The sequence below is a fragment of the Mycobacterium sp. 1274756.6 genome, from assembly GCF_001668625.1.
Taxonomy (GTDB): Bacteria; Actinomycetota; Actinomycetes; order Mycobacteriales; family Mycobacteriaceae; genus Mycobacterium.
In genome coordinates this window covers 1-50,048 of sequence record NZ_LZLJ01000038.1, presented here as the reverse complement: position 1 = coordinate 50,048, position 50,048 = coordinate 1, and the positions used below count along the sequence as shown (strand labels likewise).

General features: G+C 70.2%; 41 protein-coding genes, 3 tRNA genes and 1 pseudogene. 11 read left to right on the top strand and 34 right to left on the bottom strand.

The features are described 5' to 3' along the window. Positions 1–135 precede the first annotated feature (135 nt). The 4 genes from A5643_RS05170 to A5643_RS05155 form a co-directional block, all read right to left on the bottom strand. On the bottom strand, positions 136–459 hold the full coding sequence (locus tag A5643_RS05170) for a transglycosylase family protein (protein ID WP_286143638.1): 324 nt from the start codon (positions 457–459) through the stop codon (positions 136–138). 978 nt (positions 460–1,437) lie between these two features. Beyond that, a complete protein-coding gene (mobA, locus tag A5643_RS05165; RefSeq protein ID WP_286143637.1) occupies positions 1,438–2,085 on the bottom strand; it encodes a molybdenum cofactor guanylyltransferase in 648 nt (215 codons plus the stop codon). A 4-nt stretch (positions 2,086–2,089) separates the two neighbouring features. Further along, positions 2,090–3,163, bottom strand: coding sequence for a 2-oxoacid:ferredoxin oxidoreductase subunit beta (locus A5643_RS05160; RefSeq protein ID WP_066852596.1), 1,074 nt, complete (start codon positions 3,161–3,163; stop codon positions 2,090–2,092). Next, positions 3,160–5,175 carry a 2-oxoacid:acceptor oxidoreductase subunit alpha gene (locus A5643_RS05155; protein ID WP_082948738.1) on the bottom strand — a complete coding sequence of 672 codons (2,016 nt, stop codon included), beginning with the start codon at positions 5,173–5,175 and terminating at the stop codon, positions 3,160–3,162. Before A5643_RS05155 ends, A5643_RS05160 begins: the two co-directional genes overlap by 4 nt. 342 nt (positions 5,176–5,517) lie before the next feature. Between A5643_RS05155 and fdhD the strand changes: the two genes are divergently transcribed. Beyond that, the gene (gene fdhD, locus A5643_RS05150) at positions 5,518–6,345 is read left to right on the top strand and encodes a formate dehydrogenase accessory sulfurtransferase FdhD (RefSeq protein ID WP_066852594.1); all 828 of its coding nucleotides are present in this window, start codon (positions 5,518–5,520) and stop codon (positions 6,343–6,345) included. A 7-nt stretch (positions 6,346–6,352) separates the two neighbouring features. On the opposite strand, the gene clpX is transcribed toward fdhD, so the two are convergent. After that, positions 6,353–7,636: an ATP-dependent Clp protease ATP-binding subunit ClpX gene (clpX, locus tag A5643_RS05145; protein ID WP_066852592.1), complete on the bottom strand. Its 1,284-nt coding sequence runs from the start codon at positions 7,634–7,636 to the stop codon at positions 6,353–6,355. A 247-nt stretch (positions 7,637–7,883) separates the two neighbouring features. Here clpX and mmuM point away from each other — a divergent pair, with 247 nt between their 5' ends. Beyond that, positions 7,884–8,795 carry a homocysteine S-methyltransferase gene (gene mmuM / locus A5643_RS05140; protein WP_066852608.1) on the top strand — a complete coding sequence of 304 codons (912 nt, stop codon included), beginning with the start codon at positions 7,884–7,886 and terminating at the stop codon, positions 8,793–8,795. A gap of 78 nt (positions 8,796–8,873) precedes the next feature. Here the strand turns inward: mmuM and A5643_RS05135 are convergent, their stop codons facing one another. The 4 genes from A5643_RS05135 to A5643_RS05120 all read right to left on the bottom strand — a co-directional run bounded on the left by A5643_RS05135 (position 8,874) and on the right by A5643_RS05120 (position 11,719). Then, positions 8,874–9,509 (bottom strand): ATP-dependent Clp protease proteolytic subunit, encoded by a 636-nt coding sequence (locus tag A5643_RS05135; protein ID WP_066852591.1) that lies wholly within the window; start codon positions 9,507–9,509, stop codon positions 8,874–8,876. Beyond that, on the bottom strand, positions 9,506–10,108 hold the full coding sequence (locus A5643_RS05130; protein WP_066852589.1) for an ATP-dependent Clp protease proteolytic subunit: 603 nt from the start codon (positions 10,106–10,108) through the stop codon (positions 9,506–9,508). The genes A5643_RS05135 and A5643_RS05130 overlap by 4 nt, the downstream gene beginning before the upstream one ends. Positions 10,109–10,214: 106 nt before the next feature. Further along, positions 10,215–11,606 (bottom strand): trigger factor, encoded by a 1,392-nt coding sequence (tig, locus tag A5643_RS05125; RefSeq protein WP_066852587.1) that lies wholly within the window; start codon positions 11,604–11,606, stop codon positions 10,215–10,217. A gap of 36 nt (positions 11,607–11,642) precedes the next feature. Beyond that, a tRNA-Pro gene (locus A5643_RS05120) sits at positions 11,643–11,719 on the bottom strand. A 98-nt stretch (positions 11,720–11,817) separates the two neighbouring features. Between A5643_RS05120 and A5643_RS05115 the strand changes: the two genes are divergently transcribed. Then, positions 11,818–11,888, top strand: a tRNA-Gly gene (locus A5643_RS05115). A 28-nt stretch (positions 11,889–11,916) separates the two neighbouring features. Beyond that, positions 11,917–13,095 (top strand): serine hydrolase domain-containing protein, encoded by a 1,179-nt coding sequence (locus A5643_RS05110; RefSeq protein ID WP_066852584.1) that lies wholly within the window; start codon positions 11,917–11,919, stop codon positions 13,093–13,095. 6 nt (positions 13,096–13,101) lie between these two features. Here the strand turns inward: A5643_RS05110 and A5643_RS05105 are convergent, their stop codons facing one another. From A5643_RS05105 to A5643_RS05095, 3 genes are read right to left on the bottom strand one after another with little or no spacing between them, the layout of a single operon-like run. Beyond that, positions 13,102–13,908 carry an Fpg/Nei family DNA glycosylase gene (locus A5643_RS05105; protein WP_066852583.1) on the bottom strand — a complete coding sequence of 269 codons (807 nt, stop codon included), beginning with the start codon at positions 13,906–13,908 and terminating at the stop codon, positions 13,102–13,104. 2 nt (positions 13,909–13,910) lie between these two features. Then, positions 13,911–14,390: a ribose-5-phosphate isomerase gene (locus tag A5643_RS05100; RefSeq protein ID WP_066852606.1), complete on the bottom strand. Its 480-nt coding sequence runs from the start codon at positions 14,388–14,390 to the stop codon at positions 13,911–13,913. A gap of 51 nt (positions 14,391–14,441) precedes the next feature. Beyond that, on the bottom strand, positions 14,442–15,047 hold the full coding sequence (locus tag A5643_RS05095; protein WP_066852582.1) for a mycothiol-dependent nitroreductase Rv2466c family protein: 606 nt from the start codon (positions 15,045–15,047) through the stop codon (positions 14,442–14,444). A 220-nt stretch (positions 15,048–15,267) separates the two neighbouring features. Here A5643_RS05095 and pepN point away from each other — a divergent pair, with 220 nt between their 5' ends. Further along, positions 15,268–17,838: an aminopeptidase N gene (gene pepN, locus A5643_RS05090; protein ID WP_066852581.1), complete on the top strand. Its 2,571-nt coding sequence runs from the start codon at positions 15,268–15,270 to the stop codon at positions 17,836–17,838. Between the two features lie 8 nt (positions 17,839–17,846). Here pepN and A5643_RS05085 read toward each other — a convergent pair whose 3' ends face one another. The 4 genes from A5643_RS05085 to A5643_RS05070 all read right to left on the bottom strand — a co-directional run bounded on the left by A5643_RS05085 (position 17,847) and on the right by A5643_RS05070 (position 19,996). After that, on the bottom strand, positions 17,847–18,587 hold the full coding sequence (locus A5643_RS05085) for a hypothetical protein (RefSeq protein WP_066852580.1): 741 nt from the start codon (positions 18,585–18,587) through the stop codon (positions 17,847–17,849). 37 nt (positions 18,588–18,624) lie between these two features. After that, the gene (locus A5643_RS05080) at positions 18,625–19,092 is read right to left on the bottom strand and encodes a DUF5130 family protein (protein ID WP_066852579.1); all 468 of its coding nucleotides are present in this window, start codon (positions 19,090–19,092) and stop codon (positions 18,625–18,627) included. Then, positions 19,079–19,303: an aa3-type cytochrome oxidase subunit CtaJ gene (ctaJ, locus tag A5643_RS05075; RefSeq protein ID WP_082948740.1), complete on the bottom strand. Its 225-nt coding sequence runs from the start codon at positions 19,301–19,303 to the stop codon at positions 19,079–19,081. Before ctaJ ends, A5643_RS05080 begins: the two co-directional genes overlap by 14 nt. 63 nt (positions 19,304–19,366) lie before the next feature. Further along, complete coding sequence (locus A5643_RS05070; RefSeq protein ID WP_066852578.1) at positions 19,367–19,996, bottom strand: HNH endonuclease; 630 nt, start codon at positions 19,994–19,996, stop codon at positions 19,367–19,369. A gap of 99 nt (positions 19,997–20,095) precedes the next feature. Here A5643_RS05070 and A5643_RS05065 point away from each other — a divergent pair, with 99 nt between their 5' ends. Beyond that, positions 20,096–20,500 (top strand): globin, encoded by a 405-nt coding sequence (locus tag A5643_RS05065; RefSeq protein ID WP_066852577.1) that lies wholly within the window; start codon positions 20,096–20,098, stop codon positions 20,498–20,500. A gap of 2 nt (positions 20,501–20,502) precedes the next feature. Continuing rightward, positions 20,503–22,066 (top strand): annotated as a pseudogene (locus A5643_RS18845) (glycoside hydrolase family 13 protein). Positions 22,067–22,081: 15 nt separating this feature from the next. Here A5643_RS18845 and A5643_RS05055 read toward each other — a convergent pair. From A5643_RS05055 to A5643_RS05010, 10 genes are all read right to left on the bottom strand, one after another. Continuing rightward, positions 22,082–22,513, bottom strand: coding sequence for a TA system VapC family ribonuclease toxin (locus tag A5643_RS05055; protein ID WP_066852576.1), 432 nt, complete (start codon positions 22,511–22,513; stop codon positions 22,082–22,084). After that, positions 22,503–22,727 (bottom strand): CopG family transcriptional regulator, encoded by a 225-nt coding sequence (locus A5643_RS05050; protein WP_066852575.1) that lies wholly within the window; start codon positions 22,725–22,727, stop codon positions 22,503–22,505. Before A5643_RS05050 ends, A5643_RS05055 begins: the two co-directional genes overlap by 11 nt. A 76-nt stretch (positions 22,728–22,803) precedes the next feature. Then, positions 22,804–23,220: an acyl-CoA thioesterase gene (locus A5643_RS05045; protein ID WP_066852574.1), complete on the bottom strand. Its 417-nt coding sequence runs from the start codon at positions 23,218–23,220 to the stop codon at positions 22,804–22,806. Continuing rightward, the gene (locus A5643_RS05040; protein WP_502686207.1) at positions 23,217–28,052 is read right to left on the bottom strand and encodes an NAD-glutamate dehydrogenase; all 4,836 of its coding nucleotides are present in this window, start codon (positions 28,050–28,052) and stop codon (positions 23,217–23,219) included. The genes A5643_RS05045 and A5643_RS05040 overlap by 4 nt, the downstream gene beginning before the upstream one ends. A gap of 51 nt (positions 28,053–28,103) precedes the next feature. Beyond that, positions 28,104–29,780: an energy-dependent translational throttle protein EttA gene (gene ettA / locus A5643_RS05035; RefSeq protein ID WP_066852569.1), complete on the bottom strand. Its 1,677-nt coding sequence runs from the start codon at positions 29,778–29,780 to the stop codon at positions 28,104–28,106. A gap of 68 nt (positions 29,781–29,848) precedes the next feature. Continuing rightward, the gene (locus A5643_RS05030) at positions 29,849–30,346 is read right to left on the bottom strand and encodes a single-stranded DNA-binding protein (protein ID WP_066852567.1); all 498 of its coding nucleotides are present in this window, start codon (positions 30,344–30,346) and stop codon (positions 29,849–29,851) included. Between the two features lie 131 nt (positions 30,347–30,477). Next, complete coding sequence (locus A5643_RS05025; RefSeq protein ID WP_066852565.1) at positions 30,478–32,484, bottom strand: bifunctional copper resistance protein CopD/cytochrome c oxidase assembly protein; 2,007 nt, start codon at positions 32,482–32,484, stop codon at positions 30,478–30,480. A gap of 49 nt (positions 32,485–32,533) precedes the next feature. Further along, positions 32,534–34,951, bottom strand: a complete 2,418-nt coding sequence (locus tag A5643_RS05020) for a glycerol-3-phosphate 1-O-acyltransferase (protein ID WP_066852564.1) — start codon at positions 34,949–34,951, stop codon at positions 32,534–32,536. Then, entirely contained in the window at positions 34,948–36,657 is a 1,710-nt protein-coding gene (locus A5643_RS05015) for an HAD-IB family hydrolase/lysophospholipid acyltransferase family protein (protein WP_066852560.1), read from the bottom strand. Before A5643_RS05015 ends, A5643_RS05020 begins: the two co-directional genes overlap by 4 nt. Next, positions 36,654–38,111, bottom strand: a complete 1,458-nt coding sequence (locus A5643_RS05010; protein WP_066852558.1) for a wax ester/triacylglycerol synthase family O-acyltransferase — start codon at positions 38,109–38,111, stop codon at positions 36,654–36,656. The genes A5643_RS05015 and A5643_RS05010 overlap by 4 nt, the downstream gene beginning before the upstream one ends. A gap of 242 nt (positions 38,112–38,353) precedes the next feature. Here A5643_RS05010 and A5643_RS05005 point away from each other — a divergent pair. The 3 genes from A5643_RS05005 to A5643_RS04995 all read left to right on the top strand — a co-directional run bounded on the left by A5643_RS05005 (position 38,354) and on the right by A5643_RS04995 (position 39,716). After that, a tRNA-Arg gene (locus A5643_RS05005) sits at positions 38,354–38,427 on the top strand. Positions 38,428–38,511: 84 nt separating this feature from the next. Continuing rightward, the gene (locus tag A5643_RS05000; protein WP_066852556.1) at positions 38,512–38,853 is read left to right on the top strand and encodes a hypothetical protein; all 342 of its coding nucleotides are present in this window, start codon (positions 38,512–38,514) and stop codon (positions 38,851–38,853) included. A 104-nt stretch (positions 38,854–38,957) separates the two neighbouring features. Next, positions 38,958–39,716 (top strand): enoyl-CoA hydratase, encoded by a 759-nt coding sequence (locus A5643_RS04995; protein WP_066852554.1) that lies wholly within the window; start codon positions 38,958–38,960, stop codon positions 39,714–39,716. A gap of 1 nt (position 39,717) precedes the next feature. Here A5643_RS04995 and A5643_RS04990 read toward each other — a convergent pair whose 3' ends face one another. The 8 genes from A5643_RS04990 to A5643_RS04955 form a co-directional block, all read right to left on the bottom strand. Further along, positions 39,718–40,908 (bottom strand): dihydrolipoamide acetyltransferase family protein, encoded by a 1,191-nt coding sequence (locus A5643_RS04990; RefSeq protein WP_066852552.1) that lies wholly within the window; start codon positions 40,906–40,908, stop codon positions 39,718–39,720. Then, entirely contained in the window at positions 40,905–41,933 is a 1,029-nt protein-coding gene (locus A5643_RS04985; protein WP_066852551.1) for an alpha-ketoacid dehydrogenase subunit beta, read from the bottom strand. The genes A5643_RS04990 and A5643_RS04985 overlap by 4 nt, the downstream gene beginning before the upstream one ends. Then, positions 41,930–43,030, bottom strand: coding sequence for a pyruvate dehydrogenase (acetyl-transferring) E1 component subunit alpha (pdhA, locus tag A5643_RS04980; RefSeq protein ID WP_066852550.1), 1,101 nt, complete (start codon positions 43,028–43,030; stop codon positions 41,930–41,932). Before pdhA ends, A5643_RS04985 begins: the two co-directional genes overlap by 4 nt. 186 nt (positions 43,031–43,216) lie before the next feature. Further along, on the bottom strand, positions 43,217–44,383 hold the full coding sequence (locus tag A5643_RS04975) for an acyl-CoA dehydrogenase family protein (protein WP_066852549.1): 1,167 nt from the start codon (positions 44,381–44,383) through the stop codon (positions 43,217–43,219). After that, positions 44,380–46,401 (bottom strand): acetyl/propionyl/methylcrotonyl-CoA carboxylase subunit alpha, encoded by a 2,022-nt coding sequence (locus tag A5643_RS04970; protein WP_066852602.1) that lies wholly within the window; start codon positions 46,399–46,401, stop codon positions 44,380–44,382. Before A5643_RS04970 ends, A5643_RS04975 begins: the two co-directional genes overlap by 4 nt. 5 nt (positions 46,402–46,406) lie before the next feature. After that, positions 46,407–47,981, bottom strand: coding sequence for a carboxyl transferase domain-containing protein (locus A5643_RS04965; protein ID WP_066852548.1), 1,575 nt, complete (start codon positions 47,979–47,981; stop codon positions 46,407–46,409). Beyond that, on the bottom strand, positions 47,978–48,619 hold the full coding sequence (locus A5643_RS04960; protein ID WP_066852547.1) for a CoA transferase subunit B: 642 nt from the start codon (positions 48,617–48,619) through the stop codon (positions 47,978–47,980). Before A5643_RS04960 ends, A5643_RS04965 begins: the two co-directional genes overlap by 4 nt. 39 nt (positions 48,620–48,658) lie before the next feature. Continuing rightward, positions 48,659–49,405: a CoA transferase subunit A gene (locus tag A5643_RS04955; RefSeq protein ID WP_066852600.1), complete on the bottom strand. Its 747-nt coding sequence runs from the start codon at positions 49,403–49,405 to the stop codon at positions 48,659–48,661. Between the two features lie 93 nt (positions 49,406–49,498). Here A5643_RS04955 and A5643_RS04950 point away from each other — a divergent pair. Then, the coding region (locus A5643_RS04950; RefSeq protein WP_066852545.1) for a TetR/AcrR family transcriptional regulator at positions 49,499–50,048 on the top strand (550 nt) is incomplete at its 3' end.

The window sequence follows — 50,048 nt, the reverse complement described above, 5'->3', positions numbered from 1 at the left end:
TCGGCCCTCCCGCCGGCCCGGCGCCCCCCGCGGCGCCCCCGCGCGGGGGGGGGGGGCGCGGGCCCCCCCCCCCCCCGGGGGGCCGGGGGGCCCCGCCCCCCCCCCCCCCCCCACCACCGGAAGGTCAGGGGTGGGTCAGCCCTGCCCCCCGCAGACCGGCCAGGCGCCGATGCCCTGGGACGCCAGCACGTTCTCGGCGACCCGGATCTGCTCGGCGCGGCTGGCGGTGTGGGGCAGGCCGCTGCCGCCGTTGGCGTACCAGGTGCCCGGAGCGAACTGCAGGCCGCCGTAGTAGCCGTTGCCGGTGTTAATCGACCAGTTGCCGCCGGACTCGCAGGCGGCGACGGCGTCCCAGTCGACGCTGTCGGCGTGCGCGGTGGCGGTGGCGAAGCCGACCGGGGCCAGCGCCATCCCGCCGGCGAGCGCGGTCATGGCCAAGGTCTTACGCAGGTGACGCAACATCGTTCCTTTCGCGGGGCGCGTGCCGAGGCCCGGCCTTGGCCGTGGCGCTGGACGGGGAGTCGGGACGTGCCCTCTCGGTCGGGCACGGCAGCAGGTGCGGGGTCTTGCCCGCCGGATTCGGTTCCGGCGACTGCGGGGTCCTCGGCGAGGCGCAGCCCTGCTCACACGCAGACTCGTGGTTGGAGTTTTTAATTTGCTCCGTATTCGGAACGAAAGGCACGCTAGAAGACCGTTGCGCAATACGTCATCTCGCCGACACGCCTATATCGTTTCGATAACGACGTGATCACGTTCGGATTATCGGATGATCTCTGCTGGTCAGCCGCACGTTTTCCGGCTGGCGGCCCCGGCGGCGGCCACGTTGATTTCGTGAGGCAACTCACCGCTATTTTGTGAGCCGGCACACAGGGTCAGGAGCGCTCCGCGCCGACTGCGGGCCGTCACCCGCGTTGATGGCCCTCGGGCACGCCCCGAAGAGTCGCCAGCGAGCCCTCAATGCCGCGCAGCGGGCTCGGGCACCGTCGCCGCCACCGGCACTCTATCGGCCGCGCACGGCGTGAATCCGTGCTTTTTGGGCGAGATTCTCGCCGTTTCCGGGCGGTTTCCCGCCGAATCCGCCAGTCCGGCCCGTGCGGGGAATCATTCAGCCGCCGGCCGCGGCGGCACGCCCCGCCGGATGCCAAACGGCGTTACTGCTGCCGATCGGGGCCGTCAAAACCGTGCTGCGCCAACGGCTTTAGCGGCCGCCCACAACGGCGAAGCAACGCCTGGGCAACGGATCGGTAACGGATCGGCAGCCATTCGGTGCACCACCATTCGTCGGCGCCGACAAATCGGCTGCCGCGAATAACGCATTCATTACGCAAACATTAATTACACCAAATGATTACGCCGCGTTACGACTAATTGGAGACAATTATGCCGGAAACGCGAATGATACTTTGACAGTCTTAGTGCTTGATTTGCTGGAAGAATTCAGCCGTGGCGTTTCCCCGCGGCCGCCGCACCGCCGTCGGCCGCCGGCCCCACCACCGGCAACGCGGCGAGATCGGCCGGCGAGTTCAGGTTCGTCAACCCCGCGTCCGCGCCGACCACGACGCGCTGGGTGTCCAGTCCGGCCACCAGCGCAGCCATCCGGCGTTCCCCGGCCGCCACCAGCGCGTCGATGCGGGACGCCACGGCGCAGCGATACACCGCGGCCAGGTAGTGGTCGCGGCCGTCCCAGGGCAACACCACGTCGGCGTCGACGCCGGCGGCCACCCCGGTCAGCGTGTCGATGAGGTCGATGCCGAGCAGCGGCAGGTCCACCGCGGCGACGAACGCGCGCTGCGCCCCGGCCGCGTCGGCGGCGCGCAGCCCCAGGCCGGTCGCCGGCAGCGGGCCGAGCCCGCCGACCTTGTCGTACAGCAGCTGCGCCGGCAACGCGGGCAGGTGCTGGCCGGGCGCGGCGACGACGAAGACCGGCCGGCAGCGGCGCCCCAGCAGCCCGACCAGATGCTCGACGAGGGTCAGCGACGACCCCGGCACCGGCAACGTGGCCTTGTCGCGGCCCATCCGGCGCGACGCACCGCCGACGAGCACGATCCCGGCCGGCACGGCCGGATCGCCCGTCGGCGGGGTCACCGCATCAGGCGACGGTCCAGGTGTCGCGACCGCGCAGCAGCGACTGCAGGGCGGCGGTGTCGTGCGGGGTGGCGTCCCGCGCCGCCTCGATCTGGTTGCGCACCTGGTCGTCGTAGGTGGGCTTGCTGACCTGGCGGAAGATTCCCATCGGGAAGTGCGCGAGGTTCTGTTCGGACAGCCGCGACAGCGCGTAGGCGTACGAGGAGTCCTCCAGGGTGGCGTCGTGCACCACGATCTGGTCGGCGGCGACGTCGGCGGTCTTGGCCACCTCGAGACCGTAGTCGGCCTTGACCACGCAGTACTCGCCGTTGGCGCCGAAGATGATCGGCTCACCCTGACGCACGTTGATCAGCCGGTCCTCCGAGCCCTCCTTGCGCAGCAGGTCGAAGGAGCCGTCGTTGAACACCGGGCAGTCCTGCAGGATCTCCACCAGCGCCGACCCGCGGTGCTGCATCGCACCCTCGAGCACCTCGGTGAGGCCCTTGCGGTCGGAGTCCAGCGCCCGGCCGACGAAGGTGGCCTCCGCGCCGATCGCCAGCGACACCGGGTTGAACGGGTTGTCCAGCGAGCCCATCGGGGTGGACTTGGTGATCTTGCCGGCTTCCGAGGTCGGGGAGTACTGGCCCTTGGTCAGCCCGTAGATGCGGTTGTTGAACAGCAGGATCGTGAGGTTGACGTTGCGCCGCAGGGTGTGGATCAGGTGGTTCCCACCGATCGACAGGGCGTCGCCGTCCCCGGTGACCACCCACACCGACAGGTCCTCGCGGGCCACCGCCAGACCGGTCGCGAACGTGGGGGCGCGGCCGTGGATGGAGTGCACGCCATAGGTGTTCATGTAGTACGGGAACCGGCTGGAGCAGCCGATCCCGCTGACGAACACGATGTTCTCCCGGCGCAGCCCCACCTGAGGCAGGAAGTTGCGGATGGTGTTGAGGATCGCGTAGTCACCGCAGCCCGGGCACCAGCGGACCTCCGAGTTGGAGTTGAAGTCCTTGGCCTTCTGCGGCTCGTCGGTCGTCGGGACGCTGCTGACGGCGGTCAGCCCCAGGTCCTTCCGGTGCGTGTCCAACTCGGTCATGCGATAGCTCCTGCTTTGCCCTCGATGGTGGCGGTGGCGGCCCGGGCCAGCCCGGGCTTCTCGTTCTCTTTGTCGCGCAGCGTTCCGTCCAGCGCGGCGGTGATGATCCCTTCGACCTCGTCGGCGAGGAACGCCCGGCCGGCAACCTTGGTCACCGACTGCACGTCGACCAGGTAGCGGCCGCGCAGCAGCAGCGCGAGCTGCCCGAGGTTCATCTCCGGGGTCACCACCTTCGGGTAGCGGGCCAGCACCTCGCCGAGGTTGGCCGGGAACGGGTTGAGGTAGCGCAGGTGCGCGTGGGCGACCTTGATGCCGTTGCGCCGCGCCCGTCGACACGCCTCACCGATCGGCCCGTAGGAACTGCCCCAGCCCAGCAGCAGCAGCTCGGCGTCGCCGGTGGGGTCGTCGACCTCCAGGTCGGGGACCTTGATGCCGTCGACCTTGGCCTGCCGCAGCCGGACCATCAGGTCGTGGTTGTTCGGGTCATAGGAGATGTCACCGGAGCCGTTGGTCTTCTCCAGCCCGCCGATGCGGTGCTCCAGACCGGCGGTGCCGGGCACCGCGAACTGCCGGGCCAGGGTCTCGGGGTCACGCGCGTAGGGCTGGAACGGCTCGTCGGGCTGGGCGAAGTCCCGTTCGATCGGCGCCAGCTCCGCCACGTCGGGAATGCGCCACGGTTCGGAGCCGTTCGCGATCGCCCCGTCGGAGAGCAGCACCACCGGGGTGCGGTAGGTCAGGGCGATCCGGACGGCCTCGATCGCGATCTCGAAGCAGTCCGACGGGGTGGCCGGCGCCACCACGGCCACCGGAGACTCGCCGTTGCGGCCGAACAGCGCCTGCAGCAGGTCGGCCTGCTCGGTCTTGGTCGGCAACCCGGTGGACGGACCGCCGCGCTGGACGTCGATCAACAGCAGCGGCAGCTCGGTGATCACCCCGAGGCCCAGCGCCTCGGATTTCAGCGACAGTCCCGGACCCGACGTGCTGGTCACGCCCAGCGCGCCGCCGTAGGAGGCGCCCAGCGCCGCACCGATGCCGGCGATCTCGTCCTCGGCCTGCAAGGTGACGACGTCGAAGTTCTTGTGCTTGGACAGCTCGTGCAGGATGTCCGAGGCCGGGGTGATCGGGTAGGTGCCCAACACCACCTGGGTGTCGGCGAGTTGGCCGGCGGCGATGATCCCGTAGGCCAGCGCGGTGTTGCCCGAGATCTGCCGGTACTCCCCCGGCGGCAGCTTGGCCGGCGCCACCTCGTAGGTGGTGCCGAACGCCTCGGTGGTCTCGCCGTAGTTCCAGCCCGCCTTGAGCGCCAGCACGTTGGCTTCGGCGATCTCGGGTTTGCGGGCGAACTTCTCCCGGATGAAGGTCTCGCTGGCCTCGACCGGCCGGCCGTACATCCACGACAGCAGCCCGAGCGCGAACATGTTCTTGGCGCGGGCGCCGTCCTTCTTGGTGGCGCCGATCGATTCCACCGCCCCGAGGGTCAGGGTGGTCATGGCGACCGGGATCACCACGTAGTCGGAGAGCTCCTCGGTCTCCAACGGGTTGGCCTCGTAGCCGATCTTGGCCAGGTTGCGCTTGGTGAACTCGTCGGAGTTGGCGATCACCAGCCCGCCGCGGGGCAGATCCTCGATGTTGGCCTTCAACGCGGCTGGGTTCATCGCGACCAGCACGTCGGGCCGGTCACCGGCGGTCAGGATGTCGAAGTCGGCGATCTGGATCTGGAACGACGAAACCCCGGGCAGGGTGCCCTGCGGCGCCCGGATCTCGGCCGGGTAGTTCGGCTGGGTGGCCAGGTCGTTGCCGAAGAGCGCCGCCTCGGAGGTGAACCGGTCCCCGGTGAGCTGCATGCCGTCACCGGAGTCTCCGGCGAAGCGGATGACGACTTTTTCGATTTTCTGCCGTTGCGGCTTGTTCGTGTCTGCCCCGTTTTTCGGCTGCACGCCGCTGCCTTTCTCGCTGGTCTGCGCGGCTTCGCGCGTCCGCGCGGAGCATCCGGCTGCCGCTGAGGGCGCCATCGGATCGGATGCCCGCCAAGTTTTATGTCACTGCCGGTACCGATTATTGCACTCTTCTTAGGGTTGCCTCGACGCCGACGCCCCGCGACACACCGTGCGTTTCCCAGGAACCGTCCAGCTCAGGGCGTCGATCCGGACGGTTTTTTCCCGTCGTTGTGGTTTTGGTCACTTTTGCTGGAATCCCAACTTTAAGAATCTGGTGTACTCGTGAGTAACATTTGCCAGCGCCCCCGGCGCACGCCTGCCGGGCCGGGCACCGGACCCCCGCAACGCACGCCGCGCCGGCCGCTACGGCCAAGATGGAACCATGGCGCAGGTGGCGAGCTCGAGAACGGAGCCGGTGTGGGACGACTGACGGCGCGGCGGCGTATCCAGCGCTACGGGGTCGCAGGCGCCGCGGAGCGCCTGGAGACCCTCGCGGTCGAGGAGCCGCTGGAGATCCGGGTCAACGGGGCACCGTTGACGGTCACCATGCGCACCCCGGGCAACGATGTCGAGCTCACCCAGGGGTTCCTGCTCACCGAAGGGGTCATCGGCGGCCGCGCGGACCTGCACACCGCCCAGTTCTGCGCCGGTGCCGACGGCGGGGACGGCCGCAACAGCTACAACGTGCTCGACGCGACGCTGGCGCCGGGGGTGCCCGACCCCGGCCCGGCCCTGCGGCGCCACTTCTACACCACCTCCGCGTGCGGGGTGTGCGGCAAGACGTCGCTGGATTCGGTGCTGCTGCAGAGCCGCTTCCGCCCCGCCGACGACCCGGTCACCGTCACCCCCGCCACCTTGACCGCGCTGCCGGACAAACTGCTCGCCGAGCAGGACGTGTTCGCCCGCACCGGCGGGCTGCACGCGGCGGCGCTGTTCGATGCGGCGGGCACTGCGCTGGTGGTCCGCGAGGACATCGGCCGCCACAACGCGGTGGACAAGGTGATCGGCTGGGCGGTCGAACAGAACCGGGTGCCGCTGACCGGCACGGTGTTGCTGGTCAGCGGGCGAGCGTCGTTCGAGCTGACGCAGAAGGCCGTGATGGCCGGCGTACCGATCCTCGCGGCGGTGTCGGCGCCGTCGTCGCTGGCGGTGGACCTGGCCGCCGAGGCCGGGGTGACGCTGGTGGCGTTCCTGCGCGGCGACTCGCTGAACGTCTACACCCGCGCGGACCGGATCCGCGGGTAACGCCCGGTCAGGCGGTCTTGTCGCGGCGCTCGGCGCGGGCCGGCTTGCGCGGCACGATCGTGGGCAGCACGTTGTCCTCGACCGTCTCCCGGGTCACCACGACCTTGGCGACGTCGTCGCGGCTGGGGATGTCATACATCACCGGCAGCAGGACTTCCTCCATGATGGCGCGCAGCCCGCGTGCGCCGGTGCCGCGGTGGATGGCCTGGTCGGCGATGGCCTCCAGCGCCTCGTCGCTGAACTCCAGCTCCACCCCGTCCAGGTCGAACAGCCGGATGTACTGCTTGACCAGCGCGTTCTTCGGCTCGGAGAGGATCTTGACCAGCGACTCGCGGTCGAGGTTGGTCACCGACGCGACCACCGGCAGCCGGCCGATGAACTCCGGGATCAGCCCGAACTTGATCAGGTCTTCGGGCATCACCTCGGCGAAGTGGTCGCTGGTGTCGATGTCGGCCTTGGAGTGCACCTCCGCACCGAAACCCAACCCGCGCTTGCCGATCCGGTCGGAGACGATCTTCTCCAGCCCGGCGAACGCGCCCGCGACGATGAACAGCACGTTGGTGGTGTCGATCTGGATGAACTCCTGGTGCGGGTGCTTGCGCCCGCCCTGCGGCGGCACCGACGCCTGGGTGCCCTCCAGGATCTTCAGCAGCGCCTGCTGCACGCCCTCCCCCGAGACGTCGCGGGTGATCGAGGGGTTCTCGCTCTTGCGGGCGATCTTGTCGACCTCGTCGATGTAGATGATGCCGGTCTCGGCGCGTTTGACGTCGTAGTCGGCGGCCTGGATCAGCTTGAGCAGGATGTTCTCCACATCCTCACCGACGTAGCCGGCCTCGGTCAGCGCGGTGGCGTCGGCGATGGCGAACGGCACGTTGAGCATCTTGGCCAGCGTCTGCGCCAGGTAGGTCTTGCCGCAGCCGGTGGGCCCGAGCATCAGAATGTTGGACTTGGTCAACTCGACCGCCTCGCCGGAGCGGGAGTCGCGGCCCTTGTCGCCGGCCTGGATGCGCTTGTAGTGGTTGTAGACCGCGACCGCCAGCGTCCGCTTGGCGGTGTCCTGGCCGATGACGTAACCGTCGAGGAACTCCCGGATCTCCGCCGGCTTTGGCAGCTCGTCGAGTTTGACCTCGTCGCCGTCGGCGAGCTCCTCCTCGATGATCTCGTTGCACAGGTCGATGCACTCGTCACAGATATAGACGCCGGGCCCGGCGATCAGTTTCTTGACCTGCTTCTGGCTCTTCCCGCAGAACGAGCACTTCAGCAGGTCGCCACCATCTCCGATGCGTGCCATGATGCTGGGCTCCCACTTTCCTGATCGCCGTCGGTCGGGTCTCGTCGCGCGTCTTGCCTCGACGCTACCCGCTTGCTGCGCCGCCGGGCGACTCATAACCGGAATCACCCCGACGGTATTGGTGCATGTCGAACCTATCGCTTCCTTCGGCCGCTCCCCGCGGGACGCGCCGCCGTGTCGCGGGCGTGTCGCCGGCGTGACCGAATCGCAAGGCGCGGCGCCTCCGCTCCCGCCTACAGTGGAGGCCGTGCGGTTCGCCGTGCCCAACGATACCGTGCTGATCAGCGACGGCGGTCTGGCAACCGAGCTGGAGGCCGCCGGATTCGACCTCACCGACCCGCTGTGGTCGGCGCGCCTGCTGCTGGACGCGCCGCAGTCGATCACCGCGGTCCACGAGGCGTTCTTCCGGTCCGGCGCGCAGATCGCCACCACCGCCAGCTATCAGGCGTCCTTTCCCGGCTTCGCCGCCCGCGGGCTCGACGAGCACCGGACCGCGGAACTGTTGGGCCGCAGTGTCGCGCTGGCGCGTGCGGCCGCGACCGCGGTGGGCGGTCACCGCTGGGTGGCCGCTTCGATCGGCCCGTACGGGGCCGCGCTCGCCGACGGTTCGGAATACCGCGGCCGCTACGGGTTGTCGGTGAGCGAGCTGACCGCCTGGCATCGGCGCCGCTTCGAGGTGCTCAGCGCCGCCGGACCCGATGTGCTGGCCTGCGAGACCGTCCCCGACGTCGTCGAGGCGGAGGCGCTGGCGGCGCTGGTGGCCGAGGGCGACCTGCCGGCGTGGCTGAGCTACACCGTCGACGGGCCGCGCACCCGGGCGGGCCAACCGCTGGCGGAGGCCTTCGCGGTGGCCGCGGAGGTGGACCGGATCGTGGCCGTGGGGGTCAACTGCTGCGCGCCGGACGACGTGCTGCCCGCGATCGCGATCGCCCGCGCCGTCACCGACAAGCCGGTGATCGTCTACCCCAACAGCGGCGAGCGGTGGGCGCGGCGCTGGGTCGGGCCGCGCCGGTTCCGGGCCGGTGAGGCGAACGCCTGGGTGGCGGCGGGGGCCCGCATCGTCGGCGGCTGCTGTCGGGTGCGCCCGGCCGACATCGCCGCGCTGGCCCGCCGGCTCGCCGCGCCCGCCGCGCGACCGAACCCGACGCCCAACGGGTAACGGCTGCGAAACAACGGCGCCGAACTCGCAGGCACAGCACGCTCGGCGCCCATGGCTGGACCGGGCGACGCGGGCGGGTCAGCCCTGCTGCGCGGAGAGCTTGCGGTACTCCAGCACCGTGTCGATGATCCCGTACTCCTTGGCATCTTCGGCGGTGAGGATCTTGTCCCGGTCGGTGTCCCTGCGGATCACCTCGGGGTCCTTGCCGGTGTGGCGGGCCAGGGTGGTCTCCATCAGGCTGCGCATCCGCTCGATCTCGGCGGCCTGGATCTCCAGGTCGGAGAACTGGCCCTGGATCACCCCGGCCAGTTGCGGCTGGTGGATGAGCACCCGCGCGTTGGGCAGCGCCATCCGCTTGCCCGGCGTGCCCGCCGCCAGCAGCACCGCGGCGGCCGACGCCGCCTGCCCGAGGCAGACGGTCTGGATGTCGGCGCGCACGTACTGCATGGTGTCGTAGATCGCCATCAGCGAGGTGAAGCCGCCGCCGGGCGAGTTGATGTACATGGTGATGTCGCGGTCGGGGTCCTGGGATTCCAACACCAGCAGCTGCGCCATGACGTCGTTGGCGGAGACGTCGTCGACCTGGGCGCCGAGGAAGATGATCCGCTCGTCGAACAGCTTGGCGTAGGGGTCGACGATGCGCTCCCCGAGGTGGGTGCGCTCGCTGAACTGCGGCAGAACGTAACGCGCCTGGGGCTGAAGATCAGGGTTCATGACGAGGCTCCGTTGGTGTGGGCGCGGGTGATGATGTGGTCGACGAAACCGTATTCCAGGGCTTCCTGGGCGGTGAACCAGCGGTCCCGGTCGGAGTCGGCCTCGATCCGTTCGATCGGCTGTCCGGTGAACTCGGCGTTGAGCCGGAACATCTCCTTTTTGATGACCGCGAACTGCTCGGCCTGGATCGCGATGTCGGCGGCGGACCCGGTCACCCCGCCGAGCGGCTGGTGCATCAGGATCCGGGCGTGCGGCAGGGCGTAGCGCTTGCCCTTGGTGCCGCCGGCGAGCAGGAACTCGCCCATCGAGGCGGCCATCCCCATCGCGTAGGTGGCGATGTCGCACGGCGACAGCGTCATCGTGTCGTAGATGGCCATCCCGGCGCTGATCGACCCGCCCGGGGAGTTGATGTACAGCGAGATGTCCTGGGTGGGGTCCTCGGCCGAGAGCAGCAGGATCTGGGCGCACAGCCGGTTGGCGATGTCATCGTCGACCTGCGAGCCGAGGAAGATGATGCGCTCTCTCAGCAACCGTTCGAAGACCGAATCGGCCAGGTTCAGCCCCAGCCCTTCCGACCGCATGTCCGTCACACCGCTCACCGTGGGATACCTGCTTTCTGCTTTGTGCTCTGTCCCGACACTAACCAACCGAACCGGGCCCGCACTCCCCCAACGCGCCCCGAATCCGCCGTGTTCGCTGACAGCGTCACGCCTCGTCGGCGTCGGTCGCTTCGGTCTCGGGCTCGGTCTCGGCCTCGGCGGGCGCCCCGTCCGGCGTGCGCCGGCCGAAGAACTCGCTGGTGTCGATGGTGGCGCCGGCGCTGTCGGTGACGGTGGCGCCCTCCACCACCGCGGCGATCGTCAGGCCGCGTCGCACGTCGGCGAACATCGCCGGCAGCTGGTTGTTCTGCTGCAGATAGGTCATCAGCTGCTGGGGTTCGATGCCGTACTGCTGCGACATCATCACCAACCGCTCGGTGAGGTCCTGCTGGCCGACCTGGATCTCCAGCTTGTCGGCGAGCGCGTCGAGCAGCAGCTGGGTCTTGACCGCCTTCTCCGCCGAGGAGCGCGCGTCGGCGTCGAACTCCTCGCGCGAGGAGCCCTGCTCGGCGAGGGCCTCGGCGAACTTCTCCTCGTCGTGGTCGAGGCCGTGGATGGCGTTGTGCACCGTGTCGTCGACCTGGGCCTGCACGACGGCCTCGGGCAGCGGGACCTCCACCTTCTCCAGCAGCTGCTCCAGGGCGGCGTCGCGGATCTTCTCCGCCTGCTGCACCCGCTTGGTGCGGCGCACCTGCTCGGTGAGGCTGTCCCGCAGCTCGCCGATCGTGTCGAACTCGCTGGCCAGTTGGGCGAAATCGTCGTCGGGCTCGGGCAGCTCGCGTTCCTTGACCGCGCCGACGGTGACGGTGACCTGCGCTTCCTTCCCGGCCTGCGGGCCGGCGGCCAGGGTGGTGGTGAAGACCTTGCTCTCCCCGGCCTTGAGCCCGACGATCGCCTCGTCGAGGCCGTCGATGAGCTGGCCGGAGCCGACCTCGTGGGAGAGCCCCTCGGTGGCCGCGTCGGCCAGTTCCTCCCCGTCGACGGAGGCGGACAGGTCGATGGAGACGAAATCACCGTCGGCGGCGGCGCGGTCCACCCCGGTCAGGGTGCCGAACCGGGCGCGCAGCGACTCCAGCTCGGCGTCGACCTCCTCCTCGCCCACCTCGATAGGGTCGACGGTGATCTGCAGCGCCTCGGCGGCGCTCAGGTCGATCTCCGGGCGCACGTCGACCTCGGCGGTGAAGACCAACTCCTCACCGTCCTCGAGCTTGGTGATCTCGATGTCGGGCTGACCGAGCGGCTTGACCTCGGCGTTGGCCACCGCTTCGCTGTAGCGGCTGGGCAGCGCCTCGTTGACCACCTGCTCAAGCACCGCACCGCGGCCGATGCGCGCCTCCAGCAGCTTCGCCGGCGCCTTGCCCGGCCGGAAACCGGGCAGCCGGACCTGCTTGGCCAGCTCCTGGTAGGTGCGGGTGAAGTCCGGCTCCAGTTCGGTGAAGGGCACCTCCACATTGATGCGAACCCGGGTGGGGCTCAACTGCTCGACGGTGCTCTTCACAGGCGTACTCCTCATGGTCGGTTGTGACGGTCACGCTGGTCGGGGTGACAGGATTTGAACCTGCGACCTTCCGCTCCCAAAGCGGATGCGCTACCAAGCTGCGCTACACCCCGCACTGATCACGCGATCCTACGGCCCGAGACCTCCACGCCGATGCTCGGCGTCGATTGGAATTGACGCCGGACGCGCCGTAGAGTCGCGCTGAAGTAATGCGGGCGTAGCTCAATGGTAGAGCCCTAGTCTTCCAAACTAGCGACGCGGGTTCGATTCCCGTCGCCCGCTCGAAGGGGGTCCCGCGACAGGAGACTGCGTGAACGACGTCGCCATCCACGGCTGGTGCGCGCCGACGTTCGAGCGGGTCGCCGCGGTGTTCGAGGAGAACTTCACCGTCCGCGGTGAATTGGGCGCCGCGGTCGCCGCGTTCGTCGACGGCGAACTGGTGGTGAACCTGTGGGGCGGCGCCGCCGGTGCGCACCCGTGGACACCCGACACGCTGTCGACGGTGCTGTCCGGAACCAAGGGATTGACCAGCACCTGTGTGCACCAGCTGGTCGAGCGCGGCGAGTTGGCGCTGGACGCGCCGATCGCCCGCTACTGGCCGGAGTTCGGTTGCGCCGGCAAGCAGGACATCACGTTGGCCATGGTGCTCAGCCACCGCTCGGGGGTGATCGGGCCGCGCGAGCCGATGCCGTGGCGCGACGTCACCGACTGGGATCTGGTGTGTGAGCGCGTCGCCGCCGCCGAGCCGTGGTGGGAGCCGGGCACCGCGCAGGGCTACCACATGACCACCTACGGGTTCATCATCGGTGAGGTGGTCCGCCGGGTCACCGGCGGCACCGTCGGCGACTATCTGGCCCGCGAGATCGCCGGGCCGCTCGGCGCGGAGGTGCACATCGGGGTGCCGGTGGCCGAGCAGCGCCGCCGCTGCGCCGACCCGGTCGACAAGCCGTCGATCCGCCAGATCCTGGCCGCCGTCGGCGCCCCCGACCACCCGACGTCGCTGGCCGAGCACCCCAAGGCGGGGTTGGCGATCGCGATGGGCTTCGCCCCCGACGACGAAATCGCCACCAACGACCTGGAGTTGTGGCGGGCGTTGGAATTCCCGGGCACCAACGCGCAGGTGTCGGCGCTGGGGATGGCGACCTTCTACAACGCGCTGGCCCAGGAGCAGTTGCTCAGCCGCGCGCACATGGACCTGATCCGGGTTTCGCAGGGCGGCTTCGATACCGACCTGGTGCTGGGGCCGCGGGTGGCCGATCACGGTTGGGGCCTGGGCTACATGCTCAATCAGCGGTGTGTGAACGGGCCCAATCCGCGCATCTTCGGTCACGGTGGGCTGGGCGGCTCGTTCGGGTTCGTCGATCTGGAACAGCGCATCGGCTACGCCTACGTGATGAACCGGTTCGATGAGACCAAGGCCAACGCCGATCCGCGCAGCGTCTGCCTCTCCGACGAGATCTACCGGGTGCTCGGCGTCATCACCGACTGACCACGGTCAACTCTGACAGCCGGGACACCAGAACATGGCCCGGCCCTCCAGGTCGGCGACGCGCACGGTGGAGCCGCAAATGCGGCACGGCTCGCCGCCGCGCCCATAGACGTAGGTGCGCGGTTTCCCCGGGGCGTAGGCCGGCGCGCCGTGGTCGTGCTCGGGTCGCACCACCACGATCTTGCCGCGGCGCAGACCGACCTTCATCAGGGCGACGAGATCGCGCCAGGCGGTGTCGAATTCGGCGTCGGTGATGGTCGTCCCGGGCCGGTGCGGATCGATTCCGTTGCGGAACAGCAGTTCGGCGCGGTAGACGTTGCCGACCCCGGCGATCACCGACTGGTCGAGCAGCAGTCCACCGATCGCCCTGCGGGACTTGGCGATTCGTTGGTAAACCCGGTGCGGGTCGGCGTCGCGCCGTAGCGGGTCGGGACCCAGTCGCGCCAGCAGATCGGCGACCTGAAGTTCGTCGAAGATCTCGCAGGCGGTCGGCCCGCGCAGATCGGTGCCGTGCTCGGCGCCGACCATGCGCATCCGGACCTGCCCGACCGGGGCGGGCACGGCGCCGTCGGACGCCACCTCGAACTCGGTGAAGGTGCCGTAGAGGCCCAGGTGGATGTGCACGACCGCGCCGCCCGCGTAGTGGTGGAACAGGTGTTTGCCCCAGACGTCGGTGCCGGTCAGCACCTGACCGTCGACGACGGCGGCGCCGTCGGCGAACCGGCCCTGCGGGCTGGATACCGCCACCGGCGCGCCGGCGAACCGGCGCTGATGCAGCCGGGCCAGCCGGTGCAGGGTGTGCCCTTCGGGCACGGTCAGCCGGCGGCGCCGGGCACCGCGGGCGCCTGGTGGGTGCGCTCGTAGTCCTCGAGGATGTCGATGCGCCGCTGGTGGCGGTCGGCTTGCGACCACGGGGTGGCCAGGAACGCGTCGACGATGGCCAGCGCCTCGTCGGTGGTGTGCATGCGCCCGCCGATGCCGATCAACTGCGCGTTATTGTGCTCGCGGGCCAGCTTCGCGGTCTCGACGCTCCAGGCCAGCGCGCAGCGCGCGCCCGGCACCTTGTTGGCCGCGATCTGCTCCCCGTTGCCGGACCCGCCGAGCACGATGCCCAGACTGCCCGGGTCGGCGACCGTGCGGGTGGCGGCGGCGATGCAGAAGGCCGGGTAGTCGTCGTCGGCGTCGTACTCGAACGCGCCGCAGTCGATCGGCTCGTGCCCCAGCTTCTTGAGGTGGTCGACGATCTGCTGTTTGAGTTCGTAACCGGCGTGGTCGCAGCCGAGGTAAACGCGCATGGCGGTCATTGTGTCAGAGCCGGTCCGGGCGCCCGACGGGTGCGCGGCCGGTCAGTCGAATTCCGGCGACTCGGTGCGGGTGCGTTTGAGTTCGAAGAAGTGCGGATAGGACGCGAAGGTCACCGAGGCGTCCCAGAGCTTTCCGGCTTCCTCGCCGCGCGGGATGCGGGAGAGCACCGGGCCGAAGAACGCCACCCCGTTGACGTGGATGGTGGGGGTCCCGACGTCCTTGCCCACCGCGTCCATACCGGCGTGGTGGCTTTTGCGCAGCGCCTCGTCGTGGGTGTCGACGGTGGCGGCCTGCGCCAGCTCGGCGGGCAACCCGACCTCGGCGAGGGCCTGCTCGATCACTTGCGGCAGGTCCTTGTTGTCCTCGTTGTGGATGCGGGTGCCCATGGCGGTGTAGAGCGGGCCGAGGATCTCCGGTCCGCGCTGCTGCTCGGCGGCGATGGCCACCCGCACCGGGCCCATCGCCTTCTTCAGGCCCTCGCGGTAGTCATCGGAGAGGTCGTCGCGGCCCTCGTTGAGCACCGCCAGGCTCATCACGTGGAAGTGCACCTCGATATCGCGGACCTGCTCGACCTCCAGGATCCAGCGGGAGGTGATCCAGCACCACGGGCAGAGCGGATCGAACCAGAAATCGGCCTTGTCGGGCATAGCTGTCCTCTCGCAGTACGGCGGGGCGGCGGCACGGTGTCCGCCGTTCCCAACCGTAGTCGCCCCGCCGGTACGCGGCCCCCGACCGGCCCGGCGTCCCTGAGATCGACAGCGAATCCGGCCGATAGCGGCGAAAACGCCGGTATGGCAGCGCTGCGGTGTCGATTTCAGGGGAAACCGGGCACCCGGGAGCGCTCGCCGAACCACTAGGTTGGGACGGGTGGCACTTCCCAACCTCACCCGCGACCAAGCCGCCGAACGCGCCGCCCTGGTCACCGTCGCCGGCTACCGCATCGACCTGGACCTCACCGACGGCGCCGGCGGGCCCGGCACCGACACCTTCCGCTCCGTCACCACCGTGACCTTCGACGCCCTGCCCGGCGCCGACACGTATCTGGACCTCGCCGCCGCGACGGTGCGCCGCGCCACCCTCAACGGCGTGGACATCGACGTCTCCGGCTACGACGAGGCCACCGGCATCCCGCTGCGCGGTCTGGCCTCGCGCAACGAGGTGGTGGTCGACGCCGACTGCCGCTACTCCAACACCGGGGAAGGACTGCACCGCTTCGTCGACCCCGTCGACGAGGAGGTCTACCTGTATTCGCAGTTCGAGACCGCCGACGCCAAACGGATGTTCGCCTGCTTCGACCAGCCCGACCTCAAAGCCACCTTCGACATCCGGGTGACCGCGCCGGCGCACTGGCAGGTGGTCTCCAACGGTGCCGCCACCGACGTCACCGACGGGGTGCACACGTTCGCGACCACGCCGCGGATCAGCACCTATCTGGTGGCGTTGATCGCCGGGCCGTACACCCGCTGGACCGACACCTACCGCGACGAGCACGGCGAGATCCCCCTCGGCATCTTCTGCCGCGCCTCGCTGGCCGAGCACATGGACGCCGAGCGGCTGTTCACCGAGACCAAACAGGGATTCGGCTTCTACCACAAGCATTTCGGCATCACCTACCCGTTCGGGAAGTACGACCAACTGTTCGTGCCGGAGTTCAACGCCGGGGCGATGGAGAACGTCGCGGCGGTCACCTTCCTGGAGGACTACGTCTTCCGCTCCAAGGTCACCCGCGCCTCCTACGAGCGGCGCGCCGAGACCCTGCTGCACGAGATGGCCCACATGTGGTTCGGCAACCTGGTGACCATGCGCTGGTGGGACGACCTGTGGCTCAACGAGTCGTTCGCGACGTTCGCCGCGGTGCTCTGCCAAAGCGAGGCCACCGAGTACACCCAGGCCTGGACCGGGTTCGCCAACACCGAGAAGTCCTGGGCCTACCGCCAGGACCAGCTGCCCTCGACCCACCCGATCGCCGCCGACATCCCCGACCTCGCCGCGGTGGAGGTCAACTTCGACGGGATCACCTACGCCAAGGGCGCCTCGGTGCTCAAACAGCTAGTGGCCTACGTCGGGTTGGACCATTTCCTGGCCGGGCTGCGCGACTACTTCGCCAAGCACGCCTTCGACAACGCCACCTTCGACGACCTGCTGGCCGCGTTGGAGCGCGCCTCCGGACGCGACCTGTCCGACTGGGGTCAGCAGTGGCTCAAGACCACCGGCATCAACACCTTGCGCCCGGATTTCAGCGTCGACGCCGACGGCCGGTTCACCCGGTTCGCCGTCACCCAGGGCGGCGCCGCGCCGGGCGCCGGGGAGACCCGCGCGCATCGGCTGGCCGTCGGCGTCTACGACGAGCGGGACGGCCGGCTGGTGCGGGTGCATCGCGAGGAGCTCGACGTCGAGGGCCCCAGCACCGAGGTGCCCGCCCTGGTCGGCCGGGACCGCGGCGCGCTCATCCTGGTCAACGACGACGATCTGACCTATTGCTCGCTGCGGTTGGACCCGGCGTCGCTGTCCACGGCGCTGGAGCGCATCGCCGACATCGCCGAGCCGTTGCCGCGCACCCTGGTGTGGTCGGCGGCCTGGGAGATGACCCGCGAGGCGGAGCTGAAGGCCCGCGATTTCGTGGCGCTGGTCGCCGGCGGCATCCACGCCGAGACCGAGGTCGGGGTGGCCCAGCGGCTGCTGTTGCAGGCGCAGACCGCGCTGGGGTCCTACGCCGATCCCGGCTGGGCGGAAAGCACCGGGTGGCCGGTGTTCGCCGACCGGCTGCTGGAGCTGGCCCGCGCCGCCGAGCCGGGCTCCGATCACCAGCTGGCCTTCGTCAACGCGCTGTGCACCGCGGTGCTCGAGCAGCGGCACACCGAGGTGCTCGCCGCGCTGCTCGAACACGACCCGGCGGATCAGCGGTTGGCCGGGTTGACCGTCGATGCGGACCTGCGCTGGCGCATCGTCACCGCGCTGGCCCGCGGCGGCGTCGTCGACGCCGACGGCCCGGACACCCCGTTCATCGACGCCGAGGTGCGCCGCGACCCGACCGCGACCGGGCGGCGCTACGGCGCGCAGGCCGCCGCCGCCCGCCCGCAGCGCGCCGTCAAAGAGCAGGCGTGGACCCGGGTGATCGAGGACGACACGCTGGCCAACATCACCGGACGGGCGATCATCGGCGGGATCGTGCAGCCCGGGCAGGCCGAGCTGCTGGACGCGTTCACCGCGCGGTATTTCAGCGCGATTCCCGGCGTTTGGCAGCGCCGCTCCAGCGAGGTGGCGCAGACCGTGGTGATCGGGCTGTATCCGATATGGAATGTCAGCGACGAGGGTATCGGGGCGGCGGAGGCCTTCCTGGCCGATCCGGCGGTGCCGCCGCCGCTGCGCCGGCTGGTGATCGAGGGCAAGGCCGGGGTGGAGCGGGCGCTGCGCGCCCGGATGTTCGACGGCAGCTGAGCCCTCGGCTAGCGGTAGCCGCCGTCGGCGAGGCCGGCGGCGGCCTCGAAGGTGTTCGGTTCGCCGGTCCACACCGCCCGGGCCTCCGCGGCGAGGTAGCCGAGGCTCATCCGCAGCGGTCCCAGCGCCGCCCACTGGCGGGCATGCCGTTCCTCGTGGTGCAGTAGCCGCTCGAGGGGCAGGCGACCGGGACGCGGTGTGCCGTCGTCGAGGTACCAGCCGACACCGGATTCGATGATCGCGGTCAGCAGGGCCACCGGGTCGTTCCCGGTGGGGAGGTTGATTAGGAAGACGTCGCCGTAGGTGGTGCCGCCGCGGCGGCTGGCCAGCCGGTGGGCCCGGCTGCCGCCGAGGCCCATCAGGATGCCGTGCGGGGTGGCCGCCAGCGCACCGGCCGCCGCGATCGCGCTGGCTCGGCGGTAGCTCCAGGCGTTGGCGAATTGGCGTGCCCGGATCCGCTGCACCTCGGCGGGACCGTAGCCGGTGGCCGCGAAATCCCCGCCGCGATAGCCGCTGCCCGCGTTGAACACCGCGGCCATCAGCACCGCGGCGCGCACCCGCACCGCCGGGGCGCCCGGCGGGATCAGAAAGTAGCTTTTGCCGTGCGGGTCGGTGATCTCGGCCAGGCCCGCCAGGGCGTGGAAGCTCGCCGGGGCGATGCCCGCGCGGGTGACCTGTTCGATGTCCTCGCCGGTCAGCCCGCCGCGCTCGGCGTTGTCGAGCCAGCGGGCGTGCAGGCGCTCACTCACCCGACGCTCCGGCGTCGGGTCCCGCGGCGGTGGCCGGTCAGGCCGGGGAGATCCCGGCGCTGATCACCCGCACCGCGCTGATCAGTCCGTCGATCAGGTTGCCTTCGGCGAAGGAGGAGGCCGCGGCGGCGACGCCGAGCGGTGCGGCCGACTCGGCTCCCCGCCCGCGCAGCGCCGAACCGTAGACCACCTCGATGGCGCGCTGGTCGGGTGAGACCGCCAGCAGCACCGCGTCGTTGGGGGTGGGCACCGAACCCAGGATGTCGCGGGCCCGCGCGGCGGTGTCCGCGCCGAGGTCGCCGAGGTAGACGGCGAATCGGGCCTGCGTGGTCCGCGACGCGTAGGTCAGCGTGTTGTCGAGCATCGCCAGGTCTTTGATCGGGAACGGGTAGGTCACCGACGGCTCGGAGGGTTCGACGACCCCGGAGATCCGGCCGCTGTAGGTCACCACCGACCCGAGCGGAAGCTCGGTGGGTTCGATCGTCGCGACGTCACCACTTGCCACTTGCGCCACCTCCCACGCTGAACTCGACCGCCTCGCCGTGCCGCGGACCGACCGCTTCGTCGACCGCCGCCCACAGGATCGGGGCGTGTGTCCACGGCTCGGACATCCGGTAGGTCGCCGGGTGGATGCGCTTACCCGTCCAGGCCCACAGGCCGAGTACCGTCGCCAGCCCGCCGGGGATGGCCACGAAATAGAGAAGGATCTCTGCCATGCTCACGGTGCAAACCGTATCCCACCGGCCCACAGGCAGTTCAGCAGACCGGCGAAACCGGTTTCAGGCGGCGCCCTCGCCCAGATACCGGCTCCAGGACGGATCCAGGTCGCTGCCGGCCGCCAACAGCCGCCAGTGCTGGCCCTTCGGCGGGACGGGTGGGCACCGCAAGGTCCAGCCCAACTCGGTCAGCAGCCGGTCGGCTTTGCGGTGGTTGCACGTCGAGCAGCAGGCCACGCAGTTCTCCCAGCAGTGCGTGCCGCCGCGGCTGCGCGGCACCACGTGGTCGACGGTGTCGGCGCGGTTGCCGCAGTAGGCGCAGCGGAACCGGTCGCGGTGCATGAGCGCGGCACGGGTCAGCGGTACCCGTGCCCGGTAGGGCACCCGCACGTAGCGGTGCAGCCGGATCACCGACGGCACCACCACCACGGCGGAGGCCGATCGCACCACCAGGCCGGCCGGGTCGTCGTGCACGGCCTCGGCCTTCTGGCAGACCAGCATGACGATCGCGCGCCGCAGCGGCAGCGCGGTCAACGGTTCGAACGTGGCGTTGAGCAGCAGGACCCGGCGACCGCCCAGTCCCGGCTGCGGCGGGTCGGGGACACTGCGCAGCGGCGCGCCCGGGCCGGGCCCGTGCGGGCTGATCGCGACCGGCGACGTGCGGTGGCCGCGACGATGGGTGTGCTGCGCCATTCGTCCTCCGCGCAACAGTCCACCACGATTCGACCGTGACTGCACTCGATTCGGCTGTGTGTTGGCTGGTCAATCGGGTGCGTGGCGCAGCCATGCACAATGGAGCCGATGACCGAGGTCCAGCAATCCTTCTACGACGCGGTCGGCGGCGCCCCGACCTTCCACGCCCTGGTCGCCCGGTTCTACCAGTTGGTCGCCGAGGACGAGATCCTGCGCCCGCTGTACCCGGCCGACGACATGGACGGCGCCGAGGAGCGGCTGCGGATGTTCCTCGAGCAGTACTGGGGCGGGCCGCGCACCTACTCCGACCGGCGCGGACACCCCCGGCTGCGGATGCGGCACGTGCCCTACCGGATCGGGCTCGCCGAGCGCGACGCCTGGCTGCAGTGCATGAAGGTGGCGATCGCCGAGATCGACGCCGAGACCCTCGATGACGCGCACCGCCGGGCACTGCTGGACTACCTGGAGATGGCGGCCGACGCGATGGTCAACTCCCCGTTCTGACGGTGCGACCCGACGACTGGTGGCGCCGCGCGGTGTTCTACCAGGTCTATCCCCGCTCGTTCGCCGACAGCGACGGGGACGGGGTGGGCGATCTCGACGGGCTCGTCGCGCACCTGGACCATCTCGATGAGCTGGGCGTGGACGGGATCTGGCTCAACCCGATCACCGTCTCCCCGATGGTCGACCACGGCTACGACGTGGCCGACCCGCGCGATGTGGACCCGCTGTTCGGCGGGATCGGCGCGCTGCAGCGGCTGCTGACCGCGGCCCATGACCGCGGCATCCGGGTGGTCATGGATGTGGTGCCCAACCACACCAGCTCCGCGCATCCGTGGTTCGTCGAGGCGCTGCGTTCGGCACCGGGCAGCCCGGCCCGCGACCGGTATTTCTTCCGCGACGGGCGCGGCCCGGGCGGGGACCGGCCGCCGAACAACTGGATCTCGGTGTTCGGCGGGCCGGCCTGGAGCCGGGTCACCGAGGCCGACGGCCGGCCCGGCCAGTGGTATCTGCACCTGTTCGACGCGCGTCAGCCCGATCTGAACTGGGACAACCCGGAGGTGCTCGCCGACTTCGAAGCGACCCTGCGGTTCTGGCTGGAGCGCGGGGTGGCCGGATTCCGCATCGACGTCGCCCACGGCATGGCCAAACCGGCCGGGCTACCGGACATGCCCACCACCGATGTCGGCCTGCTCGCCCACCGCGACGACGACCCGCGGTTCAACCGGCCCGGGGGTGCACGCCATCCACCGGGCCATCCGCGCCGTCGTCGACGACTATCCCGGCGCAGTCACCATCGGCGAGGTGTGGGTGCACGACAACACCGAATTCGCGAAGTACCTGCGCCCCGACGAACTGCACCTGGGTTTCAACTTCCGGCTGGTGCAGGCCGGTTTCGACGCCGCCGAGCTGCGCGAGGCGATCGACAACTCGCTGGCGGCCGTCGCGATGGCCGGGGCGACGCCCACCTGGACGCTGGCCAACCACGACGTCGAGCGGGCGGTGACCCGCTACGGCGGCGGCGCGATCGGTCTGGCCCGCGCCCGCGCGATGGCGCTGGTGCTGCTGGCGTTGCCGGGGGCGGTGTTCGTCTACAACGGCGAGGAGTTGGACCTGCCCAACGTGACACTGCCGGATGCGGTGCTGCAGGACCCGGTGTGGGAGCGTTCCGGGCACACCGAGCGCGGCCGCGACGGCTGCCGGGTGCCGATGCCGTGGTCGGGTTCCGCACCACCGTTCGGGTTCTCCACCAACCCGCGGACCTGGCTGCCGATGCCGGCCGACTGGGAGCCGTTGACAGTGGACCGCCAGCAGCGCGACCCGGCGTCGACGCTGGCGCTGTACCAGCGAGCGCTCGAATTGCGCAGCAGCCGACCCGAATTCGATGAGGATCGGATCCACTGGCTGTCGGCGCCGGATGGTGTGCTGGCGTTTCGGCGCGGCGGGCTGGTGTGTGTCCTCAACGCCGGCGAGCATCCGGTGGAGTTGTCGGAGGGCACGGTGATCTTGACCAGCGGACCGCTGACCGCCGGGTTGTTGCCGCCGGCAACTGCCGTCTGGATGAGCTGATCCGAGCCGACGGGCTCAATCCGACGCCAACGGGTTGACCAGACGTACACCCGGAAACCGCAGGAAATCGGTGTCAGCAGAGACGATTTCGACGCCGTGCTCGATCGCCAGGGCCGCCAGCTGGGCATCGGGCACCAGGTTTCCGGTGACCTCGACCTGCTCAACGAGACCGGCGTAGATCCGGGCGGTGGCCCGGGTCGCCGGCGGTATCCACACCACCGGGACCGCCAACCAGTCAGCGACATGACTCCAAGCTGCCGCCCCGCTCAACGGATTCCGGCTGACCCGCGGATGGGTGATGATCCGCAGGAACGCACCGATCGTCTGCCACGGCAGCCCGACGCGGGTGTCCCCATCGAGGGTTTTCCGCAGCCAGCCAACGGCCGCCGGATTGTGCGGGCTGGTCTCATCGACCGCGTACAGCAGCAGGTTGGCGTCAACGATCATCGTCGAGTAGATCCAGGACGTCGGCGACGTCGGTGACGTCGATTTTCAATCCGACCGGCGCGGTGCGGTGCCGATATTTTGGGCGGACCGAACTGCCGGCAGATATCCCACGGCGCGCCAGCAGATTCAGAGCCTCGCTGATGCCCAGCCCCTCGCGACGCAACCGCTCGATCTCGGCGGCCACATCGGCGTCGATGACCACGGTGGTTCGCATGACACGATGATACCTCCAACGCATCATGATGCGGCCGCGATGGCACAGCGGTGAGTCTCGCGAGCCCGTCCGGCACTCAGCGCACGAACCGGCCCAGATACTCCCGGTGCTCGGCGGACAGCCGCACCAGTTTCTGCTCGTCGATGTCGAAGGCGGCCAGCTGGGTTTCGGCGATCACCGCGGGCCGTGAATCGGGGGCGGCGTTGACCGAGCGCACCTCGTAGCCGAGGGTGAAGTCCACCGCGCGCAGCCGGTCGACGGTGATCGTCACCTGCAGCGGCGAGTCCAGCAGCCGCAGCTGGCCCTTGTAGGAGATGCGCACCTCGGCGATGAGCAGCCCGGTGGTGATGATCTCCGCCCCGAACACCGGGGACAGGAACGGGATGCGGGCCTCTTCCAGCAGCGTCACCATCGTGGCGTGGTTGATGTGCTGGTACATGTCGATGTCCGACCAGCGCACCGCGACCGGGGTGACGAATCCGGTGCCGCTCATCCGGCGATTCCGCGCCCACCGGAGCGGGTCATGCTGCGGATCTGCCGCGCGGCCACCGACAGCGCGGCCAGGTCCTGATCCTCGGCGGCGTAGATCTCCTTGAGGGTGCGCTGGGCGCGCTGCACCCGCGAGCCGTTGATCTGTTCCCATTCCACGATCTTTTGCACACCGTCCTCGTCGGGTTCGCCGACCGCCAGCACGTCGACGCAGAGCAATTTCAGCGAAGCATAGATGTCGTCGCGCAGGGCGAGGCGGGCCAGGGAGCGCCACCGGTCGTCGCGGGGCAGCGCCGCCACCGCCGTGAGCAGCCCATCGGTGCCCAGGTGATCCATCAGCGCGAAGTAGGCGTCGGCGACCTCGGCGTCGTCGCGGTCGGTGATCTCGGCGATGTCGATGATGTCCAGCAGGCTGTAGCGGTACAGGCCCAGCGCCACCGCGGTCGCCAGGTCGTCGGGCACGCCGTGGTCGGTGAACTCACCGATGTGTTGCTCGACGATGGCCTTGTCGTCGCCGCGCAGCCACTCGCCGAGTTTGGGGGTCAGCGCCTGCACCTTCGCGGCGAACCGGTTGATCTCGGCGCCGACGGCCAGCGGCTGCGGCCGGTTGTTGAGCAGCCAGCGTCCGGCCCGGTCGATGAGCCGGCGTTGGTCGAGGGTCAGCCGGTCGGACACCGCGACCGGCAGCCGGTGTTCGGTGGCGGCGGCGCGGATGCGGTGCCACAGCTCCCCCACCCCGAAGATGGCGTCGGTGGCGGCATAGGCGCGCACGGCGTCGACCATGCCGACTCCGACGTCGGCGGCGATCCGGTAGGCGTAGGCGATGCCGCAGGAGTCGACGAGGTCGTTGACGGTCATGGTGGCCACGATCTCGCGGCGCAGCTGATGGGCGCGGATCGCCTCGGGGAACCGCTCCCGCAGCGGCTCGGGAAAATACCGCGGCAGCCGGGCGGCGAACACGTCCTGTTCGGGCAGGTCGGTGGCCAGCAGATCCTCTTTGAGCGAGAGTTTGACGTGGGCCATCAGCGTCGCTAGTTCCGGGGAGGTCAGGCCCAGACCGGCGGCGGCGCGGCGATCGATCTCCTTCTCCGAGGGCAGGGCCTCCAGCTGGCGGTTGAGGCCGTAGTGCTCCTCGAGGTCGCGGATCTGCGTCGCGTGCACCGGCAGCAGGCTGGCGGCGTTGGCGCGGCTGGTGCCCATCAGGTCGTTCTGGGCGGCGTTGTCGGCGAGCACCAGCGCGGCCACCTCGTCGGTCATCGAGGCCAGCAGCTCGGCGCGCTCGTCGGCGCGGACCTGACCGGCGGTGACCAGCGAGTCGATCAGGATCTTGATGTTGACCTCGTGGTCGGAGCAGTCCACCCCGGCGGAGTTGTCCAACGCGTCGGTGTTGATCCGCCCGCCGCACAGGTCGAACTCGATGCGGCCGCGCGGAGTGACGCCCAGGTTGCCGCCCTCACCGACGACCTTGGCGCGCAACTGGTTTGCGTTGACCCGCACCGCGTCGTTGGCGCGGTCACCCACGTCGACGTCGGCTTCGCTCTCGGCCTTGATATAGGTGCCGATGCCGCCGTTGTAGAGCAGGTCCACCGGGGCGCGCAGCACCGTCCGGATCAGGGCGGGCGGCGCCAGTTCGGTGACGTCGTCGTCGAGGCCGAGGGCGGCGCGGACCTGCGCGCTGACCGGGATCGACTTGTGCTCGCGGCTGTAGACACCGCCACCCTCGCTGAGCAGCGCGCGGTCGTAGTCGTCCCAGCTGGAGCGCGGCAGCTCGAACAGCCGGCGCCGTTCCTCAAACGAGCTCTGCGCGTCGGGGTCGGGGTCCAAGAAGACGTGCCGGTGGTCGAAGGCGGCGACCAGCCGGATGTGCGGGGAGAGCAGCATGCCGTTGCCGAACACGTCGCCGCTCATGTCCCCGACACCGACGACGGTGAAGTCCTCGCTCTGGGTGTCGACGCCCATCTCCCGAAAGTGGCGTTTGACGCTCTCCCAGGCGCCGCGGGCGGTGATCCCCATCTCCTTGTGGTCGTAGCCGACCGATCCGCCGGAGGCGAAGGCGTCACCCAGCCAGAAGCCGTAGTCGGCGGCGACCTCGTTGGCGATGTCGGAGAAACTCGCCGTGCCCTTGTCGGCGGCGACCACCAGGTAGGCGTCGTCGGAGTCGCGGCGCACCACCTGCGGGGGCGCGCTGACCGCGCCGGTCGCGTGGTCGATGTTGTCGGTCAGTTCCAGCAGCCCGGAGATGAACAGCCGGTAGCAGGCGACGCCTTCGGCGCGGGTGGCCTCCCGGTCGGCGGCGGCGTCCCCGGTCGGTGTCGGCGGCTTCTTGACCACGAACCCACCCTTGGCACCGCTGGGCACGATGACGGCGTTCTTGACCGCCTGGGCCTTCACCAGCCCGAGGATCTCGGTGCGGAAGTCCTCGCGGCGATCCGACCAGCGCAGCCCGCCGCGCGCGACGTAACCGAACCGCAGGTGCACGCCCTCCACCCGCGGCGAGTAGACGAAGATCTCGAATTTGGGCCGCGGCAACGGTAATTGGTCGATCAGCGCGGCGTCGAGTTTGAACGCCAGCACGTTGTGGGCACTGGCCGAGTCGGGCGCGGTCACGAAGTAGTTGGTGCGCAAGGTGGCCTGGATCAGGGCGGCGAAGGCGCGCAGCACCCGGTCGGTGTCCAGGCTGACCAGCGCATCGATGTCGGCGCTGACGGCGGCGGCCGCGGCATGGGCGTCGCGGGCGGCAGCACCGTCGGGGTCGGGGTCGAAGAGGGCCTCGAACAGCTCCACCAGCGACGCCGCGGTGGTGGGGTTCTCGTTGAGCACCGCTGCGATGTGGTGCTGGCTGTAGGAGAAGGTGGCCTGCCGCAGGTAGCGGGAGTAGGCGCGCAGCACCGCGACCTGCTGCCAGGTCAGGCCGGCCCGCAGCACCAGTTCGTTGAAGGCGTCGATCTCCACGCAGCCCTGCCAGATCGCGGTGACCGCGTCGGCGAAGCGTTCGGCGGCCGCCTCACGCTGCGGCCCTTGCTCAGGCAGGGTGATCGTCGGGTGCGGGGAGACTTTGAACTTGTAGATCCAGACCGCCAGCCCGTCGGCTCTGGTGACGGTGAACGGGTGTTCTTCGATCACCACGACGCCCATCGACTGCAGCATCGGCAGCAGGCGGCTCAGCGACGCGCCGTGGCCGCCCAGATACCAAGTCAACTGGGAGGTTTCGTCGTTGAGCCGGTTCAGCACCAGCTTGACCGAGTCGTCGGCCAGGGCCTCGATCACCGCGATGTCCTCGAGGGCCTCCCCCGGTGGGACACCCTGCTTGTACACCTCGGGGAAGACGTCCGCGTAGTGCTCGAGCGTGCTGGTCGGCACCGTGCCGTCGGTGGCATCGGCGAGCAGTCGGTCGGCCCAGGTGCGGGTGGTCTGGGTCAGCAGCTCCTGGATGCGGGAGCGGTTGGCCTCGGAGGTGTCCACGGCCGGTGCGCCCTCGGCGGGCAGCCGGACCACGAAATGCACCAGCGCCCACGGGGCTTCACTGACCCGCGCGGTGTACTCCAGGCCGGTGCCGCCGAACTCGCGGACCAGGATGTCCTGCATGGCCAGCCGGACGGCGGTGGTGTAGCGGTCGCGCGGCTGATACACCAGGCAGGAGACGAACCGGCCGAGGCGGTCCCCGCGCACGAACAGCAGCGCCCGACGCCGCGTGCCCAGGTCCACCACCGCCATCGCCATCGTCAGTAGCTGTTCGGCGGTGGCGGCGAACAACTCCGAGCGCGGGATGGTCTGGAAGATGTCGAGCAGCAGCTGGCCCGGGTGGCTCGGATCGCGTTCGGACAGTTCCAGCGCCTGCTGCACCTTGCCGGCGACCACCGGGATCTCCAGCACGTTGGCGTTCATCGCCGCGACGGTGAACAACCCGATGAAGCGGTGCTCGACGACGGCGTCGGCGTCGGTCTCGCGGATCACCACGATGTAGGGGTAGGCGCCGAACCGCAGATAGCTGGGCACCGTCGCCTGGGCCAGGACCAGCAGGTCGTGGTCGCCGGCCAGCCGGGTGCGGTTGGCGGTGCGCAGGCGCAGCACGCCGAGCCGGTCGGTGTCGGCGGCGCTGACCCGCTCCCCGTCGACCGTGCCGCGCTGGTAGCCCAGCAGCACGAAATGTCCGCGTCGCAGCCAGCGCAGCAGGGCGGCCACGTCGTGACGGTCGGGGGCCTGGAAGCGCCCGTCGGCGTCGGTGTCGACGGCCTCGGTCAGCCGGTCGAGCGTGTCGATCATCGCGGTGGTGTCGGCGGTGACCTGGCGGACGTCGCCGAGGACGGTCGGCAGTAGGCGCTCGACGTCGGCGAGGACCCGTGGGTCGGTGTGCGGCGCCAGCTGGACGTGGATCCAGGTTTCGGTCGGTGTCGACTCGGGCTCGTCGCCGGCGGGCGCGATGCTCTGCAGGGTGCCGTCGGAGTCGCGCTGCACGGCGAACACCGGGTTCATGATCGCGACGTAGCCGACGCCGAGGCGGTGTAGCAGCACGGCGACCGAATCCATCAGCAGCGCACCGTGGCCGGTGACCACCTGGACGGCCGGGCCGAAGCCGGCGGCGTCGTCTTCGGGGTAGACGGCGATGCCGATGTCGTCGGGGCGGCGGCGGTGGCCCAGCCGGCAGTGTGCGCTCAACATCGCCGGGGTCAACGCCGCGGCGCGGTCGGTGGACTCCTCGCGCCGGGGCGCCTCACTGCGCGGGCCGCGGTAGCTGTCGGTGTAGGCCGAGACGATCCAGTCGGGCATGTCCTCGGCGCGGGTGAAGTCCGCTCCCCCGGCCAGGCTGCAGGTCATTCCCTTCGGATCGGCTGTCACATCGTCTGCTCCTGCCCTGGCTACCGCCTCGACGCTGTTGTGGCCCCTACCCTAATCGCGGGTGAGCCTCCGGTGGGTGACTCTGTGCGGACGCGCCGCCTCGGCGCCGAGCCGGTCGATCTTGTTCTCCTCGTAGGCGCCGAAGTTTCCTTCGAACCAGAACCATTTGGCTTCGTTGTCCGCGTCGCCTTCCCAGGCCAGGATGTGGGTGCAGACCCGGTCGAGGAACCAGCGGTCGTGGGAGATCACCACCGCGCAGCCGGGGAACTTCTCCAACGCGTTCTCCAACGATCCGAGGGTCTCCACGTCCAGGTCGTTGGTGGGTTCGTCGAGCAGGATCAGGTTGCCGCCCTGTTTGAGGGTGAGGGCGAGGTTGAGCCGGTTGCGTTCCCCGCCGGAGAGCACCCCGGCCGGCTTCTGCTGGTCGGGGCCCTTGAAGCCGAAGGCCGACACGTAGGCGCGCGACGGCACCTCGGTCTCGCCGACGATGATGTAGTCCAGCCCCTCCGAGACGACCTCCCAGACCGTCTTGTTCGGGTCGATGCCGGCGCGGGTCTGGTCGACGTAGCTGAGTTTGACGGTCTCGCCGACCTTGACGGTGCCGCTGTCGGGCTCTTCGAGTCCGACGATGGTTTTGAACAGTGTGGTCTTGCCGACGCCGTTGGGCCCGATCACCCCGACGATGCCGTTGCGCGGCAGGGTGAAGGACAGGTCCTTGATCAGGGTGCGCCCACCGAACCCCTTGTCGAGATGCTCGACCTCGACCACGACGTTGCCCAGCCGCGGGCCGGCCGGGATCTGGATCTCCTCGAAGTCGAGCTTGCGGTTCTTCTCGGCTTCGGCGGCCATCTCCTCATAGCGGGCCAGCCGTGCCTTGCTCTTGGCCTGCCGGGCCTTCGCACCCGAGCGCACCCAGGCCAGCTCGTCTTGCAGCCGCTTCTGCAGTTTGGCGTCCTTGCGGCCCTGCACCGCCAGCCGCTCGGCTTTCTTCTCCAGGTAGGTGGAGTAGTTGCCCTCGTAGGGGTAGGCCCGGCCGCGGTCGAGTTCCAGGATCCACTCGGCGACGTTGTCCAGGAAGTAGCGGTCGTGGGTGACGGCCAGGATCGCCCCGGAGTAGGCGGCCAGGTGCTGTTCGAGCCACTGCACGCTTTCGGCGTCGAGGTGGTTGGTCGGCTCGTCGAGCAGCAGCAGGTCCGGTTTGGACAGCAGCAGCTTGCACAGCGCCACCCGGCGGCGCTCCCCACCGGAGAGCTGGGTGACCGGCTCGTCGGGCGGCGGGCAGCGCAGCGCGTCCATGGCCTGCTCGAGTTGGGAGTCGAGGTCCCAGGCGTTGGCGTGGTCGAGCTCCTCCTGCAGCCGCCCCATTTCCTCCATCAACTCGTCGGAGTAGTCGGTGGCCATCAGTTCGGCCACCTCGTTGAAGCGGTCGAGTTTGACCTTGATCTCGCCCAGGCCCTCCTCGACGTTGCCGCGGACGGTTTTCTCCTCGTTCAGCGGCGGCTCCTGCTGCAGGATGCCCACGGTGGCGTCGTTGGCAAGGAACGCCTCGCCGTTGTTGGGTTTGTCCAGCCCGGCCATGATGCGCAGCACGCTGGATTTCCCGGCGCCGTTGGGGCCGACGACGCCGATCTTGGCCCCGGGAAGGAAGCTCAGGGTGACGTCGTCGAGGACGACTTTGTCGCCGTGTGCCTTGCGGACCTTCTTCATCGTGTAGATGTATTCGGCCATGCCGCGGTGATGCCTTCCTGGTCTGGGGGTGATGCTCGCAGACCATCCTAGGGGCCGCGTCCGGGCGGCTACGCGGTCAGCGGTAGCCGACCGCTCCCACCAGCGGTGTCGGCGTCCTCGTCGGCGGCGGGCTCCGCGGCGGCGGTGTCGGCATCGTCGTCGGCGGCCGGTGGTGTCGCGGGTTCGCTCGGTCCGGTCGGGGCGCCGGTGTAGGCGGGCTTTTCGATGCGGGCGATGGTGCGGGACAGATCCGGGCCCACGGCGCTGGCCCGCATCTCCAGCGAGGAGCGCCGGACGCCGGCCTTGTCGTCGTATTCGCTGGTGTAGACATGGCCGACCGCGATCACCGGGGCGCCCTTGGCCAGGGCCGCGCCCACGCCGGTCACCAGCTTGCCCCAGCAGTTGACCGTGATGAACAGCGAGTTGCCCGGCTCCCAGGTGCCCTCGGCGGTGCGCCGCCGGGAATTGCTGGCGACCCGCAGGCTGATGACCTCCCGGTCGCCGACCTGGCGCCGTCTCGGCTCGGTGACCACGGTGCCGACCACGGTCAACGGTGTCTCGAACATGGCGTTTCTCCCCTCGTGTCGTCCCCGTGCGGGGCTGGCCTTATTAAGCCCGCCGGCCCCGACGCGGCGGGGCCGCGCCGGCCGCGTCGGGCCGCGGGTTGGGGAGAGATCGGCGACTGGGGATGGGCGGGTCAGACCCGGCCGGTGGAGTCGCGGCGGGCCAGTTCGGCCAGCATCGCGTTGTAGGCGGCCAGGTCGGCGTCGTCGTCGCGGTCGGCGGCGCGGTCCTGGCGGCGCGCCGAACGTTCGTCGCTGCGGTGCCACTGCACCAGCAGCGCGATCATCACGATCAGCAGCGGCAGCTCGCCGGCGGCCCACGCCATCCCGCCGCCGAGTTTCTGGTCGCCGATGAGGTCGGTGTGCCAGTCCAGCCCCAGCGCCCGGTAGAAGGTCTCGCCGAGCACGGTGTGCCGGCCCATCAGCAGCACCCCGAAGAAGGCGTGCATGGGCAGCGACGCGAACACCACGACGATCTTCGCCAGGTGCGGGATCGGGCGGGGGGTGGGGTCGATGCCGATCACCACCCAGTAGAAGAGGTAGCCGCTGAGCAGGAAGTGGATGTTCATCGCGACATGCCCGGCGTGGTTGCTCACCACGCTGTCGAAGATGCTGCCGAAGTACAGCCCGTAGAAACCGACCACGAAGATCACCGCGGCCACGATGGGGTTGGTGAAAAACACCGAGACCCGGCTGTGCAGCCCGGCCAGCAGCCATTCCCGCGGTCCGGGCGGGTTGTCCTTGCCGGCGGCCGGCAACGCGCGCAGCGCCAGGGTGGTCGGCGCGCCCAGCACCAGCAGGATCGGGATCAGCATCGACAGGAACATGTGGGCGGCCATGTGCATGCTGAACATCGCCGGCATGTAGCGGCCCATCCCCGAGGACGTGGCGAACAACAGGGCCAGGCAGCCCACCAGCCAGGCGATGGTGCGTCCGGCCGGCCAGGCGTCGCCGCGGCGGCGCAGCCGCAGCACCGCCGCCAGGTAGACGCCGGCGAGCACGATCGCGGCGGTGCCGAAGATCAGGTCGAATCGCCAGTCGAACAGGACCCGGGCCACGGTGGGCGGTCCGGCGAAGTCGTAACCGATCAGCACTTCGGGCACCGACGGGTTGCCGATCGGCAGCGGCGGTGGCGGGGTGCGGCCCAGCCCGACCGCGATCCCGAAGGTGGCCCCGAAGATCACCGCCTCGATCAGCGCCAACCGGATCAGGGCGCCGCGGGCCTGCGGGTCGGCCTGCAGGGCGGCCACGCCACTGCGGCGTTGGCGCCACCCGAGCACCCCCAACAGGATCAGCGCGACGGCTTTGGCGATCACCAGCCGGCCGTAGTCGGTGGTCAGCAGGTCCTCCGGCAGCACCCGGACCGCCGCGTTGACCACCCCGCTGAACCCCATCGCGATGAAGCACCACAGGGCGATCGCGGAGAACCGGCGTGCCGCCAGGTCGGCGTGCGCACCGCCGCGCAGGGCGTGGACCAGCAGCGCCAGCAGACCGCCGGCCCACAGCGCTCCGGCCAGCAGGTGGATCAGCAGGCTGTTGGTGGCCAGGTCGTGGGAGCCGCCGGCCGCGGAGTGCCCGGTCAGCCCGAGCGGGATGAGCGTGGCCAGCGACGCCGCGAACAGCGCCGGTGTCCACGACCAGCGCAGCACCGCCAGGCTGGCCAGGGTGACCGCGGCGGCAAGCACCGCGGTCCACCGCCATGCCGAGGCGACGTTGACCAGACCGGCCACCGACCACAGTTCGACCGGGTTGAGGTGTTCGGTGACCGGGTGGCCGGAGACATCCGAGATCGTCAGCGGGACCAGCAGAGCCGCGCACACCGCCCAGGCGCCGGAGGCGACGGTGCCCAATCGCAGCGCGCGGTAGCCGGCGGCGTCGAGCACCCCGTTGGTCTGGGGCGGGACCAGAAACGCCGCCGTCAGGAACGAGCCGACCGCCAGCACCGCGGCGATCTCGCCGGCGGCGCGCACGAACGGCAGCCCGTAGGTGGTCGCCGGTCCCGGGTCGGCGAGGCCGCTGGTGCTCAGCGCGGCGGCCAGCGACAGCCCGCCGGTGCCGGCGGCCACCGCGCCGGCCAGGACGGCCACACCGACCAGCAACGGTCCGATGGCCGGACGGCGGGTGGTTTGGGCGACGCTCACGCGACCAGCCTAAGGCCAGCCGGAAATCCGTCCCGAAAACCGGGCCTGATCAGGGCTGGCGGACGTCTTGGCCGCCGGCGCGGTCACGGTCGGCGGCGCGGTCTTGGTCGGCGGCGCGGCGGAGCGCTTCGCGGGCGGCGAACTGGTCGCGCGCGATCCGTTCGATCCGGTCGATGTCGCGCAGGATGTCGCGCAGCTCGCGGTGGAAGGCCACCCGGCGGCGGGTCAGGTCGGCGGCCTCGGCGGTGTCGGGTTCGATGTCCTCGGGCAGCAGGTTCTGGTCGGCGACGACCTGGCAGGCGGTGGCGAACAGCAGCGCGGAGACCGGCTCGGCGCTGCGGACCCGGCCCTGGGCGATGTACTGCTGGCCCACGCCCAGTGCGAGCCGGGTGAGTTCGTCGGAGTCGATGCGGGTCGGGGCCTTGCGCAGCACGTCGGCGACGACCTCGTAGGCCTCGAAGAAGACCCGCAGCATGGCGTTGGCCATCAGCGGGCGTTTGCTGCGCAGCAGCCCGTCGATCTCCTCACCGCCGGTGCGCACCCGGTCCTCCCAGGCCGCGTCCTGCCACGACATCTCCTCGCCGATGTGCTCGCGGAAGGCGGTGGAGTCGGGGAAGTAGAACTCGAATTTGAGCAGGTCGCGCACCCGCATCGTCTGCTCCCAAAACACTTCGAGGCGGTCCTCGTCGGCGTCGCGGGCGTGGGAGAGCGCCAACTCGGTGACCGAGGTCTCCAGGAAGGCGTGGATGACCGAGTTGCGGTAGAACGCCGCGACGTGCTCGTGCTCGGGGGCGATGCGCCACACCGGCTCCCAGCCGCCGTCGACGCGGGTGATCGGGTGGCCGCTGGCCAGGGTGTCCACGGCGGCGCGGACGCCCTCGGGGCTGCGCAGCCGCAACGCGCTGTTGGTCATCGGCGTCTGCTTGCGTTCCAGGTAGTCCAGCGAGTCCTGCAGGGTGTGATGCAGCTGGCCCAGGGTCAGGGCTTGGCCGCGGGTGGTCAGCAGCAGCGCGGAGACCAGCGCGGTGGCGTTGATCGGGGTGACGCGCTGGATGCGCCAGGCCACCTCGAAGGCCATCTTCTGCATCGCGAGGCGTTTGGCGTCGGGGTCGGCGCCGATCGGCCCGTCCGGCTCGCCGAGGTATTGGCGCATCGACACCGCTTCGGGGAAGCGCACATAGATCTTGCCGTAGTTGCGTTCGCCCTGCGCTTTGATGAAGTGGAACAGCCAGCCGACCCCTTCGGGGGTCTTCTCCCCGCCGCGGGCGTAATCGGCGTACTCGGTGGTTTCGTGCAGCTGGTCGAAGCTGATCGAAACCCCCTGCAGCAGAATGTCTTCGCTGCGCCCGTCGAGATAGGCGTCCGCGACGTAGCTCATCAGGCCCAGCTTGGGCGGCAACATCTTGCCGGTGCGCGAGCGGGTGCCCTCGATCGACCAGCTGAGGTTGAACCGCTTTTCCACCACGTAGCCGACGTATTGGCGCAGCACGTACTTGTACAGCGGGTTGCCCGCGACGTTGCGCCGGATGAAGATGACCCCGGCACGGCGCAGCAGCGGGCCCATGAGCCCGAACGAGAGGTTGATCCCGGCGAACACGTGCACCGGCGGCAGCCGGTTCTCCTGCATCGCCACCGGCATCACCGCGCCGTCGATGTAGGAGCGGTGGGAGAACAGCAGCACCGCCGGGTGCGCCTCCAGTGCGGCCCGTAACGCGGCGACCTCGTACTCGTCGTAGTCGATGTCGGGGTCGAAGCCGCGGCTGACCATCCGGCCGAGCACCCCGACCAGGTCCACCGACACCCGGCTCCAGCCGGTCGACAACTCGTCGAGCATCTCCCCCGCCTCTTCGACGGTGGCGCCGGGGATCTGCTCGAGCCCGTCGCGGAACCGGTTGGAGGCCAGGATCTCCGGTTTGACCAACCGCGGTGATTTGTACTGCGGTCCCAGGATCCGGTACTCGGCGCGTTCCAGGGCCAGGGCCGCCCGCCGGGTGACGAAGTGGGCGAAATCGCGTGGGCTGCCGCCGACCGTCGTCTCCTGCCACTCCCGGCGCAGTTCGGCGACGGTGGCCGACTCCCCGGCCACCACCCGGGCGCGGGTGGGGTCGGTGCGCAGGATGCGGCGCTGGTGGCGTTCGGTGGGGTGGTACGGGTCGCGTCCGGGCAGCAGGGCGAGGAACCGGTTCAGGGTGGAGGCGTTGGCCCGGGGAATCCAGAACACCCGCACCGGCACGACGGGCCGGTTCTCGTCGGCGTCCAATTGCACGACCAGGCTGGCCATCCGGCTCGATTCGTGCGCGTCGGCGGGCAGGGTCACCACGTCGATGTTGGCGCGCGGGTGCGCGGCCTGTTGGCGGTGCAGCCAGTCAGCGACGAGGTCGGCTTCCACCGTCGAGTTCACCGAGGCGATCACCAGGGCGTCCTCGGCGGCACTGAACCCGACCGGGTCGGGGACCGGCGCGATCACGATCGACCCCGTGGCCGCGTCGAGGGGGTCTCGCCGCTGCGGGTACCGGGCTTCTTGGCCGGCTTGGCGGCGGTCTTCTTCGCCGGGCCGCCGGCTTTGCGGGCGGTCTTTTTCACCGGAGTCTTTGCGCCCGGGGTCTTGTCGGCAGTGGGCGCACTCGCCTTCTTCGTCGCGCTGGTCTTCGGCGTCTTCTTGGCGGTGCCGGGGGTGCTCTTGGGTCGGGTGGCTCGCCGGTAGAGCTCCGGTTCGGGCAACTCGTCGGTCGGCCAGTCGGCCAGGGTGTCCAGGTACAGCTGCCGGACCTCGGCGATCCGGTCGGGCAGCTCCTTGCGTGTCCAGTCCGCGACCGAGATCGGCGGGAAGACCGCCACATCGACGGTGCCGGGGTTAATGGTCACCGAGTTGCGGGAAGCCACAACTTCGGCGTTGCGCACGACGATCGGCACGATCGGCAGCCCGGTGCTCATCGCCATCCGGAACGGGCCTTTTTTGAACGGACCGACCTCGGTGGTGTCCAATCGGGTGCCCTCCGGGGCCACCACAACCGACAGGCCTTCGCGCGCAAGCTGTTCGACTTCCTGCAGCGATTCCACCGCTGAGGCGGTGTCGTCGCGGTCGACGAAGACGATGTCGAGCGCCTTGCCCAGCGCGCCGAGCACCGGGTCGTTTTCGAGTTCCTTCTTGGCCACCCCGGTGTAGTTGTCGCGCACCAGTGACCCGGCGATCAACGGGTCGACCTGGTTGCGGTGGTTGAAGATGAACACCGCAGGCCGCTGTTTGGTGAGGTTCTCGGCGCCGAGCACGTTGAGGCTGACCCCGCCGGTGGCCAGCACCAGCCGCTGCCAGTTGGCGGTGAAGAAGTTGACGCCGCGCCGCCGGCTGCGGGTGAGCAGTCCCCACCACACGGCGCCGGTGGCCACCGGGAACAGGGAACCGACCCCGGCGAGGGTGCGGATCGCGCCGGTGAGCCCGACCCCGCTGCGGCTGGAGAACCGCAGGATGGGCCAGCCCCGCTTCTTGGCGACCGCGGCCATCTTGCCTTCGGGGTTGGTCGGCCGCGGGTTGCCGACCAGATACATCAGCGCCACGTCCTCGTCGCCGTCGGCGTAGAAGTAGCTGTCCTTGAGGTCGATGTCGTGTTCGGCGGCGAACCTCTGCACCGCGTCGGCCTTGCCCGGGCCCCACAGGATCGGTTCCATGACCTTGCCGGTGAGCACGCCGTCGTCGTCGACCTCGAACCGGTTGGTCAGCGTGTTGGGGATGCCCAGGAAACGCGCCACCGGATCGACCTGGATGGTCAGCGCCGAGGAGCTGAGCACCACGGTGTGACCGCGGTTGAGGTGGGCGCGCACCAGTTCCCGCATCTCGGGGTAGACCCGCGGTTCGATCTTCTGGGTGAACATCCGCTGACCGATCTCGTCGAGGTCGCTCAGCGGCCGGCCGCGCAACGCCGACGCCGCCTTGTTGATGAGCCCCTCGAACTCCATGCGGCCGAGTTGATGGCTCAGCCCGGCCAGGATCATGCTCAACATCTCGCCGAGCCCCATGTCGCGGTGCCGGAACCGCTCCCGGGTCAAGATCACGCCGGTGAACCCGGCGACCAGCGTGCCGTCCATATCGAAGAAGGCGCCGATCTTCGGCCCCGACGGGCTGGCGGCGACCTCGGCCACCGATCCGGGCAGGCGCATGTCGCGCGATGATGTCATGGACCCTCCGATGCGGCCGGCGACGTGAACGAGGCGGGCACCGCACGGGGCGCCGGATCCCCGGCCAATGCCAGCACTTCATCGAACCCTTCGTGCAGACACCGGGCGAACAACTCCCGGTCGGTGATGGCGGCGCGGTCATACCGCACGCTGATGGTGCAGATGCCGTCGCGGGACAGCAGCACCACCATCATCGCGACACCGGGCAGCGGGCCCAGCCCGTACTGCCGGAGCACCTTGGCCCCGGCGATGTAGGTCTCGCCCGGATACATGGGGATGTTGCTGGCCTGCACGTCGGCGGCGATGACACGCTCCTCCAGCGACTCCAGCGTCGGGGTCGGCAACACGCTGAGCAGCGGGGCGATCGCCCCGAGCAGGCCCAGCGCCCGTTCCTCGCGCCGCTGGGTCATCTGCGCGCGGATGCGCCGGATGCGCTCCGCGGGGTCGGCGACCGCGATCGGCGCGGCCAGGTTCACCCCGGTGAACCGGTTGCCGCCGGCCGGGTCGCTGCCGGTGCGCAGGTTCACCGGCACCGCCATCGGCAAGGTGGCGACCGGGACGCCGAGCGCGACGTGGTAGCGACGCAGGACACCGCAGAGACCGGCCAGGTAGGCGTCGTTGATCGAGCCGCCGGCGGCCTTGGCGGCGCGGTGCAGGTCGGCCAGCACGATGTCGAGTGTCTCGGTGCGGCTGGCCAGGCTGCGGCGCAGCAGCAGCGGTGAGGGCTTGGCGGCCTGCTGCATCATCCGCATGCTCGACCGCGCGTAGTCGAACGCGCCCGACGCCGCGGAGACGGGGTCGCCGGCGATGCGTCCGGCGAGCCGCACCGCGTTGGAGACCGTGCCGAGGACACCACCGGCGACGGTCAGCGGGAACCGGTTGATCCCCTCCCGCATCAGATCGTCGGAGGACAGATCACGCGGAATCGGCATCGGCGCCAACGGTTTCGGGGGCGGGTCGCGCTCCAGATCGTAGAGCTGGGAGAACATCTCGACCCCGCCGACACCGTCGGTCACGGCGTGGCTCAGGTGGATCAGCGTTGCGGCCCGGTCCTCGGCGAGCCCTTCCACCAACGTGGCCGTCCACAGCGGCCGCGAGGTGTCCAGCGGGGCCTGCAGCAGCAGCTCGGCCTGATCGAGCACCTCCCGCAGCGTGCCCGGCTCGGGCACCCGGATCCGGCGGACGTGGTAGTCGAGGTTGAAGTCGGGGTCGACCACCCAGCGGGGCGCGGCGGTCGGCAAGGTGGGCACCACCACCTTCTCCCGCAGGCGCAGCGCCTTGCGGGACGCGGCCTCGAACGTGGCGCGGAAGCGCTCCCAGTCGGGCGTGGTGTCCAGGATTTCCAGGCTCAGGATTCCCGAGCGGGTGCGCGGGTTGGCCTCCCCGCGGTGCAGCAGATAGTCGACCGCGCTCAGTTGGTCGGGCATTCCGGCGGCGTTGACCGAGTCAGCCATGCTCGATCATCTCCTCAGCGCCCCGACCCGGCGAATCGATCCGCCACCACCGACATCGACACCCTCCCGTTCCGCGGTCTGTTGCCCCACCCAACGCTAGCCGGATTGGCCCGGCCGCGGGAGCCGATTGCGCTGTCCGGCGCGGTCGTCACGCCCGCGCCGGCCCTGCGTCAGGCGACGGCAACCGGTCGGCACAGAACCGATTGGTCGGCGGCGTCGTTGGATACACTGACCTGCGCCTTGCCCCCGTAGCTCAGCTGGATAGAGCGCGTGACTTCTAATCTCGTGGTCGCAGGTTCGAGTCCTGCCGGGGGTGCCGATCCGGCGATTTTCTGTGTTTCCACCCGACGCCGCGGTGCGATGATCAGCGTGCACGGTCACCGGGAAGAGAGGCGCAGCGATGAAAGCGACCGCGGTTCTCTTCGCTATCGGATGGGCCGTCGTGGTGCTCGTGCTCGGCGTCGGCAGCCTCGCGAGCGACGCATCGTCGAAGTCGTCATCGCAGGGCACGGCGCAGACCTCCTGCAGGCAGCCTCAGCGGTTCCCGTTCTCACGTTACGGCTGGGTTGACGCCGACCGGCTCGCCCGCGAGCGCGCGGAGCGCAACGACGCCCTCCCCGTCTGCCGCCCACCGGGATGGACCTCGCCGATATTGTGGGGATCCCTCCTCGTCGCGACTGCGACCGCGGTAGGCGCCTATTTCGTCATGAGCGAGTGCGGCAGACGGAGAGAACCCCGGTAAGCGGTGCGCCTTAACACCCCGCGCCGGTGCTGTCGTCGCCGTCTTCACGGTGGCTACCATCAACGGACTCCGCCCCGACAACGCCGATGACGAAGGATATGCCGATGAGCCGGTCTGATCTGGTCCTGTACTCGGTGACCGACCGGGTCGCGTTGATCACCGTCAACGACCCGGATCGCCGGAACGCGGTCACCGGGGCGATGTCGGCGCAGCTGCGCGCCGCGGTGGAACGCGCCGAGGCCGATCCGGAGGTGCACGCGGTGGTGCTGACCGGGGCGGGCAAGGCGTTTTGCGCGGGCGCGGACCTCTCGGCGCTGGGCGAAGCCGCCGAGGAGGGCCTGCTGGCGCTCTACGACGGGTTCATGGCCGTCGGTGCCTGCACGCTGCCCACCGTCGCGGCGGTCAACGGCGCTGCCGTCGGCGCCGGGCTCAACCTCGCGTTGGCCGCCGACGTGCGGATCGCGGGACCGCACGCTCGCTTCGATGCCCGGTTCCAGCAGTTGGGGCTACACCCCGGGGGCGGGGCCACCTGGATGTTGCAGCGCGCCGTCGGCCCGCAGGTCGCGCGTGCGGCGTTGCTGTTCGGGATGGCGTTTGACGCCGAGGCGGCCGTGCAACACGGGTTGGCGTTGCGCGTGGCCGACGATCCGGTGGCCGCGGCGGTGGAGTTGGCGGCCGGTCCGGCCTCGGCGCCCCGGCAGGTGGTGATGGCGACGAAGGCCACGATGCGCGCCACCGCCAGCCCCGGCACGGTCGACACCGACGCCCACACCGCCGCGATGCGCACCGAGTTGGGGCCGCAGGCCACGTCGGCGCGGTCACCGGAGTTCGCCGAGCGGCTGGCCGCGGCCCGCCGCCGTTAGCTCACGGGTCGCCCAGCGCGGCGTCGGGCGTCTCGATGAGTCCGGCCAGTTCGGTGAGGAAGCCGGCCGCCTGCGCGCCGTCGAGCACGCGGTGGTCGAACACGCACGTCAGGGTCATCTGCGGGCGCACCGCCACCGCGTCGTCGACCACGGCGGGTCGCGGTTTGAGCGCGCCCATCCCGAGGATGGCCGCCTCGGGCGGGTTGATCACCGGGATGCCGCTGTCCATCCCGAGCGCCCCGAAGTTGCTGACGGTGAACGTCGAGCCGCTCAGCTGCGCGGGGGCCAGCGTCCCGGCCCGGGCGTCGCGGATCAGCCGGTCCACCGCGTCGGCCAACTCGCCGGTGGTTTTGTCCTGGGCATCAGCGAGCACCGGCACCAGCAGGCCGCGCGGTGCGGCGACGGCGATCCCCAGGTGCACGGCCCGGTGCCGGTGCACCTGCGCGCCGTCGGCGGTCTCGGCCCAGGTCGCGTTGACGGCGGGATGCCGGCCCAACGCCAGCACCGTCAGGCGCAGCGTGAGCGCGAACGGGGAGATCGCGGTCGCCCCGGCTTCGGTCAGGCGCCGGCACAGCGCCAACAGCCGGGTGCCGTCGACCTGCAGGCTCGCAGCCGCGTCCGGAATCTGACTGTGCGCCAGCGCCATCCGTTGTGCCATGACCGCATGCACCCCAGCCACCGGCACGACCTCGTAGTCCGCCTCGCGCCGGCGGCCCGCCGCGGCCAACACCGCCTCCCGGGTGACCACCCCGGCCGGGCCGGGCGTGAGCGCGGCCAGGTCGACACCGAGATCGGCGGCGAGTTTGCGCACCTTGGGTTTGGCCTTGGGGCGATAGGAGCCGGCCGGGGCGCGTCTGCTGGTGTCGAAGCTGTCGTCGGTGCCGTAGCCGACCAGCACCGGACGTCGCGGTTCATTAGGCGATGCCACCGCCCGTCCGACGGTGTCGCCGTCGGGAACCTCGATGCGCGCCAACAGGGTTCCCACCTCGAGCACCTCCCCCGGCGCGCCGCACACCTCGGTGATACGCCCGGCGTAGGGGCTGGGGATCTCCACCTCGGCTTTGGCGGTCTCCACCGTGCACAGCGGCTGGTTGAGTTCGACAACATCACCGACCGCGACGTACCACGAGGTGATCGTGACGTCGGTGAGCCCTTCGCCGAGATCGGGGACCAAAAACGGCCGATCCGTCACGGCTGATCCATGGCGCGTTGGGCGTAGTCGAGCAGCCGGTCGACGCCGGGAAGCCACAGCTTCTCCAGCCGGGCCGGCGGGTAGGGGGTGTCGAAACCGGTGGCGCGCAACACCGGCGACTCCAGCTCGTAGAACAGCTCCTCGGCGATGCGGGCCGCGAGCTCGGCGCCGAAACCCAGCGTGCGCGGTCCTTCGTGCAGCACCACGGCGCGGCCGGTCTTGCGTACCGAGGCCGCAACGGTGTCGAAGTCCAGCGGGCTCAGGGTGCGCAGGTCGACGACCTCCAGGCTGGGTCCGCCGCCGCGGTCGGCGATGTCGGCGGCAGCCAGGGCGGTGGCCACCAGCCCGCCGTAGGTCAGCACCGTGACGTCGGTGCCGGGGCGACGGATCACCGCCTGCCCGATCGGCGGGCCCGGCACGGTGGTGTCGACGACACCGGTGGCCCAGTACCGCCGTTTGGGCTCCAGGTACATCACCGGGTCGGGGAAGTCGATCGCGTGGCGCAGCAGCCAGTAGGCATCCGACGGCGTCGACGGGGTCACCACCGTCAGACCCGCGGTGTGCACCCAGTAGGTTTCGGTGGATTCGGAGTGGTGTTCGACCGCGCCGATCCCGCCGAAGGAGGGGATGCGCACCGTCACCGGCATGGGCAGTTCACCGCGAGTGCGCATCCGGTATTTGGCCAAATGGCTGACGATCTGATCGAACGCCGGGTAGGCGAACCCGTCGAACTGCAGCTCCGGAACCGGGACGAAGCCGCGGATCGCCAGCCCGACCGCGATGCCGATGATCCCCGACTCCGACAGCGGGGTGTCGAAACAGCGTTGCTCGCCGAAGGTTTCGGCCAGCCCGTCGGTGACCCGAAAGACACCGCCGAGGGTGGCCACGTCCTCACCGAAGACCAGCACCTTCTCGTCGGCGCGCATCGCGTCGTGCAGGGCCCGGTTGATCGCCGCGACCATGGTCACGGTGGCGGCCGGGTCCGGCCCGCCGGTGCGCCGGGAGCCTTCCACGGTCTGGGTCATGGTCGGGCCTCCTGCGCCAACTCCTCGATCAGTTCGGCGCGCTGGCGCGCCAGCTCCGGGGTGATCGCGGCGTAGACGGAGTCGAAGAGGTCGGTGACCTCCGCATCGGGTGCGCCGACCACCGCCTCGCGCAGCTCGGCGCGCAGCGCCGCCGAATGCGCGGCGAGCCGGGCGCGGAACTGCTCGGTCCACAACCCGCGGCCCTGCAGATAGGCGCGGTAGCGCGGCAGCGGGTCGAGGGCGGCCCACTGCTCGACCTCCGCCTCGTCCCGGTAGCGGGTCGGGTCGTCGGAGGTGGTGTGGGGGCCGAGCCGGTAGGTGACCGCCTCGATCAGGCTCGGCCCGTCCCCGCGGCGGGCCCGGTCGGCCGCCTCGGCCATCACCGCGTGACAGGCCAGCACGTCGTTGCCGTCGACCCGGATCCCGGGGATGCCGTAGCCGATCGCCCGGTGCGCGATCGACGGCCCGCCGACCTGACGGTGCACGGGCACCGAGATCGCCCACTGGTTGTTCTGGACGTAGAACACACAGCCCGCCCGGTACACCGACGCCATGTTCAGCGCCGCGTGGGTGTCGCCCTGGCTGGTGGCGCCGTCGCCGAGGAAGGCGACGGTCACCGAGTCCTCCCCCAGCCGTTGGGCGGCCATCGCCGCGCCGACCGCGTGCAGCGCCTGGGTGGCGATCGGGATCGCGATCGGTGCGCAGCGCCGCTCGGCGAATCCGTGGCCGCCGGTCCAGGTCCCCTGGAAGACCGGGGTCAGTTCGCGCACGCCGAAACCGCGGGTCAAGAACACGCCGAGCTCGCGGTATTGCGGGAACAGCCAGTCGGTGTCGCGCAGTGCGGTGGCCGCCCCGACCTGGGCGGCCTCCTGGCCCCGGCACGGCGCGACCAGCGCCATCTCGCCCTGCCGTTGCAGGTTGACCAATTCGGTGTCGACGTCGCGGGTCAGGGCCATCAGCTCGTAGAGCCGCAACAGCGTCTCGTCGTCCGGCGGGATGCGGTAGCGCTCGGCGGCGGGCCCGGTCGTCGGGTTACCCGCCGGGTCGATCAGCTGCACCGGTTGCAGATCGACGGTCCCCTCAGCGCTGCCGCTCACCGTCGCCTCCTTCGCCCTCGGCGCCGGCGACGGCGGGTCAGCGCAACTCCGGGACCACCTGCGGCCCCGGGCCTGAGCTGCGCAATCCGTAGGGCTCGCCGCAGCACCGGCGCACCGCCCATTATGCCCGTGAGCTCGGACCGAACCGGGTGCCGCGCCGACGGCGGCGGGTCGGGGCGGCCGCGGTCAGGACAAGCCGAGCGCCCGCGCGATGAGCATCAGCTGCACCTCGGTGGTGCCCTCCCCGATCTCGAGGATCTTGCTGTCCCGGTAGTGCCGGGCCACCGGGTACTCGTTCATGAAGCCGTAGCCGCCGTGGATCTGGGTGGCGTCGCGGGCGTTGTCCATCGCGGCCTCGGAGCTGACCATCTTGGCGATCGCCGCCTCCTTCTTGAACGGCTTGCCGGCCAGCATCTTCGCGGCCGCGTCGTAGTAGGCGGTCCGCGACACGTGGGCGCGCGCCTCCATCCGGGCGATCTTGAAACTGATCGCCTGGTAGGACGCGAGCGGCTGGCCGAACGAGTGGCGTTCGGCGGCGTATTTGACGCTCTCATCGACGCAGCCCTGCGCGACACCGGTGGCCAGCGCCGCGATCGCGATACGGCCCTCATCCAGGATCGACAGGAAGCTGCCATAACCGCTGCCGCGCTCGCCGAGCAGGTTCTCCGCCGGGACGCGCGCGTCGTCGAAGGTCAACGGATGGGTGTCGGAGGCGTTCCAGCCGACCTTGTCGTAGGCGGGCTCCACGATGAACCCGGGCGTGCCGTTGGGCACGATGATCGTGGAGATCTCCTTCTTTCCCCCGTCGCGGCTCCCGGTGACCGCGGTGACGGTCACCGCGGCGGTGATGTCGGTGCCCGAGTTGGTGATGAACTGCTTGTTGCCGTTGATGACCCATTCGCCGCCGTCCAGGCGTGCGGTGGTGCGGGTGCTGCCCGCGTCGGAGCCCGCACCCGGCTCGGTGAGGCCGAACCCGACCAGTCGCCGGCCGGCCAGCAGGTCGGGCAGCCAGTACCGTTTCTGCTCCTCGGTGCCGAACCGGTAGATCGGCATCGCGCCCAGGCCGACCGCCGCCTCCAGGGTGATCGCCACCGACTGGTCGATCTTGCCGAGTTCCTCCAGCGCGATCGCCAGTGCGAAGTAGTCGCCGCCCATGCCGCCGTACTCCTCGGGGAAGGGCAGGCCGAACAGGCCCATCGCGCCCATCTTGGCGACGATCTCGTAGGGGAAGCTGTGCTCGGCGTCGTGTTGCGCGGCCACCGGAGCGACCTCGGTCCGCGCGAATTCGGCCACGGTGTCGCGGAGTTCGCGGTATTCGCTGGGCAGGTCGGCTGCCATCACGTTCGTCGTCATCGTCTCTTGTCCTCACTGTCCGATACGTCGTCTGAGTCGGCCGGTTCGGCGGCCTCGTCGGGTGTCACCCGGGCGAGCACCTGGTCCACGCCGACCTGGTCGCCGACCGCGGCCAGCACCTCCAGCCGCCCGGCCAGCGGGGCGGTCAGGGTGTGTTCCATCTTCATCGCCTCCACCACGACGACCGGGTCGCCCTCGTCGACGCCGGCACCGGTTTCGGCGTGGACCGCGATGACGCTGCCCGGCATCGGGCTGACGATCTCGGCTTGGCGGGGTCCACCGTCGCGCTGGATCCGGACCGCTTCGGCTTCCCGGACCTCCCAGGTGCCCCGCGAATCGGCGATCGACAGCCGACCGTCGGCCGACCCCACCCGGTAGCGTCGCAGCACCCCGGAGAGGGTCACGCTGAGCTCATCGCCGTCGACGACGGCGCTGGCGCAGTGGGTTTCACCGTCGCCGACCTGGACCCGCGCCGAGTCGGGCAGCCCCCAGACCGCGACGGTCTCCGACCGGGCCGCGGTCCGCATCCGGGTGCGCACCGGCGCCGGGTCCGACAGCCGCCAGCCGCCGGGCTGCGCCCACAGGTCCCCGCCCGCTCGGCGCAGCAGTTCGCACTGCCGGTACAGGCCGGCGGCGGCGAATACGTCGTCGGGGGCGGGTGTCGGGTCGAAGTCGGCCAACCGCTGGTCCAGTAGCCCGGTGTCCAGATCGCCCGCCGCGACTCGGTCGTCGGCCAGCAGGAACCGCAGGAACTCGACGTTGGTCTGGACCCCGAGGATCCGGGTCTGGCTCAGCGCCCGGTCCAGCCGGGCCAGCGCCTGGTCGCGGTCGTCGCCGTGGGCGATGATCTTGCTCAGCATCGGGTCGTAGTCGCTGCCGACCACGGTGCCGGGGCGCAGCGACGAGTCGACCCGGACGCCCCGGCCGCGCGGTTCGTGGACCGCGAGGACCCGGCCGCCGGTGGGCAGGAACTCCCGGCCGGGGTCCTCGGCGTAGACCCGCGCCTCGATCGCGTGGCCGCGCAGTTCGATGTCGGGCTGGGCCAGGGTGATCGTCTCCCCGGCGGCGATCCGTAGTTGCCACTCGACGAGGTCGAGTCCGGTGACCGCCTCGGTGACCGGGTGTTCCACCTGCAGGCGGGTGTTCATCTCCATGAAGAAGAAGTCGTCGGGCCGGTCGGCGGAGACGATGAACTCCACCGTCCCGGCACCGCGGTAGTCCACGCTGCGGGCGGTGTCGCAGGCGGCGGCGCCGATGCGCGCGCGGGTGGCGGCATCCAGCAGCGGGGAGGGGGCCTCCTCGATCACCTTCTGGTGGCGCCGCTGCAGGCTGCACTCGCGTTCTCCGAGGTGGATCACATTGCCGTGGCTGTCGGCCAGGATCTGCACCTCGATGTGGCGCGGCCGCAGCACGAACCGCTCCAAGAACAGGGTGTCGTCGCCGAACGCGGCCGCCGACTCCCGGCGCGCTCCGGTGAGGGCGTCGGGCAGCCGGTCGGCGTCGTGCACCAGCCGCATGCCTTTGCCGCCGCCTCCCGCGGAGGGTTTGACCAGTACCGGGTAACCGATTTCGGCGGCGGCGGCGATCAGATCGGCGTCGGTGAGGCCGGGCCGCGCCACGCCGGGGACGGTCGGCACCTGGTAGCCGGCGACGGTCGTCTTGGCGGCGATCTTGTCGCCCATGATCTCGATGGCCCGCGCGGGCGGCCCGACGAAGGCCACCCCGGCCTCGGCGCATGCGGAGGCGAAACCGGCGTTCTCCGAGAGGAATCCGTAGCCCGGATGGATCGCCTGCGCCCCGGTGGCGGCAGCGGCGTCGAGCACCCGCGCGACGTCGAGGTAGCTCTGGCGCGCCGGCGCCGGGCCCAGACGCACGGCGGTGTCGGCTTCCCGGACGTGGCGGGCTGTGGCGTCGGCGTCGCTGTAGACGGCCACCGAGCGGATGCCCATCCGGCGCAGGGTGCGGATGACGCGGACCGCGATCTCACCGCGGTTGGCTACGAGGACGGTGTCGAACATCGGGCTCACATCCGGAAAACGCCGTAGGAGATCGGGTCCAGCGGCGCGTTGGCGCACACCGCGAGAGCGAAGCCCAGAACCGTTCTGGTCTGGGCGGGGTCGATGACGCCGTCGTCCCACAGTCGCGCGCTGGAGTAGTAGGGGTTGCCCTGGTGTTCGTACTGCTCGCGGATGGGCGCTTTGAAGGCCTCCTCGTCTTCGGCTGTCCAGGGGGTTCCGGCCGCCTCGAGCTGGTCGGCGCGCACGGTGGCCAGCACCGACGCCGCTTGCTCGCCGCCCATGACCGAGATCCGGGCGTTGGGCCACATCCACAGGAAGCGCGGCGAGTAGGCGCGGCCGCACATCGAGTAGTTGCCGGCGCCGTAGGAGCCGCCGATGACGACGGTGAGTTTGGGGACGCGGGCGCAGGCGACCGCGGTCACCATCTTCGCGCCGTGTTTGGCGATGCCGCCGGCCTCGTAGTCGCGACCGACCATGAACCCGGCGATGTTCTGCAGGAAGAGCAGCGGGGTGCTGCGCTTGTCGCACAGTTCGATGAAATGTGCTGCCTTGAGGGCTGATTCACCGAACAACACACCGTTGTTGGCGATGATCCCGACCGGGTGCCCGTGGATCCGTGCGAAGCCGGTGACCACGGTCTTGCCGTACTCGGCTTTGAACTCGCCGAATTCGCTTCCGTCGACCAGTCGCACGATCACCTCGTGCACGTCGTAGGGGACCCGCGAGTCCAGCGGGACCACGTCGTAGAGCTCGGTCTGCGGGTGGGCCGGTTCGACGGTGTCGTGGACCTCCCACGGGGCAGGCTCGCGCGGCCCGAATGAGGAGACGATCCGGCGCATGATGCGCAGGGCGTCTTCGTCGTCGTCGGCGAGGTGGTCGGTGACACCGGAGATGCGGGAGTGCATCTCACCGCCGCCGAGTACCTCGGCGGTGACGATCTCGCCGGTCGCCGCTTTGACCAGCGGGGGGCCGCCCAGAAAGATCGTGCCCTGGTCGCGGACGATGACGGCTTCGTCGCTCATCGCCGGGACGTAGGCGCCGCCCGCGGTGCAGGAGCCGAGCACCGCCGCGACCTGCGGGATGCCGCGGGCGCTCATGGTGGCCTGGTTGTAGAAGATCCGGCCGAAGTGCTCGCGGTCGGGGAACACCTCGTCCTGCCGCGGCAGGAACGCGCCGCCGGAGTCGACCAGGTACAGGCACGGCAGGTGGTTGTGCAGCGCCACCTCCTGGGCGCGCAGGTGCTTTTTCACCGTGACCGGGTAGTAGGTCCCGCCCTTGACGGTGGCGTCGTTGGCGACGATGACGCATTCGCGTCCAGAGACCCGGCCGATTCCGGTGATGATCCCGGCCCCGGGGCATTCGTCGTCGTACATCCCGTCGGCGGCCAGCGGGGAGAGCTCCAGAAACGGGCTGCCGGGGTCCAGCAGCCGGTCCACCCGGTCGCGCGGCAGCAGCTTGCCGCGGGCGATGTGCCGCTCGCGGGCGCGGTCGCTGCCGCCGCGGGCGACGACGGCCAGCTTGGCGTTGAGTTCGTCGACGAGCCGGCGGTGCTCGTCGGCCGGCGCCGCGGCCGCGGTCATGACCGGTCCGCGCGGTGCAGTGGCGGCTCCGTTTTGGCCGCGACTTCGTCGGCGGTCACCCCCGGCGCGGTCTCGACCAATCGCAGGCCGGTGTCGGTCACGTCGATGACGGCCAGGTCGGTGATGATGCGGTTGACGCAGCCGGCACCGGTGAGCGGCATGGTGCACTGCCGGACGATCTTGGGATCCCCGGCGTTGGTGAGGTGTTCCATCATGACGATCACCCGGCGGGCGCCGTGGACCAGATCCATCGCCCCGCCCATGCCCTTGACCATCTTGCCCGGGATCACCCAGTTCGCCAGATCCCCGTTCTCCGCGACCTGCATGCCGCCGAGCACCGCGACGTCCAAATGGCCGCCCCGGATGATTCCGAACGACGCCGAGGAGCCGAAGTAGGCCGCGCCGTTGTTCACCGTGACGGTCTCCTTGCCGGCGTTGATCAGGTCGGCGTCGATCTCGTCGGGCCGCGGGTAGGGTCCGACACCCAAAATCCCGTTCTCCGAGTGCAGTACGACGTTCATCCCGTCGGGGATGTGGTTGGGGACCAGGGTGGGCAGTCCGATGCCGAGGTTGATGTATTGCCCGGCGGTGAATTCCGCTGCCACCCGGGCGGCGAGTTCATCGCGGCTCCACGCCACAGCGCTGCCTCCTTCCGGAGCACGTCGGGACGGCGGCTCTCATGAGCGCACCGTCTCTCGCTCGATGCGTTTCACCGGGTCGGGCACGTGCACCACGCGGTGCACGAAGATCCCGGGGGTGTGCACCTGGGCGGGGTCGATCTCGCCCGGTTCGACCAGGTGCTCGACTTCGGCGATGGTGATCCGGCCCGCCGTCGCACAGTCCGGATTGAAGTTGGCGGCCGCCGCCCGGTAGACCAGGTTGCCGTGCCGGTCCCCCAGATAGGCGTGCACCAGGGCGAAGTCGGTACGGATCGCGTGTTCGAGGACATAGGTGCGGCCGTCGAAGTCGCGGGTCTCCTTGGGCGGGGAGGCGACGGCGACGCCGCCGGCTCCGTCGTAGCGCCAGGGCAGTCCGCCGTCGGCGATCTGGGTTCCGACCCCGCTGGGTGTGTAGAAGGCCGGAATGCCCGCGCCACCGGCGCGCAACCGTTCGGCGAGCGTGCCCTGCGGGGTCAGTTCCACTTCGAGTTCCCCGGCGAGGAACTGCCGGGCGAACTCCTTGTTCTCCCCGACGTAGGAACTGACGGTGCGCCGGATCCGGCCGGCTTCCAACAGCAATCCCAGGCCGGCGCCGTCGACGCCGCAGTTGTTCGACACCGTTTCCAGATCGGTGACCTCCGCATCGAGCAGCGCGGCGATCAACGCCTCGGGGATCCCGCACAGCCCGAACCCGCCGACGGCCAGGGACGCGCCGTCGGTCACGTCGGCAACGGCTTCGGCCGCCGATGCCACCACCTTGTCCAACGCCATCCACTCCTCGCCGGCACCCGCGTTTCGGTTAACAACGACTAACTCGTGTATGTTAGCCATCATTAACTGAAGTGTCTAGGAGTCGCGATGGTGGCGTCTGCACCGCCCGGCCGCCGGGGTGCCGCGGACAAGGCGGGCCGGCGCACGCGACTGAAATCCGACCGTCGCGACAAGCTGCTGGCCGCGGCCGAGCGCCTCATCGCCGAGCGCGGTTATCTGTCGGTGCGGTTGGAGGACATCGGCGCCGCCGCCGGGGTCAGCGGACCGGCGATCTACCGGCATTTCCCGAACAAGGAAGCGCTGCTGGTGGAGTTGCTGGTCGGGATCAGCACCCGGCTGCTCGACGGGGCGCGTGGGGTGCTCGCGGGCGGCGGAGACGCGGCCACCGTGCTGGAGCGGCTGGTCGACTTCCACCTCGATTTCGTGTTCTCCGAACCGGATCTGATCCGCATCCAGGACCGCGATCTGGCGAACCTGCCCGCCCCCGCGCACCGGCAGGTCCGCCGCGCGCAACGCCGCTACGTCGAGATCTGGGTCGCGGTGCTGCGCGAGCTGCAACCGGCGGTCGGTGAGGCCGAGGCCCGGTTGATGGCCCACGCCGCGTTCGGGTTGCTCAACTCCACGCCGCATAGCATGA

Coding starts and splice junctions, on each gene's coding strand:
- A5643_RS05160 (WP_066852596.1), bottom strand. CDS start 3,163: ATGACCGAGTTGGACACGCACCGGAAGGACCTGGGGCTGACCGCCGTC.
- A5643_RS05050 (WP_066852575.1), bottom strand. CDS start 22,727: ATGCGAACCACCGTGGTCATCGACGCCGATGTGGCCGCCGAGATCGAG.
- A5643_RS05010 (WP_066852558.1), bottom strand. CDS start 38,111: ATGGCTGACTCGGTCAACGCCGCCGGAATGCCCGACCAACTGAGCGCG.
- clpX (WP_066852592.1), bottom strand. CDS start 7,636: ATGGCACGCATCGGAGATGGTGGCGACCTGCTGAAGTGCTCGTTCTGC.
- ctaJ (WP_082948740.1), bottom strand. CDS start 19,303: ATGGCAGAGATCCTTCTCTATTTCGTGGCCATCCCCGGCGGGCTGGCG.
- A5643_RS04985 (WP_066852551.1), bottom strand. CDS start 41,933: ATGACCCAGACCGTGGAAGGCTCCCGGCGCACCGGCGGGCCGGACCCG.
- ettA (WP_066852569.1), bottom strand. CDS start 29,780: ATGGCCGAATACATCTACACGATGAAGAAGGTCCGCAAGGCACACGGC.
- A5643_RS05055 (WP_066852576.1), bottom strand. CDS start 22,513: ATGATCGTTGACGCCAACCTGCTGCTGTACGCGGTCGATGAGACCAGC.
- A5643_RS05045 (WP_066852574.1), bottom strand. CDS start 23,220: ATGAGCGGCACCGGATTCGTCACCCCGGTCGCGGTGCGCTGGTCGGAC.
- A5643_RS05095 (WP_066852582.1), bottom strand. CDS start 15,047: ATGCCCGACAAGGCCGATTTCTGGTTCGATCCGCTCTGCCCGTGGTGC.
- A5643_RS05000 (WP_066852556.1), top strand. CDS start 38,512: ATGAAAGCGACCGCGGTTCTCTTCGCTATCGGATGGGCCGTCGTGGTG.
- A5643_RS05070 (WP_066852578.1), bottom strand. CDS start 19,996: ATGGCGCAGCACACCCATCGTCGCGGCCACCGCACGTCGCCGGTCGCG.
- A5643_RS04975 (WP_066852549.1), bottom strand. CDS start 44,383: ATGACGACGAACGTGATGGCAGCCGACCTGCCCAGCGAATACCGCGAA.
- A5643_RS05100 (WP_066852606.1), bottom strand. CDS start 14,390: ATGCGCGTTTACCTCGGCTGCGACCACGCCGGTTACGAACTCAAACAG.
- A5643_RS04995 (WP_066852554.1), top strand. CDS start 38,958: ATGAGCCGGTCTGATCTGGTCCTGTACTCGGTGACCGACCGGGTCGCG.
- A5643_RS05135 (WP_066852591.1), bottom strand. CDS start 9,509: ATGAACCCTGATCTTCAGCCCCAGGCGCGTTACGTTCTGCCGCAGTTC.
- A5643_RS05030 (WP_066852567.1), bottom strand. CDS start 30,346: ATGTTCGAGACACCGTTGACCGTGGTCGGCACCGTGGTCACCGAGCCG.
- A5643_RS05065 (WP_066852577.1), top strand. CDS start 20,096: ATGGAGCCGATGACCGAGGTCCAGCAATCCTTCTACGACGCGGTCGGC.
- A5643_RS05015 (WP_066852560.1), bottom strand. CDS start 36,657: ATGACATCATCGCGCGACATGCGCCTGCCCGGATCGGTGGCCGAGGTC.
- A5643_RS04965 (WP_066852548.1), bottom strand. CDS start 47,981: ATGACCGCGGCCGCGGCGCCGGCCGACGAGCACCGCCGGCTCGTCGAC.
- A5643_RS04970 (WP_066852602.1), bottom strand. CDS start 46,401: ATGTTCGACACCGTCCTCGTAGCCAACCGCGGTGAGATCGCGGTCCGC.
- A5643_RS05155 (WP_082948738.1), bottom strand. CDS start 5,175: ATGGCGCCCTCAGCGGCAGCCGGATGCTCCGCGCGGACGCGCGAAGCC.